Raw genomic sequence first — 43,109 nt, 5'->3', positions numbered from 1 at the left:
GTCCGGACTGAAGGCGAACCCCTCGCTGACCCGCCGATGCGCGTACAGCTCGAGCAGCTCGGTCGCCATGGCCCGGATCGACTCCTCCGTCCGGCTCCGGAGCTTCTTCCACTTCTTCCCGCCCAGCTTGTGCACCGCCGGCGGGCGGACCGACTCCTCCACCTCTCCCACGCCCGTCCACTTCTCGATCAGGTCGAGCCGGTAGTGAGGCACGCGGAGGATCTCTCCCTCGGCGTACTCGATCTTGAGCGTCTCCACCGTCTCGTCGCCGACGACCACTCTTTCGAGTCCGTCGAAACGGCCGATGCCGTGCTCCAGGTGCACCACGTAGTCGCCCGGGGTGAGCGACGCGATGGACTCCAGCGGGGCCACCCCGTGCAGCCTCCGCTGCCGCCTCACCCGGCGTGATCTCGCGAAGATCTCGTGATCGGTGAGGACGAGCAGGCGCTGCGGCCCCGGGATGCGGAACCCTCCGCTCAGTCCGCCGATCGCGATCTCCACCCGGCTGGCCAGCGTCCGGCCCGCCGCGTCCTCGAGGATCTCCTGCAGACGCTCGATCTGCCCGGAGCTGTCGCACAGGATGAGCACCCGGTCGCCCCGGTCCGAGGATGCCCGGATCTCGTCCACCAGGAGGCCGATCTGCCGCCGTACGGGAGGCGGAGGCTCGAGGCCGAGGTGCACCGTTTGCTCGTCGGGGGTGTCCGAGATCTCGATGGTGGCGAACCGCGCGATCCTCTCCTCGGCTTCGCCCGGCGGAACGACGAGCTGCTCCGCGCCGAGGACCCGATCGTCGTAGATCTCCGATCGTGCCTCGCGGACTTCGGCCCACAGACGCTCGCGCCGGGAGGCCGAAGCCGCCGGTCCCTCGAGGAGGAGGAGCGAGCGCTCCGGAAGCAGCTCGAGCACGCTGCGGCGCTCTACCGACTCCCCCGAGTCCTCGATCAGCCCGGCGGACAGGACCACCGGGAGAATGGAGATCTCCTCCAGCGTCCCGGTGGAGCGCTGCGACAGAAGGTCGAAGTGCCGGAGCGACTCGACGCGGTCGTCCCACAGCTCGATGCGCAGGGGCTCATCGAAGCCGAACGGGAACACGTCGACGATGCCGCCGCGGATCACGTAATCGCCCAGTTCGCGCACGCCGCTCGTCGCCTCGAACCCCATCGAATCGAGGCGCTCGGCCAGCTTCGAGCGGTTCCACGTCTGACCGACGGCGAGCCGGAGCCCGAAGTCGCCCGACGTCCCGACGGGCATCCGCTCCACGAGCCCGCGGGAGGTCGTGACGAGGATGCCCGCCTTCCGGGTCAGGAGCGCGGCGATCGCGTCGGCACGCTGGCTGGAGATCTCGACGTGCGGATCCGCCTCCTCGTACGGAAGCGTCTCTCGCTGGGGCAGGTACCGGGCCCGTCCGGCCGCCCCGAGCGTCTCCAGGTCCGCGAACCGAAGCTCCGCCTCGCCCGGGGTGTCCGTCACGAGCACGATCTGCCGCGTCGTGGAAGCCCGGAGCGCCGAAGCCAGGAGCGCCGGTCCAGCCCCGGGCAGGCCGGCGACCCGGAAATGCTCTCCGACATCCGGCCACTGGAGGTCCGGCCGACTTCGGAGGAGCGCCTCGAAGCTGCGAGTGATCACGCCCGCCTCCCGGCCGCGCGCCGCACGGTCCTCGCGCCCATCCGGTCCGAAGGGGTCGCCAGGACCCCCTCGAGACAGGCCAGGGCCAGGGCGAGGGCGAGCAGCCATGGCGCCACGGGCGCTCCGCGGCGGCTTCCGAACATCGCCCGGTTCCACTCCGGTTCGGAGTCGGCGAGAGCCACACGGGCGGTCCCGAACGCCGGGCCGATCGCCTCCCTGGCCAGCGGGCGGAGATCCGACTCCATTCGGGGGACGGTCACGGCCAGACGTGTGGGTGTGCCGTCCCGCTCGAACACCGTGTAGATGCCGGACTCCAGAGGGACGAAGGGAGCACCGCCGTCCACCCGGACGGTCTCGCCGCCCGGCGACTGCACGGAGTCGGCGCCGGCGGACAGGAGAACCGGGGAGCCGGCTTCGGTCGGCTCGGGCAGCACGCCCCCGAGCCCCGCCCAGTCGAACAGGACCTTCTGGACGAACGGCACCATGGCGGCGCGAAGCGGGAGGTCCGTGTGGCCCTCGACCCACGGAGCACCGATCAGAACGTAGCGCCGTTCTCCCCGGCCTTCCTCGAGCGTTCCGGCGACCACGAAGGGAGTTCCGTCCGTAGCGCGGACGACCGCCGAATCGGTGCCCAGGCTCTCGAGCCGATACGGAGTGGAGAGCTGCACGGACTGGAGGTCGGGAACTCCCGAAACGGGAGGCAGACCCGTGTCTCCCCGGGAGGAACTCAGATCCACTCTCCACGGGACTCCCAGCCGGCCCAGCGACGCGTTGAAGCGTCCCAGCAGCCCGACGTCCGCCGGCGGGGCCAGAATCCAGGCGGCTGGATTCGGGCCCGGCAGATCTCCGGGTGGGACCCCTTCGACGACGCGGGCGGCCGCCTCCTCTCCCGGGCCGGCGAGCCGTACCCGCCCGGCGGCGGCCAGGGTGGCGAGGGCGCGCGCCAGGTAGCCGTCGGCGGGCCCCAGGTGTCGGAGAGCCGGGCGGAGCCCGGGTCGAAACACCGCGGACCGTCGATCGTCCGAGCGCAGTCCGGACGGGGGGATCTCCACGGCGACCTCGTGTTCGCCCGTTCCGGGCGCGACGAACCGGAGCAGGATCTCCTCGCCGGGCGCCGCACGACCGAGCGCGGTCGTCCGCCCATCCACCGCCAGTCTCACGTCGACCGTATCGCCGCTCTCCAACGATCCGACGCGCACCCGCGCCGCCCCCTCCGACCCCGGGGCGGGGGGATCGATGTCCAGCCGAAGGATGGCCTGGTTCTCCGGGGACGCGCTCACGAGGGAAGCGACCAGCCGGATGTCCTCCGGCAGGGAAGGCGCCCGAGCCGAGGCGGAGGTCGCCTGGAAATCGGAGAACACCACGATCTCCCGCGGTCGCTCGCCGGCGGGTGGCAGGAGACGGAGCGCCTCACGGGTCCGGATCGGCAGGTTCGCGCGCGCATCCGTCTGCCGGACGTCCTCGACCGCCTGCCTCGCCTCGTCCGCCGGGACGCCGTGAGCCAGGACCGGGCCGACGGCCGGGAGCACCCAGAACCGGTCTCCCGAGCGTGCGGCCGCGACCAGGCCGAGCGCCCGGGTTCGCTGACGTTCGAGCAGGGTCCGGTCTTCGTCGAGGCGGCTCATGCTGCCGGAGTTGTCGATCACCAGCGCCAGGTCGGTCGGTGCGTGGTCCGCCGCCCCGCCGCGGCCGACGAGCGGCCCGGCCGCTGCAGCGGCGACCAGGGCGACGAGACTCACCCGGACGAGGAGGAGCAGGCGATCCCGGACGGCGAGGCGTTTCGCGCTCGCCTCGTGCGCCCGTCGCAGATACCGAACCGCCGGGAAGGCCATCCGCCGCCGGGTGTCCCGCCGCAGCAGGTGAAGGAGGAGGGGGATCGCGGCGGCCCCCGCCAGGGCAAGAGCCCAGGGCGTCAGCAGGCTCATCCGAGTCTCGATCTCTTCTCGAGGTACTCACCGAGGACCGGTCCGAGCGGTGCGTCCGTGAGGAACAGGTGGTAATCCGCGCCCATGCGGCGGCACTCCATCCGCCAGTCGCGCACGGCCTCTCGCACCGCCTCCCGATACGCCGACCGGAGGCCGGCGGCATCGACCCGGATCTCCGCCGTGTTCTCCGGGTCGAAAAAGACGGCGTCGCCGGCGGACGGGAGATCGCGTTCTCCCGGGTCCATGACGTGAAATACGAGGACCTCATGTCCCCGGTGCCGGAGAAACTTGAGCGCGCGCAGCGTCTCCTCCGTGTCCACCAGCAGATCGGAGACGAGGACCACCAGTCCGCGCCTTCCCATACGAAGAGCCACCTCCCGGATCGCGCCCTCCGCGTCGGTGATCCCCGACGGCCGGAGGTCGGAGAGGGCCCCGAGCAGCGCGTTGAGGTGCCGTCGCCCACCGCGCGGGGGCACGCGGACCCGGACCCGATCGTCGAAGGCCGTCAGCCCGGCCGCGTCCCCCTGCCTCAACAGGAGATACGCCAGCGACCCGGTGACCAGCCGTGCGTACTCCAGCTTCGTGAGCAGTCGCCCGGGATCCGAGCTCCAGTCCATCGACCGGCTGACGTCGATGACGAGGCACGCGCGGAGATGCGTCTGTTCCTCGTACTGCTTCACGTAGTATCGATCGGAGCGGGCGTACATCCGCCAGTCGATGTGCCGGACGTCGTCGCCGGGGACGTAGGGCCGGTTCTCGGCGAACTCCACCGAGAACCCGCGGTGCGGCGACCGGTGCAATCCGATCAGGAACCCCTCCACCACGGACCGCGCGATGAACTCGAGGTTGCCGAGCGAGGCGAGGTGGGCCGGATCGAGCCGCTCGGCGGTTCGCCGGCTCGCGCGTGCGGCCTCACGAGCCGCGGGCTCCGAGCCGTGGGGGGAACTTATCGCATCCATTCCGACTACTCGGGTGTTGTCCTCTCGTGTGAGGGGTGTACAGACCCCGGGGCGCTCCGGGAGCGCTCCGTAGATGGAGGTGCGGAACCGGGAATCGCAACCCCGACCCGGACGGTCGGCTCACGACTGGCACACCGGGCGTGCGGTGAAGTTCCGGAAGCGACAGGTTGCCGGCTGCGCGGGTGGTCCCCGGAGGCGCTCCGGAGCCCGTCGCGGAATCCAGAACGGGAATGGGAAAGGACAGGGAGTCGATGCTCACGAATCGCTGGCGGCGCACGCTGCCTCTCGGCCTCGCGGCCCTTCTGATTACAGCGTCCACGGCTTTCGGACAGATGGCGGACGGGTCCGACGAGGAAGCCTCGATCGCCGCCGGCGTGATCACGCCGGACGGTCTGCGACTTCAGCTCGGAGTGATCGCCCACGACTCGATGCGGGGCAGGGACACGCCGAGCCCCGAGCTCACGGCCACCGCCGTGTATCTGGCCGAACAGTTCGAGCAGATGGGTCTCGAGCCGGGTGCGGGCGATGGCTTTGTCCAGTCCTATCCGATGACCCGGGTGTCACCGGCCCCGGCCGATCGGCAGCAGCTTCGGATCTCGAGTGGGGCGGGAGGCTGGGATCTGGAGTACGGCGAGCAGTACTTCGTCCAGGCCAGTGCACCCAGCGCGGAGGCCTCGGCCGAGCTCGTGCTGGTCGAAGACGCGGAAGGCATGCCAGCCGCCTCCGGCAAGATCGCCCTGCTTCGCGTGACGCCCGCGAACATCCGGCAGATCTTCGGCGGGAGGCTGCGGGGCGCCATTCGGGCCGCCAGTCCGGCCGGCATCATGATCGTACTCGACGTTCCCGAGTCCCAATTCGAGAGGTTCCGCGAGTTCCTCGGTGAGTCGAGGGTCGTCTACGGCGAGCCCGAGCCCGACGCCGTACCGGTCGTGTTCGTGGGACAGGGGGCGCTTCCGGCCTCGCTGGCGACGCAGGTGACGGCCGGCGCCCTGCAGGACGAGTGGGACGCCACGATCGCGACCGCCGCGGATATCGAGATCGAGGAAGCGCCCAATACGATCGCGCTGCTCGAGGGCTCCGATCCCGAACTGGCGGACGAGTACGTGCTCATCACCGCACACATGGATCACGTCGGCGTCGGTCGGGCGGTGGACGGAGATTCCATCTACAACGGAGCGGACGACGACGGGTCCGGCACCGTGACCGTTCTCGAGGTGGCACGCGCCTTCGCCAGCCTGGACGAGGCGCCCCGCCGATCGATCGTCTTCCTGCTGGTGAGCGGCGAGGAGAAGGGCCTGCTCGGTTCCCGGCACTATGCCGAGAATCCCACCTTTCCCCTGGAGAGCACGGTCGCCAACCTCAACCTGGACATGGTGGGGCGAAACTGGTCCGACACGATCGTGGTGATCGGCAAGGGCGAGTCCTCGCTCGGACCCCAGGTGGAGCGGATCTCCGCCGAGCACCCGGAGCTCGACATGGCGGTGATCGACGACCTGTGGCCGGAGGAGAGCTTCTACACGCGCTCGGATCATTACAACTTCGCGCGTCGGGGCGTACCCATCCTCTTCTTCTTCAACGGCACGCATGACGAATACCATCGACCGGGCGACGAAGTGGAGCTGATCGACTACGAGAAGATGGCGAGGATCGGCCGGCTCGTCTTCTACCTCGGACTGGACGTGGCGAACGCGGACGAGCCGCCGGCCTGGGATCCGGAGGCGTACGAGCGGGTGGTGGAAACTCCGAGGTCCTGATCCGCCAAGTTGAACGCCCCCTCCGCGGGGAATAGATTGAAACATCGACCGGATGCGCCGGCGAGGTGCCGGCGCTTCGGCTCATTCCACAGTGAGGACGGACCCCCATGACACACAACGACGACACCCCCGTGGTGATCGTGGAGCGGCGAGGCTCGGGTCTCGGCGCCTTTCTCGGAGGAACCATCCTCGGCGCCGTGGTCGCCCTCCTGTACGCGCCCAAGTCGGGCGAGGAGACCAAGGCCGAGATCCGGGACCGGATGAAGCGCATCCGGGACGAGGCCGAGGACCGCCTTCAGCTCATGCGTGATGACGTCGAGGATAGGTACCACAGGGTGCGCGATGACGTGGAGGACCGCGTGCAGCGGGTTCGCGGTGATCTCGGCGATCGTGTCGAGTCGGCCCGGGAAGACCTCAAGCAGCGTAAGAACCAGGCGGAAGAGGCCGTGAAGCTGGGGCGTGAGACGGCCCGCAAGGCTCGTGAAGACCTCGAGAAACGAGTGGCCGAGAGCAAGGAGGAGTATCGGCAGCGAGTCGCCCAGCTCACGGAAGAAGCGGCCGAAGAGCTGGCCGAGGACGCCGAGGCCGTCGAAGAACCGGCCGCGGACTGACCCGCGCTGCAGGGACATGGCGATGGTGAACCACCGGACGTCCGCGGACGCCCGGTGACGGCGCGGCCGCCGATACCGGACAGCGCCCCGGGCCGGCCTTCCGAGTCCGGGGCCCGCCACGTCCCCGGGTTCGGGCGCGGCCTGCGTGGCGCCTGGGAGTATGTGCGCGAGGTCTACGACCAGGCGGCGACCGACAACATCTTCTTCCTCGCCGGCGGGCTGACGTTCAGCCTGCTGCTCGCCGCGATCCCTTTCCTGATCCTGTTGCTCTCGCTCGCCGGGATCGTTCTCGCCCCGCGGATCGCCACACCGGAAAACGCGGTCATGGAGTGGCTGGCCCAGCTCATGCCCGTCAATCAGGCCACCGAGGAGCAGCTGAGGGCACAGCTCACGGACATCGTGGAATCGTCGCGATCCGTCGGCATCATCAGCGGCGTCCTGTTCGTGTGGTTTTCCACCCGGTTGTTCGGATCGCTCCGGACGGTGCTCGAGGAGGTCTTCGACCTGCGGGAGGGACCCGGGATCATCAAGGGGAAGATCATCGACGTGAAGATGGTGGTGATCGCCAGCGTGCTGCTGACGGCCAACATCGGGATCACCACCACGCTGACGGCGGTGGGGCGGCAGATCATCGAGCAGCTCGGGCTTCCCACGGCACAGGCGCTGCAGCTGCTGGGGTACGCGACCGCGTACGGGGTCATCTTCCTGATGTTCCTGCTGATCTACAAGTTCGTCCCGACCTCACGGCTGAGCTGGCGGATCGCGGCCGTCGCCGCCGTCTTCTCGGCGGTCGGTTTCGAGCTGCTGAAGGGCGCCCTGAGCTGGTACCTCTCCGAAGTCGCCGACTTCAGCCAGGTCTTCTTCGCCTTCGCCACCCTGATCGTGCTGGTCGTGTCGCTCTACTACGCGGCGGTGATCTTCGTGCTGGGTGGGGAGGTGGCCAAGGTCTACGGGCAGCGGTCCGTCATGCGGCGCCAGCGCGTGATGTTCGATCAGCACTGAAACTGACCGTCTCCCTGTAGCGCGCACCCCCCTTTCCACCTAGATTTGCGCCGTCTCGTCCATCCGCCGTGCGGCTCGGGAGGTCAGGTGACGCGATCGGCCGGCGGCCGAAAGATCGTCCTGCGGAACAGAAAGGCCCGACACGAGTTCGAAGTTCTCGACGAGCTCGAGGCGGGCCTCGTGCTGAAGGGACCGGAGGTGAAATCGCTCCGGGCGGGCAGGGCGAGCTTCAACGACGCGTACGCGGCGGTGGAAGATGGGGAGCTCTGGCTCCACAATCTGCACATCAGCCCGTACGAGCTGGCCCACATCGACGCGCCCGATCCCCTTCGACGCAGGAAGCTCCTGGTGCACCGGCGAGAGCTCGAGCGCCTGGCCGTGAAGACGGCCGAGCGGGGGTTCACGCTGGTACCGCTGGACCTGCACTTCACCCGCGGCCGGGCCAAGGTGACCCTTGGGGTGGCCAGGGGGAAGAAGCTGCACGACAAGAGACACAGCCTCAAGAAGGACGCCATGCGGCGGGAGGTCGAGCGTGCATTGCAACGCAGCAGGGACGGGGAATGAGGGTCGGATGGTGACGGGTCGATGCGGACGCGGGGGACGTACATCCCGCGGCTTCCTGCTCTCCGGAGCGGCGATGGTGGCATGGGCCGTCCTCGCGGCCCCTCCGGTGGCCGGCCAGCCCACGGCCGAACGGGTCGAATTCGACGGCGCTTCCTATCGAGTCGAGGTGGCGAGCCACCATGGGTACGAGGCCGTGCCGTGGAGCCGCGTCCCGGGGGCCGTCGTGTCGGGTTCCTTCCAGCGTGACGGCATGGCGACCGGCGAGGTGGCCGGGTCGCCGATCGAGCTTCGCGCGGGCTCTCCGTTCGGACGGCACGGAGAGATCGTCTTCCAGCTCGCCAACGTTCCGTACCAGGCCGATGGCGAGCTGTGGGTGCCGCTCGAGCTGTTCTCCGAGTGGCTTCCCGGGGTCGCCCGGCAGCCGTCACGGGAGGCGTCCGGTGCTTCCGGCCTGGTGCCTGCGGCAGCCGTACTGCCGGACGACCGGCCGACCCCGGGCGCACGGAGGCCCGGACCCTGGCGGGTCGTCATCGATGCGGGCCACGGAGGCGTGGACCCGGGTACGATCAGCCCGCGGACCGGGACCCGGGAGAAGGACATCACGCTGGCGGTGTCCCGCAAGCTGGCCGAGGAGCTCAGCCGCCGGGGTGGGATCGAGCCGCTCCTGACCCGCGACTCGGACGAGTTCGTCGAGGTCATGGAGAGGCCCAGCCTGGCCGTGCAGTGGGATGCCGACCTGTTCATCTCGATTCACGTGGATGCCCAGCCGGCGGGGGGCAGCTCGGCACGCGGGTTCACCACGTACCACCTGGGCCAGGCCCGGACCGAGGACGCCCTGGCCGTGGCTCGCCGGGAGAATGCGGTGATCGAGCTCGAGGAGGGAGCCGAGCCGCCGAACCTCGAGCAGCTCGAGATCATCCTGGCCACCGTGGATCGGGACGCGTACCGGAGGGAGTCGCGTATCCTCGCCGGTCACATCCAGAACGGCCTCCGCGGCGCGATCGACGGTCCGGATCGCGGGGCCCGTCGGGGACCCTACTACGTCCTGATGACGCCCGGCCTGCTGCCGGCGGTGCTCGTCGAGCTCGGCTACATCACCAACAGCGCGGACGAGCGACAGCTGCGAAGTGCGGAGCGGCAGGATCGCATCGCCCGGGCCCTGGCCGACACGATCGAGCGATTCCTGGACGACACGGGCCGGCGGATCGCGGCCACCGAGGGTCGCGGTTGAGAGCCCTCTCCGTGGTCGGGATCCTGTCGCTGGCCGGCTGCGTCTACTTCAACGCGCTGTACGACGCCAACCGCGAATACGATGAAGGCGTTCGACTGGCCCGGGAGCAGTCCGAGGTCGTCGCGAGAGTCCACTTCGACAGCGTGATCGAGAAGACGGGTCGGATCGTCGAGGATCATCCGGACAGCAAGTACGCGGATGACGCGGCCATTCTCAAGACCCGGGCCGAGCTGTCGAATCGGTTGTGGGAGTCCGCCGCTCAGACCTCGATCCTGGCGGAGGAGCTGGCCGCCGATCCCGTGCATCGGGCCGAGGCGCTCGGCCTCCGGGGCGTCGCCCTCGAGCGGCTCGGCCTGTTCGGAGAAGCGGACTCGGTCCTGTCCTTGGCCCTGGCGTCCGACCTGTCCGCCGAGGACGAGGCGCAGTTCCTGTTCGCCCGTGGGCTGGCCAGACAGCAGCTCGAGGAGCCCTCACTGGCGGCCGAGGACCTCGAGGCGGCTGCCAACTCCGTATCCCTGTCGCCCGAGGGAAGCCTGACGCTGGCCATCGCGCTGCGTGACATCGGGGACTACGGTCGGTCGGCCGACGTCACGGGGCGCCTGCTGTCGGACGCGAGCCCGAGTCCCCAGTCACCGCTCTACCTCCACGCGGACTCGCTGGCCCGGCTCGCTCCGCTCGTCGTCGATTCGATGGTCGCCGGACTGCTGGCGGAACCGGGGGCCCCGGCGACCCGGAGGGCGGGATTTCACCTGATCGCCGGTCGGGCCCTGATCGCGCTCGGGCGGGATTCGTCGGCGCTGGCTTCGTTCGATTCGGCCATGGCGGCGTCCGCGACCAGCCAGTCGGCCGCGGATGCCGCCTGGTACGTGGCCGAGATGCGACTCGCCGGGGCGGACCGTCCCGAGGAGGTCGCGGAGCTGGTTCGCACCCTCCAGGCGGCTCGCCGGGCCAGTCGCCAGGAGCTCCGGCAGAGGGCCATGATGTGGAACATGGCCGCGGTCGAGTTCCAGGGGCTCGAGGAGGCGTACGCCAGCCGCGGAGCCTCCGCGGCCGAGGCGCTTCTGCGAGCCGCGGAGGTCGCCGAGCTCGGCCTGCAGGCGCCTGCCCTGGCCCGCGGCAACTATCTTCTCTACCTGCAGGAAGATCCGGATTCACCGTGGGCGGCCAAGGCGATCTTCGGGGCGCTGAGCGTTTCGGGGCACCCGCCCGACCCGTCGTGGGTGGTCGATCGCGGACCCGAGACGGATGCGGAGCTCCGGCGCCGGCTCGAGTCGCTCCCGGCCGACGACCCCTACCGCCTCGCGTTGCGGCCCGATGATCCGGGTGCGATCGCCGACTCGATGTACATGCTGGCCGAGGCGGACCTTCAGAGGCGTATCATGGAGATCCAGGTGCTGTACGATCCCACGGCAGCCGACACCGTGGCCCGGGAGGCGCCGGAGACGCCCACCGAGCCCGAGGACGAAGAGATTCAGAACTGATGACGGCTCCGGCGCGTGAATGGGGGACCGTGACCGAGGTCCGCAGGGCGGCCGAGGACACCGTATGGATCGAGGTCGAGTGTCCCGAGGTGGCCGCCGACGCGCGCCCCGGGCAGTTCGTCATGCTCGGAAAGGGGCTTCGTGATGTGGCCGCCCCGTTTCTGCCGCGTCCTTTCAGCATCGGAGCCCGGACGGCCGCCGGGCGTCTCGGCTTCCTGGTGCGCGTGTTCGGAGAGGGGACCGCGTGGCTGGCCAGGGCCGAGACGGGAGACCGGCTGCTGTTGCTCGGTCCGCTCGGACGTCCCTTCCGCCTGGCGTCGGACCGTCCCGTCCTGTGCCTCGCGGGCGGCGTAGGGCTGGCGCCCTTCCTGTTCGTCGGCGCCGAGTCACGGCTCGACGGCGGCGATGTGCGGATCGTATACGGCGAGCGGACCGGGAGCCGGGTGTTCGAGCCGGCGCTGATCGAGACGATCACCGGGGTCGAGCCCGATATCAGGACCGAGGATGGCTCTCGGGGTCGGAAGGGCCTCGTGATCGACGACCTCGACCTGTCGGATCGTCCCCAGCTCCTCGCCTGTGGGCCCGGACCGATGCTCCAGGCGTGCGCCGCCCTCGCCGAGGCGGCCGGTCTTCCCCTCCAGGTTTCGGTCGAGGAGCACATGGGTTGCGGCGTCGGAACGTGTCAGGGCTGCGTGGTGCGATCCGCCGATGGGGCGTGGATCAAGTCCTGCACGGAAGGCCCGGTCTTCGATGCGCGGGAGCTGTCATGGCCGACCTGAGCCAGCGGGTCTTCGGGACGGAGTTTCAGAGCCCGGTCCTCCTGGCGTCGGGCACCTGCGGATATGGGGAGGAGTACGCCGGGCTGATCCCGCTCGAGGAGATCGGCGGGCTGGTCACGAAGGCGGTGAGCCGGGAGCCCCGCGAGGGGAATCCGCCCCATCGGGTCGCCGAGACGCCGGGCGGAATGATCAACGCGATCGGTCTTCAGAACGTGGGCCTGGAGCGGTTCAAAGCCGAAAAGCTGCCGTGGCTCCGGAGCCACCTCAGCGCCTCCCGCGTCCTGATCAACGTGGTCGGTCACTCGGTGGACGATTTCGCCGCCGTGGTCTCGGGGCTCGACGGGGAGTCGGGATTCCTGGGGTTCGAGATCAACGTGTCGTGTCCGAACGTGGCGGACGGCACGATGTTCGGAACGGACCGCAAGGCACTCGCAGCGCTGGTGAGTCGGCTCCGGGGACTCACCGAGCGTCCGCTGGTGATCAAGCTCACTCCGAATGTGCCCGACATCTCCGTGTTCGCGAGAGTCTGCGAAGAGGCCGGCGCCGATGGGCTCAGCACGATCAACACCTTTCCCGGCATGCTGATCGACGTGGAGGCCCGGCGACCGGTGATCGGCAACGTGAGCGGAGGGGTGAGCGGTCCGGCCATCCTGCCCATGGGCGTCTACCTCACCTGGCGCGCGGCGGGTTCGGTGTCGATTCCGGTGGTGGGGATCGGTGGCATCCGCTCGGGGCGGGACGCCCTGCAGTACCTGCTCGCCGGGGCCTGCCTGGTGCAGGTGGGCACGGCGCTGTTCGTGGACCCGTCCGCGCCGGTGCAGATCCAGCGGGAGATCGAGGAGTACATGGAGCGGCACGGGATCGAGCGCCTCGGGGATCTCGTGGGCGCCCTCACCCTCCCGGAACGCGAGTGACATGAGCGGAGACCCGAAAACGGGCGGGATCGATCCGTCGGCCGGCATCGGCTCACCCGAAGTGATCGTGGCGCTGGACTTCCCCGAAGCCGAGGCCGCGCACCGGTTCGTGGCCAGGCTTCCGGAGGGCACCTGGTACAAGGTCGGCCTCGAGCTGTTCACGCGGGGGGGACCGCCCGTGGTTCACCGGCTGGTCGGGGAGGGGCACCACGTCTTCCTGGACCTCAAGCTTCACGACATCCCGAACACCGTGGCCGGGGCCACACGGGCGGCGGCCGCCATGGGCGTCGATCTGCTCACCCTGCATGCCTCCGGCGGCGAAGCGATGCTCCGCGCAGCGACCGACGCCGCGCGCGAGGAGCGCGACCGATCGGGTGGCGAGATCCGCCTGCTGGCGATCACCGTTCTCACCTCGATCGACGACGCATCTCTGGCCGGCGTGATGGGCCCGGGCGCGGACGTCGAGGCCACCGTGGGCCGGCTCGCCGGGCTCGCCCGGGAGAGCGGAATCGACGGGGCGGTCTCCTCCGTGCACGAGTGCAGGGCCGTGAAGCTGGCGTGCGGAAACGACTTCCTGGTCGTAACGCCCGGCATTCGATTGGAGGGCGAGACGTCTGCCGACCAGAAGCGGGTCGCCACGCCGGCGGTCGCCCGGGCGGCGGGCGCCGACTTCATCGTGGTGGGGCGATCGATCACACGATCCCCCGACCCGGCGGAGGCCCTGGCCCGGATCCGCGCGCAGCTGGGATGAGCGGTCGGCGGGCGCTCGCCCTCCGCCGGTTCGAAACCCCGCGGCCGTCGATCGCGTAGAGCGTGTGCGAGGCCGTGAACCGGACGGCCGACCCAACAACGAAAGGAGTCGTTCCCGATGCTGGCGTTCATCCTGGCTCTTGTCGTCACCGCGGTGCTTCTGGTCGTGGTCGCCAAGATCGTGGACGGTGTGGAAGTCGAGGGCTTCGGGGCCGCGCTGATCGCTGCCGCCGTGCTGGGGCTCGCCAACGCGTTCCTCGCGCCGATCGCTGCCCTCCTGGCTCTCCCGATCAACATCCTGACCTTCGGACTGCTCTGGTGGCTGATCCGCTGGTTGATCAACGCGATGATGCTGTGGATCACCGCGGCCCTCGTCCCGGGCTTCAAGGTCCGCGGCTTCGGGCCGGCCTTCTGGGGCGCGGCCCTGCTGACGATCGGAAACCTGCTGGTCGGCTGGATCCTCTGAGCCCCACCCGACGTCAGCCCGCCGGCTCCCGCAGTCGGCGGGCCAGGTCCGTTCGAGCCTGCCGTGTGGGCGAGCGCGGTTCGAGCCTGAGGTAGAATCCCGCTCTTCCGAGGATCTCCGCCAGGATCACGAGGCCCACGATCCAGGGGGAGGGCGGAGCGCCCGTCCACATCCACGCCACCGCCGGGAGGAGGAGGCCCAGCGCCACCCGGGTCCATGCGAGCCCGTCCGGCAGGAGCCCCCCTGCCGGCCCCTCCGCCGACCTTTCCCGGGACCCTCCGAGACGCGCATCCCGCGCACGGCGAAGCTCGCCTGCCACCTTCACCGCCCACGGGCCTGCCGAGAGCCAGGCGCTGCCGAGCATCAGACCGGCCAGGTAGAGCCCGGTGATGAGGGCCCCGCCCGGATCGAGGGAGGGATTCGGTCCATGGTAGACCGGTCGGTAGACCTGGTCGGCCGCGAAGAGGGTGAACAGGCCGGTCACGGCGACGGCGCCGCCGAACGCCGGGTTTCCCGGCAGGCCGGTGGCGAGGAACGCGGTGCCGCCGACGGCGAAGAGACCGAAGCCCATCACCTCCCGGCTCAGCCAGGATCGGCGGAGGTTGAGCCCGGCCCGCCAGGCCCGCCGGGGACGGCCAAGATGCGAGAGGCTGAGTCCGGCGGCGATCGCGCCGACGGAGGCGAAGACGAGGGCCGGAAGAGGGAAGGCGCCGCCGCCGGCCGCGACGAACAGCGCAAAGAGCAGCGCGGTGAGAAAGGTGAAGGCGGCGAGCGATCCCTCCGTCCGCAACGAGATGTCCGGAGCGGACGGACCGGCTCCGTGCAGCGGCTCGACGAGCCCGGCGCTCGACCCGCCCTCCGCGGGGCTCGCCGTGCGGCGCCGAGGCTCGGCGATGCGAATCGACGGAGCGAGCTGGGTCTGCGGGAAGCCCGCGACCGCGTTCACGAGCTCCCGTGGTGGAACCTCTGCGAAGTCGAGCGCACCCGTCGGGCAGAGGGTGGTGCACGCCGGCTTCAGCCCATCGCTCAACCGGTGGGAGCAGAAGGTGCACTTCCCCATCACTCCCCGCTCTTCCTCGAACGCGGGGGCCCCGTACGGGCAGGCCCAGGCGCAGTATCGACACCCGATGCATCGATCCGGATCCAGAAGCACGGCCCCGGTTCCGGAGTCGCGGGAGTACGCGAGCGCGGGACAGGCGTACATGCAGGCCGGCTCGGCGCAGTGATTGCAGGCCAGCGACAGGTGATATCGCGGGGCCCCCGGAAGCCCCTCCGGGTTGAAGGTCACCACGTTCCGCCAGCTCCGCTCCGGTCCGAGCCCGTTTTCGATCGAACAGGCGAGCTCGCAGGCCCGGCAACCGGTACAGCGGTTGGGGTCGAAGGTGAACGCGGCCGGCATCTCAGAGCGCCTCGACCTCGACGAGGTTGTCGTGGAAGGCCGCGCCGTGGCCCATGTCCGTCTCCTGTGCCGGGGAGCAGAAGTTCACGGTTCCACCCTCCTGGATCCACCAGCCGTTCGTCACGCTCACGCACCCCGGCTTGAGACCCGGATCGATGCGGGCCGGGAAGGTGAACTCGCCCCTCGCGTTGAACACGCGCACCCTGGACCCGGTCTCGATGCCGCGGGGGGCCGCGTCGGAGGGATGCACGTGCACGGCCGGTCCGGGATCCACCCGGCGGATCATCCGGAGGTTCCCGAACTGCGAATGAATCCGGTTCTTGGTGTTCGGAGTCATCAGGTACAGGGGGTAGTCGGAGCCGGGCCCTGCCCGGCGACTCGATTCCTCCGGCTCCGCGTAGCGCGGAAGCCGGTCGACACCCCAGCGCTCCACCGCCTCCACCGAGACGAGCTCGATCCGGCCCGTGGACGTCGGGAAGGCGAGATCGGCGAAGGCGACCTCCTCGTGTCCCGGCGGCAGCAGCGGACCCTCGCGCAGGCGGTCGAGCGAAATCCCTTCGAACGGGGCCAGCTTCGCCTCCAGGAACGCCTCGACCTCGGCGTCCGACGGGCCCGGGATCCGGCCTTCCAGACGATCGAGACCGATGCCGAGCCGCGGTGCGAGGGCGCGGTAGATCTCCGTCTCGGGTCTCACCTCGCCGGGGGGCTCGAGCACCTTCTGCCGGAGCTGCAGGTAGGGGTGCCAGTACGCGCCGATCACGTCGGTCTGTTCGAACATGCTCTTGGCGGGAAGAACCAGGTCGGCCTCCCGCGCCGTGTCCGTGAGGAACTGGTCGACCACGACCACGAAGTCGAGCGACCGGAACGCCTCGAGCACGCGGTTCGTGTCCGGGTTCTGCGTGACCGGATTGCCTCGCTCGACCCAGGCCATCCGGAGCGGCGGGTCTCGCTGAGCCAGCATGTCGCGGCCGAGGCGAGCCGTGGACACCGAGACCCGTACCACGCCGTCCGGTCTCTCGGGCGGGTAGCAGGCGACCGGGTCGCGCACCGAATCGAAGATGTGGCTCTGGAGGTTGGCGTACACCCAGCCCGCGCCTGGCCGCCCGACGTTTCCGGTGATCGCCAGCAGGGCGAGGATCGCGCGGATGGTCTGGCCTGCGTTGGTGTAACGCTGCATTCCGTATCCGGCCGTGATCGTCAGCGGCTCGAGGGTCCCGATCCACCGCGCGAGCTCCCGCACGTCCGCCTCGGGGATCTCGCAGATGTCGGCCGCCCAGCCGGGGCTCGTCTCGAGCGCCACGGCCGAGTACTCGTCGAACCCGTGCACGTGGTCGCGTACGAACGCCGGGTCCACGTTTCCCGCCCGGATGATCTCGCCACCGACCGCGAGTGCCAGGGCGCCGTCGGTGCCCGGGCGGGGGCGGAGCCAGAGGTCCGCGGAATCCGTGCTCTCCGTGCGCCGCGGATCGATCACCACCAGCCGGGCGCCCGCCTCCCGGGCATCCTGGATGAACGGCATCTGGTGGATGTTCGTCTCGGCGGCGTTCTTGCCCCACATGACGATGAGCCGGGCGCGCGCGATGTCCCAGGGCGCGTTGTGCCGGTTGTCGCCCAGGGTGAGCCGAGTGGCCTCGAGGCCCGCCGGCCAGCACAGGTCGCCGTACGTGGTCGTGCACCCTCCATACAGTCGCCACAGCTCGAGCCCCGCTCCGTTCAGGAGGCCCTTGGTGCCGCTGCCGGCGTAGTAGAGGAGGGCCCGGGCCCCGTCCGAGTCCCGGATCCGGCGCAGGCGATCGGCGACCTCGTCGAGCGCCTCGTCCCAGCTCACGGGATCGAAGTCGCCGGACGGAGTGCGGCGGAGCGGCGCGAGGATTCGATCGGGGGACCGAACGCGCTCCACGTAGCTCAAGCCCTTGAGGCACACGCCTTCCGGCGTGGCATGATTGCCGGCATGCGGCTCGATGCGACGGATCTCCCCGTCCTCCACGTGTACCCGCATCCCGCAGGTGCTGTAGCAGTTTCTCGGGCAGGCCGTGGTGTACACGGGCATATCCGGATTCTCTCCTCGGGGGGAATCCCGCGTGCTCTCCGCCATGTTGCGTCGAGCCGGGGGATGCGGTCAACCGGCTGCCGTGTTCCGCCGCCGCCGGATCAGCACGAGCGCGTACACGGCCAGGTTGAAGGCGACGAGTAGCGAGCCGAGCCACACGTGGATGGCGGCCCAGTTCTCGGGATACAGCCATCCGCCGACGTAGTGTTCGATGAAGCCGCCCGAGTAACCCGCCTGGCCTGCCTCGGCCCGGAGGTCCTGCTCGAGCGGCGTGAGCGGGCAGATCCACCCGATGAGCTCCACCCCGGCGCCGTACAGGGCGCAGGGGATGTGAACGTACGCCCACCAGGGGCGCACGAGGCTGAGCAGCCCTCCGAGGCACACGAAGAGCACGAATCCGAAGTGGAGCAGTAGCACGGCATCGGCCATCCATCCGTACATGGACCTGCACCTCCGTGGATTTCAGTCGTTCTGCGTCTCGACCCGAACCTGTCGCACCGCCCCGGGGCCGATGGACCCAACGCCGCCTCTTCCGGTACACCAGACCGGGAGGATCTACTCATGAAGGCGATACGCATCGTACGGCCGGGCGAGCCCGACGTGCTCGAGCTGGTGGACATGGACGACCCGGTGCCCGCACCCGGGGAGATTCGGGTCGACGTGTACGCGACGGCGCTGAACCGGGCCGACCTCCTGCAGCGCAGGGGCGCCTATCCGGCTCCGGACGGGGCGCCCGACGACGTGCCGGGTCTCGAGTTCGCGGGTGTCGTCGAGGGTGTCGGCGACGGCGTGGACGAGTCCTCGGTCGGCTCGTGGGTCATGGGACTCGTCGGCGGCGGAAGCTACGCGGAGCGGCTCGTCACCGAGGCCAGCCACGTCGTCCCGATGCCGCAGGGGCTGCAGTTCGTCGAATGCGCGGCCCTTCCCGAGGCCTTCCTCACCGCCTATGACGCCCTGGTTCTGCAGGGAGGGCTGCGCCCCGGCCAGACGGTGCTGATTCACGCGGCGGGCAGCGGAGTCGGGACTGCCGCGATCCAGATCGCGCGGGCGTTCGGCGCGAAGAGGATCTTCGGCACCGCTTCGGCCGGCAAGCTGGAGGCGCTGGAAGAGCGCGGGCTGGGGCTCGACGTGCCGATCGATTACCGGCGGAAGTCGTTCCGGGACGTGATCCGAAGGGAAACGGATGGGCGGGGCGTCGACGTGATTCTCGACCTGGTGGGCGCCACGTACTGGACCGACAACATCGCCAGCCTGCGGACCCGCGGGCGGATCCTCCTCGTCGGTCTCGTCGGTGGGACGATGGCGCAGCTGAACCTCGGGGTGCTGCTTCGCAGACGCATCCACGTCATCGGCACCGTGATGCGCTCGAGAAGTACCGCCGAGAAGAGCGACCTCGCCGAGACGGCGCGGCGAGACCTCCTGCCCCGATTCGAGTCCGGCGACCTGTTCCCGGTGGTGGACCGCGTCTTCGAGCTCGGCCAGGCGGCTGCGGCCCACTCCTACATGGAGGAAAACCAGAACACCGGAAAGGTGGTGCTCCGGATCCGCAGCTGAGGTCCGATCAGCGGGCCGTTCAGCCTGGCACGCCCGCCGTCTGAGCCGACCTTCGGGGAAGGGGAGACTCGGGCTCGTCCGGCCCCGGAGGATCGATCTCCTGCAGCCCGACGATCCCCTCTTCCATCCACTCGAGCTCCCCGTCCAGGATCCGCCGCGCCATCCGGTAGGTCGGAACGTCGTCGTTCGAACGCATGTCCGCGAACAGGGCCCGTACGCGCCGACGGGCCATCCTGCAGTACAGATCCGCCAGCTCCACCGATGCCTCGGCGCCCTCGCGTCCGGTGCGGCGCATCATCTGGACCCGGCACACGACAGCGGCCATGGCGAAGAGCTCCGCGGCGATGTCGACGCCCCGGAAGAGCACCATCTGCTTGCGCTGCAGTCCGGCTCCGTGCCGGACCATCTTGTGGAAGAGCGTCCGGGCCAGGCGCCGCGAGTTCTTCTCCACGAACTTCAGGTGTCCCGAGAGGGCGCCGAAACGTCCGTACCCCCGGCGCCTCGGCACCCACTGCCGCGGATACCACAGGGAGTAGAAGCCGATCACCTTCGGCAGCAGCTTCAGCTTGCCGCCGAGCGACAGGTCGCCCTCCACGAGGGGGCCCGCCACTCGAAGGTGCTGATCCACCGCCTCCCTGGCGATGAACAGGCGCATGATCTCGCTGGAGCCCTCGAAGATCCGGTTGATCCGGAAGTCCCTCATCATCCGCTCGGCGGGCACGGGCTCTTCACCCCGGGCCACCCTGGAGTCGGCTCGCTCATACCCCCGGCCCCCGATCGCCTGGACCATCTCGTCCAGCACGATCCACCCCCGCTCGGTGTTGTACAGCTTGGCCAGTGCGGCCTCGAGCCGGATGTCGAAGTCACCGCGGTCGACCATCAGGGCGGACAGCTCGGCGACGGCTTCCATGGCCAGCGTCTCGGCCGCCGCGAACGCGATCTTCTGCGCGACCGCCTCGTGTCTGCCGACCGGCTGGCCCCACTGGACGCGCTCGTTGCCCCACTCGCGCATGAAGCGCAGCGCCGTCTTGCCGCTGCCGACGGCCACCGCGGGAATGGAGAGGCGCCCCGTGTTCAATGTGATCAGCGCGAGCTTGAGCCCCCGTCCTTCCTCCCACAGGAGGTTCTCGGCCGGCACCCGAACGTCCGTGAACCGGAAGTTCGCGTTCTCGATGCCTCCGATGCCCATGAAGTGGTTTCGTGCCGTGATCTCCACGCCGTCCCAGTCGGTCTCGACGATGAAGGCCGAAATCTTCCGGGTGTTCGGATCCCGGGCCATGACCACCAGGAGCTCGGCGACGGTTCCGTTGGTCGTCCAGAGCTTGTCTCCGTTCAGGACGTAATGCGTACCGTCTTCACTGCGCACGGCGGTGGTGCTCAGGCGGGCCGGATCGGAGCCCACATCTTCTTCCGTGAGAGCGAACGCGGAGATGGCGCCGGCCGCCAGGCGCGGCAGATAGCGCTGCTTCTGCTCGGGCGTGCCGAACATCTTCAGCGGCTGAGGAACGCCGATCGACTGGTGGGCGGAAAGAAGCGCCACGAGGCTCCCGTCGACGCTGCCGAGCGTGGCCATCACCTGATTGTACTCGGTCTGGCCGAATCCCATGCCGCCGTATTCCTCCGGGATCTTCAACCCGAAGGCTCCCATGCGGCGGAGCGCGTCGATCACCTCCGGGGGGATCTTCCGATGCCGGTCGATCGCCTCCGAGTCCACCGTGCGCAGGTATTCCCGCAGGTCCGCCAGGAACGACCGGCAACGATCGCCGATGAACTCATCCGGGTCCGGATACGGATCGATGAGGTCGAGCCGGAAGTCTCCGAGAAAGAGGTCGCGCACGAACGTCTCTTTCTCCCAGCTCTTCTGCCGGGCGGACTCGGCGACCCTACGGGCCTCTTCCTCGGTAACGTGGACCTTCGATCTCGGGGTCTGTGGTTCCGGTGCGGACATGTCATCCACTCATTCGTTAGGACGGCGACCGTTCGATCGCCTGTATTCTCAGGGCGAGCCAGGATGCGGCAGACCCGTGCGGACTGCCGGCCCGGGGGGTTCGAAACGTACCTCGTAAGGTATCATGCGGTCCCCCCGTTCGGCGACGCACCGCCCGTCTCCGCACGCGCGCCTCCGTTGTATACCGACGCGCCCCCCGGGTAGGTTCCGGGACATCGAAGCGGGCAGCCACCCATGAAGGAGCCGGCAACCGGGTGAAGGACGACACGAGGACGGGAGACCCCGACATTAAAGTCACGATCGCCGACCGGCTCTCGGACACGCGCCGGCGGACGCTGGAGATCGTACGGCCCGTCTCGGACGAGGGACTGCGCCGGCAGCACTCCGAGCTCATGAGCCCCATCGTGTGGGATCTCGGCCACATCGCGGAATTCGAGAACCTGTGGCTCGTCCGCAGACTGGGCCAGGCGGCAGGGGAATCGGACCTGCCGCAGACCTTCGACGCGATGCGGACGCCGCGGGCAGATCGGGATGCCCTGGACCTGCCGGACCGGGAGGCCGTGCTTCGGCGTCTGTCGGAAGTACGGGAGCGAGCCCTCGATCGGCTCGACCGGGTGGATCTGGTCGGGGCCACGAGTCGCCTTCTCGAACGGGGTTTCGTGTACGAGCTGGTGCGCGAGCACGAAGCTCAGCACCAGGAGACGATCCTTCAGACGCTCATGCTGATGACCACCGAACGCTACGCACCGGGGTCGAGCCGCCAGTTCGACGAGCCCGGCGCCCGCCCGGTCGGGGAGATGGTGGAGGTCCCGGAAGGACCGTTCGATATGGGTGCGGAGAGCGGCTTCGCGTACGACAACGAGCGTCCTCGGCACCGGGAAGACATAGGCAGGTTCGAGATCGGGCGCTTTCCCGTCACCAACCGCGAATACGTCGAGTTCATCGCGGCGGGCGGATACGAGGAGAGAGCCCTGTGGACGGACGCCGGTTGGGAATGGAGACATGCCGCCGGGCTGTCGGCGCCCCTGTACTGGTCCCTTCCCGGTCGGGGCCGGGAGTTCTGCACCGGCGAGGCCCGGGAAGCCTCCCGAGCCGGCGGCGCCGGCGCCTGGGAGCGGCGTACCTCCAAGGGCACCGCGCCCCTCCGCCCGCATGAGCCCGTGATCCACGTGTGCTACCATGAAGCTGCGGCCTTCGCGCGGTTCGCCGGAGGCCGCCTCCCGAGCGAGAGGGAGTGGGAGAAGGCAGCGGCCTGGGACCCGGGATCCGGAACCTCTAGCCCCTATCCGTGGGGAGCCGGGGAACCGACGGCCGAGCTGGCGAACCTGGACGTGGAGTCGTTCGGGCCGGCGCCGATCGGTTCGTTCGGTGCAGGGCGAAGCCCGGTGGGATGCGAGCAGATGCTCGGCGACGTGTGGGAGTGGACGTCGTCCCCGTTCGCCGGCTACGCCGGATTCGAGGCCTTTCCGTATCGGGAGTACTCGGAGGTGTTCTTCGGAGACGAGTACCGGGTGCTTCGCGGAGGGTCCTGGGCCACCGATCGCGGCGTGGCCCGGAACACGTTCCGGAACTGGGACTATCCCATCCGCCGCCAGATCTTCGCCGGTCTGCGCGTCGCGAGGTCGCGGACACGGTGACCGACTCGGGCTACGCGGGAAGGATCGTTCTCCGCGACACGCTGGCCGACCGGGAGAGCCCGTTCGACCTGGCGGCCGACGCGGCCGCCGGCCTGTCGAGCCGGCCACGCACCCTGCCTTCCAAGTACTTCTACGACGCGCGCGGCTCACGGCTGTTCGAAAAGATCACCCGACTGCCCGAGTACTATCTGACGAGAGCGGAGACCGAGATCCTCGGCCACGAGGCGGGGCCCGTCGTCGAGGCGGTACGACCCCGGGTCCTGGTCGAGTTCGGTTCCGGGGCCGCGGCCAAGACGCGGATTCTCCTGGATGCCATGTCGGCGCGCGGACTCCTCGAGGGGTATGGTCCCGTCGACGTGAGCGCCGACGCATCGCGCCGCGCTGCAGGCGCGCTCGTCCGGGACTATCCGGAGCTTCGCGTCGAGGGGGTGATCGGGGACTTCGAGCGGCCGGACGAGCTGCCGTTCACCGGCCGACCGCGTCTGCTCGCCCTCCTCGGATCGACCGTCGGCAACCTCGAGACCGGGCAGGCGGAGGCGTTCCTGCGGGGAGTGCGGTCACAGATGACGCCGGGAGATGCGTTCCTGATCGGGTTCGATCTCGTGAAGGACCGGGAGACGCTGCTACGTGCCTACGACGACCCGGCAGGCGTGACCGCCCTGTTCAACCTGAACATGCTGCGCGTGCTGAACCGGGAGCTGGGCGCGTCGATCGACGTGGACGGGTTCAGACACCGCGCCATCTGGAACGAAGCCCGCTCGAGGATCGAGATGCATCTGGAGTCGCGGACGGACCAGCGGCTGAGGATACCGGCCATCGGCATCGACGTGCGGCTCGAAGCGGGAGAGACGATTCGGACCGAGCTGTGCCACAAGTACACGCGGGAATCGGCCGGCCGGCTGCTCGAGGCGGCTAATCTTCGGGTCACCCGATGGCGCACGGACGCCGGCGGACGGTTCGCCCTCGCCCTGGCCCGACCTGTCGGCTAGAAGCGGGGCATCACGGTGAGCCGGAACAGCCGGCTCGCTCCGGGATTCCTTTCCTGGATGTCGACGTACTCGGCCTGGAAGAGGTTGGAGATCTTGCCCATCACGACCCAGCTTCCGAGCTGATAGGTGAGCCGGAGATCGAACACGGACACCGGCCCCCGCGGATCCAGGGGATAGGCCAGCACCGCCTCCACCTTGCTCCGATACACGTAATCGACCGCAATCAGCTCGCGGAACCCGGACACGGTGACCGTCACGTTGTTCGGTGACCGGTAGGGCAGGGGGTCACCGGTCGCCTCGTCTTCCGTGTTGAGGTAGAGGTAGTTGGCCTTCAGGCCGAGCATGTCATCGAGCAGGCCCACCTGGATGCCGGCGTCCAGACCTGCCACCCGCGCCCGCTCCACGTTCTGGAACTGGAAGGTGAACAGCTGTCCCGACAGCGGCGACGGTTCGATCAGGTCGTCGAACAGGTTGTAGAAGATCGCCGCGTCGAGCCGAAGCCAATCCCCGATCCAACTGGTCGTTCCGATCTCGCCCGACCACGCCCTCTCGCCCCTCAGCGCCAGGTTGGGAATGACGCGAAAGCCGAACTGCGTCGTTTCCGTGTACTGCTCCGCGGCGCTCGGCGCCCGGTATCCTCGGCTCACGGAGGCACGCAGGCTGACGCGCTCGGACGGGAGATAGACGGCTCCAAGGCGCGGGCTGGGCACGAAATCCGATTCCGCCGACGTGGCGCCGTGATAGTCGAGCCGGAGACCGGCCACTCCGCGGAAGCGATCGGAGATTCGGAATTCGTCCTGGCCGTATATGCCCAGGTCCACGATGGACGGATCGACCACCAGGACGTCCGAATTCACGCCCGTCCACGAGGCCTCCACTCCCGCGGTGGCGGCGTGCGTCAGCGACGGCGCGAAGTCGAGCTGCGCATCGGCCGTCAGCCGGCTGCTGTTGTGCCCGTTGTCACTGTCGTGGAAGTGGTTCTGCACCTTGTTGTAGTTGAACGACGGCATCACCTTCAGCGAGGTGCGCTGCTCCATGATCGGCCGCAGGGTGGCCCCGACCGTGAGGTTCGACTCGCTGAGCCAGTCCCCCAGCTCCTCGGGCTCGACCTCGAGCGGCTGGTCCTCCGACAACCAGGTGTAGAAGACGTCCGACTTGCGCTGCGTCCAGGAGACGAACGCGTCGACCGGTCGCTCCGAGTCCGGGTCGAAGACGGTCTTCAGGCGGGCCTGCCAGCGCGAGTACTGTCCGTTCTGACGAAAGCCGTCCGAGTCGTCCACTCCCAGGTAGACGGTGGTTCCGACGCCGGAGACTCGCCTCGAGTGCTGCATCCCGACTCCGGCCATGCTCAGGGTCTCGTCGGTGAAGCTGTACGGAGTGTCGTACGCTCCGTAGTAGGCCCGGACGAGCGTCTCGGGTCGCTCCGGGGGCACATCCGTGATCACGTTGACCACGCCCCCGAGTGCGCCGGTGCCGTACAGGGACGAGTGAGGTCCCTTGACGATCTCCACCCGCTCGACGTCCAGCAGCGGGAGGACCTCGAAGTCGGCCTCGGATCCGACACCGTTGAGCATCCGGTGGCCATCGAGGAGGAGCAGGACCCGGCTTCCGACGCCGCGCGAGATCCCCGAGGAGCCGCGGATGTCCAGCTGACCGTTGTTCGAGACGACGCCCTGCGCGAAGGGGAGCGCCTCCCCGACGTTGTTCACGTTCCGGTCCTCGACCTCGCGTGCGTCCATCACCGCCACGCTGACCGGCGATTCGTCCGGCCGCTCACGGCTTCGGCTGGCCGTGACGACGAGGCCCGGAACGGCGATCACCGATTGGGTCAGGTAGGGTTCGATCTTCGTCGCGCCGCCCTCCCGAACGACGACGTCGGGCACCGTGAGCGGCTCGTATCCCGGCGCGGTGATCCGAATCGTATACGTGCCCGGGCTCACCCTGAGAATGCTGAAGCGTCCGGCGTCATCGGTGAGGACGCCGAGGCGCGTGCCCGTGAGCTGGACGGTGGCCTGACTCACGGCCGCGCTGTCGGAGGTCGCCAGCACCCGGCCCTCGATCGAGCTTTCGGTCTCCTGCCCGTGCAGTCCGCCGGGGATCGCCGCCAGGCACACGACCGCCGCAGCCACGGCCAGGCCGAGCCGGGACGAGATTCCGAGACCGGAAGGGTCGACGATCATCGTCGCCGCGCGAGGCCTCAGTCGGTGCTCTGCCAGACGCTCAGCACCTGGACTCCGGCCGTGGTCACATCGACGGTGAGGGTCCCTCCCGACAGCGAGTAGGTGCCGACCCCCTGGAACCCGCCCGCGTTGTCCGATTCCTGCGTCCACGTGTCGCCGTCGATCGCGTAGGTACCGGTGTCCACCGTGTTGATCGGACCCGTCGGACTCGGAAGGGTCAGGTTGATCGAATACGTGGTCTGTGTCAGCACCAGAGTTCCGGACGCTCCCTGGTCCGGACCGACCGTGATGCCACCCTGAGTGACGGACACGAGCGTGTAATTGCCGGAGAGGTTGACCTCGTTCGGCGGATTCGTGCCGTTGTCATCATCATCGTCGCTGCAGGCGGCAACGGAGCCGACCAGCGCCAGGAGTGCGACGAGCAGCGGTGCGCGGAGGGAGCGAAGTCTCATGGTCAATCCTCACCATTCGGGTAGGGTCCGCCCGCGGGCGGACCTGTCGGTGCAACGAGCGCCTCGGGAGGCGTTTCCATCGCAAAAATAAGGCGGCGGTCTGAGGTTCCGCCACCTGAGCGCGCCCTGCTTCGAAAAGGGCGCCTCCCGCCGATCGACGGGAGGCGCCGGTGCCTCGGGTCTAGAGCTGCTTCACTTCTTCCAGGAGCCGGCCGATCGAGTCCGCCGCGTCTCCGAAGAACATCATCGTGTTGCGCAGGTAGAAGAGCTCGTTGTCGAGCCCGGCGAAACCGGGGTTCAGGCTCCGCTTCATCACCACGCAGTGCTTCGCCCGGTCAACCTCGATGATCGGCATCCCGTACAGGTCGCTGTCCGGATCGTCTCGCGCCGCCGGGTTCACCACGTCGTTCGCGCCGACCACCAGGCAGCAGTCCACGTTGGCGATGTCGGGGTTCACGTCCTCCGGCTCGTAGAGCTGGTTGTACGGGACGTTCGCCTCGGCGAGTAGCACGTTCATGTGCCCCGGCATCCGTCCCGCCACCGGGTGAATCACGTACTTCACGGTCACGCCGCGGGACTCGAGATTGTCGCACAGCTCACGCAGCTTGTGCTGCGCCTGGGCGACCGCGAGACCGTACCCCGGCACGATCGCTACCTGTTTCGCGTAGGCGAGGAGCATGGCCACGTCGTCGGCCTCGGCCACGTTCACGTCGGCCATGGTTCGCTTCTCGCCCTTGGCCTTCGGGCCACCGGCCGTGGTCTCGCCGAAAGTGCCGAAGATCACGTTGGCCAGCGAGCGGTTCATGGCCTTGCACATGATCCGGGTGAGGATCAGGCCGGAGGCGCCGACCAGGGCACCCGATATGATCAGGGCGTTGTTGCTCAGCACGAAGCCGGCCGCAGAGGCCGCCAGACCCGAGTAGGAGTTCAGGAGCGACACCACGACCGGCATGTCGGCCCCCCCGATCGGGATGACCAGCAGCACACCGAGCAGCATCGCGGCTGCCCACAGCGCGAAGTAGACGAGGTCCACGGTGGCCGCATCGGAGGCCCGGATCGCATCCGGCGTCATGACGACCAGGAACGCCATCATGGCCAGGATGCCGAGGAAGAGGATCGCGTTGAGGAACTGCTGGCCCGTGAACTTGACCGCCTTCTCGGTCACCACGCCCTGCAGCTTGCCGAACGCGACCAGGCTGCCCGAGAAGGTGACGGCGCCGATCAGGGTGCCGAGCATGATCGAGATCGATCCGTCGAGCGGGACGTCGGCCGTACCGGCCACGCCCATCGAGTACCGGAAGAACTCGGCGGCGGCCACGAGGCCGGAGGCGAGGCCTCCGAAGCCGTTGAACAGGCCCACCATCTGCGGCATGGCGGTCATCTTCACCAGGCGGGCCATGAAGCCGCCGACCACGGCGCCGATGATCAGCCCGCCGATGATCCACTGCCACGTCATCATCTGCTCGCCGACCAGCGTGGCCACGATCGCCAGCAGCATACCGATCGCTGCCAGCTGGTTGCCCCCACGAGCCGTGTCGGGATGGCTGAGTCGTTTCAGCCCGAGTATGAACAGCACCGCCGAGAGCAGGTAGGCGAGCTGCATGAAGAGAACTCTGGTTTCCATCTATCTGCCTCGGGTTTCGCTAGTTCGTGTCGGTGTCCCGCCGGAACATCTGGAGCATCCGGTCGGTGACCATGAATCCTCCCACCACGTTGATGGTCGCCGAGATCACGGCCACCATCCCGATGATGTCGAACATCGTGCCCTCTCCCATGCCGGCGATCACCAGGGCGCCGACGATGGAAATGCCGGAGATCGCGTTCGATCCCGACATGAGGGGCGTGTGCAGGGTGGGGGGGACCTTCGTGATGACCTCGAAGCCGACGAACATCGCCAGCACGAAGACATACACGCTGATGAGAATCGTTCCGGTCATTGCTGATACCTCACATTCCCGTCGTGCGTCACCGCGATCGCGGTGGTGATTTCTTCGTCGAGGTCGATGACGATGGCGCCCTCGTCGTTCATGATGTGCTGCAGGAGCACCGATACGATGCGCGCGTACATCAGGCTCGCATGCACCGGAAGCGATGCGGCCAGGTCGGTCTGACCGAGAATCAGCACCTCGTGCCGTTCCACCGTCTCGCCCTTCACCGTGAGCACGCAGTTGCCACCCGTCTCGGCGGCCAGGTCGACGATCACCGATCCGGGCCGCATGCCGCGAACCATCTCTTCGGTGATCAACTTCGGTGCGGGCCGGCCCGGAACGAGCGCGGTCGTCACCACGACGTCCGACTTCGCGATGTGCTCGGCGAGGAGCTGCTGCTCGCGTTCTTCCTCCTCCTCGGACACTTCCTTGGCGTACCCGCCCTCGGTCTGCATGTCGTCCGAGGCGCCCTCCCACTCGACGAACTTCGCTCCGAGGCTCTGGACCTGCTCCTTGGTCTCGGGACGGATGTCGAAGCCTTCGACGACGGCTCCGAGGCGTCGCGCCGTCGCGATGGCCTGAAGCCCCGCCACGCCGGCACCGATGATGAACACGTTCGCGGGGGGAATCGTCCCCGCCGCCGTGGTCAGCATCGGGAAGAACTTGCTCGCCGCTTCGGCCCCGCGGATCACCGCCATGTAACCCGCTACGGTGCTGAACGCGGACAGGCAGTCCATCCGCTGGGCCAGCGTCGTCCGCGGCATCAGCTCCATGGCGAAGGAAGTGACGCCCCGCTCCGCGAGGCGCTGCAGGACGTCGAGGTTCTGGTTGGGCCTCATCTGGGCCAGGAACAGGGCGCCGGACGGGATCAACTCCACCTCGTCCGTGCCATCGTCCCGCGTCAGCGGGCCGTTGATCTTCGCGACCACGTCGGCGCCCTCGAACAGCGCCTTCGGGTCGGCCACGATCTCGGCGCCGGCTTCGCGGTATTCGTCGTCTGTGAAGGAAGCCCCAAGTCCGGCCCCGCTCTCGATGACGAACTGAATGTCGTCCGAGGACAGACGCTTGATCGCCTGCGGGGTCATGGACACGCGCCGATCCTGCGGCGTGTGCTCCTTCGGGACAGCTATACGCATGGGTGTTCGCTCTCGTGTAGGGTTGAAACGCGGCCCTTGCCGGGTTCACCGGGGGCCATCGACGCGGACCCGGTCGGGATCCGCCCCCCGACCGCGATTCCTGTGAGCACGAGTCCCACCGTGGGTAGCGAGAAGCGTGCCGTGAGGACGCCGGCCGGGACAAGCCGACCCGCGCCCGCGATTGCGGTGGGGCATGCCGGAAACGTGCTGATTGTCTTACCTTTCTGAGGATCAGGCGCCCTTCGGAGCGGACGCCGCGGCTCGACCTCGGTCCGGTGGCGGGTCAAGCTATCTCACGGCGGGACAAAGTGACAAGTGGAGGAGAGGACGATGCGATTTCCTGTGCTGGCGGTCTTGCTGATTCTGGCCCCGGGCGCGAACTCCGCGGTGGCTCAGACCGCCGCGGCACCGGCCGCCTCCGACCAGGTTCGCCAGGCGGTGCTCGCGGCCCCGCCGTCGCTCCGGGAGGACGCCACCGTGCTCGGATACGGAGGTGAACCGCGACCGGATGATGCTCTCACGGTTCTGCGCGAGGGGACGAACGAGCTGATCTGCCTGGCCGACGATCCCTCCGCGGAGGGCTTTCACGTGGCCTGCTACCAGAGCTCGCTCGATCCGTACATGCGCCTCGGCCGCCACCTCCGCGAGCAGGGCCGGGACCGCTCGGAGGTCATGGATGCGCGGTACGCGGCCCTGGAGGACGGTACGCTGGCCATGCCGGCGCGAGCCGTTCTCTATTCGATCACTTCCGATGCCGGACCCGGGGACCTCGAGGGAGCGCGCAGACTCGTCGTGGTGTACGTTCCCGGAGCGACGACGGCCGAGACCGGCCTTCCCGGCCGGCCGGAGGGAGACGTGCCGTGGCTCATGCTCCCCGGCACGCCGTGGGCTCACATCATGATCGGCCGCTGAGGGCGCGCCCGTCATCCGAGGGCGCCGGGGACCGATCCCGTGTCAGGGGGGACCTTGCCCAACTTCACGCGCCACCAGATCGCATACAACCTTCTGAGCGCTCTGCGCGGGGCAGGGCTCGGTGTCCGCGACGAGTTCGAGGGTCGACAGGAGCCGTCGTCCTGGTTCTTCCGCTGCCTGGCCTACGATCAGTCCGAGCTGGACATCATGGAGTCCGGGGCCATCGATGCCCTGCACGCTCCGTCGGCCCTGGTCGAGCTGTCCCTGGATGAGGTGGCCGTGGCCGCCGCGGCGATCGGTCCCGAGGGCCTTCTCTCCTACCTGACCTGGGAGGCGGAGGAGGAGGTGTTCGGTGGGGAGTCGGACCGATCGGACCGGTCGGCTTCCAGTCTCGCCTTTCACCCCGATGTGCAGCTGGGATACCTGGCCCTGGACGTGGCTCCGCCGACGCTGTGGATGGAGGAACGCACCTCCGACCCGGAGTCGGACGAGACGCTGGCCCGCAGACTGGCCGTGATGGCGCAGGAAACGGGCAGCGCCTGCGACGCCGTCGAGGTCCACATCGAGGGAGCGCTCGATGCCTCCGACGACGGCTGGTCCGGCCGGACGGCCGAAGTGAGGCCGGCGGGGGTATCCGTGCACTTCACCTTCGAGATCCCCCTGGCCGGCACGGGGGAGCGGGAGCTGTCGACGCGGTTCGACGAGAGCGCGCGCACCGCAGCCGCCGCGATCGAGGGGATGCGGCTCGTCTTCCAGAGGCTGTCGGCGGGCGAGCGCTAGCCCGGGATTCGGGGCGACGCGGCCGTACCCCTCTCAGTTCATCGAGGTCGGGTGTCCGCGCGCCGCGAGCACGCTGTCCACGGCGGATCGGAAGGTCTGCAGCGGCACCGTGCCGCGGATCGCCACGCTGTCTCCGACGACGAAGAACGGAGTGCTCGACACCCCCGCCGCGATCGCCGACTCGTAGTCACGTACCTGAAGGGGAGCGGTCTGATCGTTCCGGAGGCAGGACGCGAAGCTCTCCTCGTCGATCCCGATGCCGGCCGCCCAGGAGCGGAACAGTGCGTTGGGGTCCGTGGCCTCCTTCCATTCGTTCTGCCGCTCGAACAGCACGTCGTGCATGGGCCAGAAACGCCCCGCCGCGCCGGCGCAGAACGCGGCTTCGATCGCCGGCCAGGCCCGCGGATGGCTCGAGTTGGGGAAGGAGATCCAGACGTATCGCACCAGGCCCGTCCGTACGTACAGGCTGTCGATGGCCCGATACGACTCCACGAAGAACCGCGCACAGTACGGGCACTCGAAGTCCGAGATCTCGACGATGCGGATCGGGGCGTCCGCCGATCCCTTCACTCGCGCCCGGTCCGCACGCTCGAGGATGACCGACTGCGTGGGCGGCACCGCGACCTCGGACCCGGACTGCGCGACGGCGGACCCCGGCGCCGCCGCCGACAGAGCGAGGACGCCGATCGCCGCCCGCAAGGCCCGACGTGCACTCACCCGGACAGCCCGGACAGCACTTCCGCGGCGTGCTCGGCAGGCTTCACCTTGCGATAGGCCGCCTCCACCCGTCCGTCCTCCCCGATCACGAAGGTGGAGCGGAGCACTCCCTCGTATTCCCGGCCATACATCTTCTTCTTGCCCCAGGCTCCGTAGGCTTCCGCCACGCTGTGGTCCTCGTCGGCCAGCAGCGGAAAGTTGAGGTCGTACTTGTCCCGGAAGCGTTCGTGCGACCGGACGGAGTCCGGGCTCACGCCCAGAACGACCGCGTTCCGCTCCTCGATCTCGGGAAGGGCGTCGCGGAAGCCGCAGGCCTCTCGGGTGCAACCGCTGGTGTCGTCCTTGGGGTAGAAGTAGAGCACGACCTTCCTGCCTCGAAGGTCGCTCAGCCTCACCACGTCGCCGCGGTCGGACGGTAGCTCGAAGTCCGGAGCGGCATCTCCCACCTGTATCATGTCGACCTCTCAGGCTCGAATGGGTTCTGGTTATCGGGTGTCCGGCTGTTCTGCGTCCGGCGCGGATGCCAGACGATCGTATTCCTCCGCCAGGATCGTCCACGCCGCGCGGACGGAGGCCCCGGTGCTCCTCGCGCTGCCCACCGCGAGCCGGATCGCGTAGTGCCCCCCGACGAGAGTGTGCGAGAGGAATACGGGGCCTCGACGGTTTACCGCCTCGAGGAGCCGGCGGTTCCATGCATCGGGGTCGGCAGCGGCGGAGCCGGACGGCGGCAGGCTTCGAAACACGATGAGCGAGAACGGGTGCGGGGCGACGAGCTCGAACCGTTCGTCCGCCTCGATCCACTCGGCGAGCGAATCGGCGCTCGCGATGTGCGACCGGATCCGGGCCCGGATCGCCTCCGCTCCCTCCAGCCGGAATTGGAACCACAGCTTGAGCGCACGGAAGCGGCGCCCGAGCGACAGACCGATATCCATCAGGTTCGCTCCGTCTTCCTGGCTGCGCAGGTACTCCGGGGTGAGACTCAGGGGCCTCCGCATGGCGGCGTCATCACGGTACAGGAGAATGCTGCAGTCGATCGGTGTGGACATCCACTTGTGCGGGTTGAGCACGATGGAGTCGGCCCGCTCCCACCCTTCGAACTCCCGGCTCTTCTCAGGCAGCGAAGCGGCCGGGCCCGCGTAGGCCGCATCGACGTGCAGCCACAGGCCCGACCGTTCGCACACCGACGCCACCCGGGCGACCGGGTCCACGCTCGTCGTCGACGTCGTTCCGATCGTGGCGCAGACCATCACCGGGGTCCGTCCGGCACGACGGTCTTCCTCGATCGCCCTCTCGAGCGCCTCCGGGACCATTCGCAGCTCGTCGTCCACCGGGATGCGCCGCAGCTGGTCCAGTCCGAGGCCCGCCGCGAGCGCGGACTTGTCGAGAGAGCTGTGCGCCTCCTGTGACAGGTAGAGCACGCAGGGACCGACGTCGTCGCGACCGGCGAGGCCGCGGTGCCGCACGTCGGGCACCGCTCGTTCCCGGGCGGCGAGCAGTGCCGTGAACGAGCTGCTCGAAGCCGTGTCGAGGATCAGGCCACGAAACGCCTCCGGCAGGCCGACGAAGCCTCGAACCCAGTTCACCACGGTCTCCTCGAGCTCCGTGGCGGCCGGGGAGGTACGCCAGAGCATCGCGTTCTGGTTGAGCTCCGCCGCCAGGAACTCGGCCAGGACCCCCGCATCCGTGGTCGAGCTGCAGAAATAGGCGAAGAAGCCGGGATGGTTCCAGTGCGTGAGACCGGGGAGGAGCAGAGAGTCGAGGTCCCCCAGCACGGCTTCGAGGTCCCCGGGTTCCTCGGGAGGCTGGCCGGGCAGCGAGGCGGCCACCTCGCCGGGCTCGACCCGCGGAAGAACGGGAAGATCAGGCAGACGCCTGCGGTATTCGGCGATCCACCGCGCAGCCTTTCCGGCCGCATCGGTGAAGCTGTCCCTGGGCACGTTCGACGCTCCCGGCCGCTCGGGCGCCCGCCGAACCGGGTTCCGCCTCCGCTCACCCGTGGCGCCGGACGCTCACCGGCCTACCTTGTGTGTTCCATGACCGCCCAGAATGATCCGACGGACATCGCGACCCTTCTCGACGGCTTCCAGCAGGCCATCGAGGAAGAGGTCCTGGCGATCGAACAGGACCTCGCCCGCCGGGGGCTGGATCAGCCCGTCGTGGCCGCGGGTGGCTACGAGGCCGTCATCGAGGCCTCGGGCTTCGCGTACGACTGGACTCTCCCGCCCGGAAGGTACGCCATCCGCACGGACGATGCAGTCCGCGTTGCCTGCCAGGACTCGGAAGTCCAGGGGTTCGTGGGTCGGTGGGATCCATCCAACCGTACGGTGCGCGTCCACCTTCCCGAATCGCTCGGCAAGCTCGCCGGGCCCGCCGAGCTGCGGTTCGATCCGACCTGGCTGCTGTCGGCCCTGGCCGGACGACTGGCCTCGATCGGCGCCGACCCGGAGGCCTATCACACGGAAACTGCGCTGCGGCTGTTCGGTCTGCAGTACCCGGAGACGGGAGAGCGCGACGTGCCCCGGGCGAAGCGGGATGGGCTCAACGATGGACAGCTCACGGCACTCGGCAGGATCCTGGGCAGCCGGACCCAGCTCGTATGGGGCCCACCGGGTACCGGGAAGACCCTGCTGCTCGGGCAGGCCGTGGCAGAGCTCGCGCGGGATGGACGGGTGCTGGTCGCTGCGACGACCAATACGGCGGTGGACCAGGTGGCGCGTCGGATCGCCGAAGGCATGGGAGCCGCGGCGGCGGCGGACGGACGCATCCTCAGGCTCGGGGCGGGCTACCGACCGGATGGCGACCTGGATCTCTCGCTGGAGGCGACCCTCGGTAGGCAGGAGGCGCGCGATCCCGGCCGCCTGACCCGCTTGCTGGAAGAGCTCGAGGCGGAGCTCGGACTGCGTCCGGATCGGGGTGCGCCCGCCGGCCCGCATCAGCGGTACGCCGCCCTCCTCGCCCGCGCACGCGGCTCCGGATCGACCGGGGCCCTGTCCAGAGCCGGACTGGTCCTCGGAGAGCTTCAGCGGGTACGGGCCCGGTTGCTCGCCCGGGCGGACGTGATCGCCACCACGTTCGCTCACCTCACGCTCCGCGAAGACCTCTGGGCCCATCGGTTCCGGGCGTTCGTGGTCGACGAGGCCAGCGCCGCTCCGCTTCCGTACGTGTTCGCCGGGGCCTGCCTCGCGTCGGACCGCGCCGTGGGAGTCGGAGACTTCCAGCAACTCCCCGCCGTCGTGCGGTCGAGTCGAGGCGAGGCGGCCCGCTGGCTCGGCCGCGACATCTTCCGGCAGTCCGGGACCATCGATCCGGAAAGGGGTCGTAGTCTGCCGGACCCGAACGATGCGCTGTGCTCGATGCTCACGGAACAATACCGGATGGCGCCGGAGATCCGCCGGCTGGTAAGCGAGCTCTTCTACGGTGGCCGACTCGTGGATGCGCCGTCGGTGACCTCCGGTGCCGGGGAGCTCGCTCCTCTCGTCCTGGTGGACACGTCGGGTCTCGAACCGGTGGTGGAGCGTGACGAGGGGTCGCGCGCCAACGCCGCCCACGTCGAGACGCTGGTCCGGCTCCTCGAGCTCCTCGGGAGATCGGGTGTCTCGGACGTCGGTGTGGTCACCCCGTACCGTCTCCAGTCACGTCGCATTTTTCAGCAGGTGAGATCACGGCTTGGGCGTTCGGCTCCGCGGGACCTGGAGATCGCGACCATCCACCGATTCCAGGGTAGGGAGAAGACGGCGGTGATCGTCGATACCGTCGATGGTCCACCGGGGGCCAGCTGGTTCCTGAACGAGCGACGCAACCCCGACTTCCCGCGACTCCTCAACGTGGCCCTCTCCCGCAGTCGTCAGGCGCTCATCCTGATCGGAAGCCCGGAGGGGCTGCGACGCGTGCTCCCGGAGGACGCGTTGCTCCTGCAGGTCGTGGAGGCGATACGGCGCGATGGCGTGAGGCTCGAGGCAGCTCGTATCGCAGGTGCCGCCTCGAGTCTGTGGCGTCCGTGAGCCCGAAAGCGGACGGTGACCGGGGCGTTGCGACACCTCCAGGGAGGGGAACCGCCGGACATTCGACAGGTTCTTCTCAGCGCGTACCGAAAAAGCAAGGAATACCGGACGAAGTTTTCAAAAAATGTCAATTGCCTTCCTCGCAGGGGTTGATAAAAAATCAGAGAATTGTATAATGGTTTCGTGCCGCGGAGGAGGCACCGGTATTGACCGGCAAGCCGCTGCACCGAAGGAGCGACGACGGGCTGCCCGGAGCGGGTGACTCAGCTCCCCGTGAGCGAGAGAAGCTGCACAGCTGACCGGGCGAACGGTACCAGAGCCTGTCGACTCTTGGAAGGATAGCGCAACCGACCAAGAACAACGCCACGGTGCGGAAAACAAATCCTCCCTCAGCCCCTGGGACTCTTCGGAGTTGCCGGGGGCTGAGTACATCTACCCCGCGAGCTGGGCCGCTCGAACCCACGGGGGCCCTTTCGAATCCCACCTTTCACGAGGTGCGGCTGCGCCCCGTCCGGGTCGGCCCGGGACCGCGTGCACTCCTCCTGCGTCGGCACCCGCATCGCGGCGCGCACACACATCAGGTTTTTCAAAAACTCGCATGTGGACAGTTTGTGGAAACGATGTGGAAAATGGAGAAATCGATGGATTCCGGTGCAGGAAGTGGCAGCGCGTGGCACCTTTGATGTCTTTCCACAGGGTGGGGAAAGAGAAGGGAAGCGAGCGGTTACGTGCCCAGGTGCTGCGCGGAGGATCGAGGTGAGAGTCATCGTCCAGAGAGTGGAGCGGGCTTCGGTCTCCGTGGAAGGCCGCAGGATCGGTGAGATCGGTTCGGGACTTCTGGTGCTGGTCGGATTCCGGGAGGGGGATGGGCCGGACGAGCTGGCCTGGATGGCCGGCAAGCTGCCGGGCCTGAGGATCTTCGCCGATGCGGAGGGCCGCATGAACCGCGACGTGCGCGAGGTGGGGGGCGAGATGCTGATCGTGTCCCAGTTCACCCTGTATGGCGATGTCACGAAGGGCAGGCGCCCCTCCTTCATCGAGGCAGCCGCCCCGGAGCGGGCGCGGGAGCTGTACGACGCCTTCGTCGACCTCTGTCGGGCGGGCGTGGTCCCGGTGGCCACCGGAGAGTTCGGGGCCGTGATGAAGGTCTCACTCGTCAACGATGGACCGGTCACCCTGGTGCTCGAGCGATGAAGCTGGTCCTGGCGTCGGAGTCTCCCCGCCGAAGCAACATCCTCGGCCTGCTCGGCCTGGAGCACGAGGTGCGGCCCTGTGCGATCGATGAGACGGTCCTTTCCGGCGAGGCGCCCGGGGAGGCGGCGCGACGTCTGGCCGCCCGGAAGGCGGAGGTCGCATTGGCCCGGAATGGAGAGCTCGTGCTGGCGGCGGACACGCTCGTCGTGCTCGGGACCGAGATCCTCGGCAAGCCGGGCAGTCCAGCGGAAGCGGTCCGGATGCTTCGACGTCTGCAGGGACGCTGCCACGAGGTGTTCACCGGAGTGGCGCTGAGGATGGGCGATCGGATCGAGGTCGATTTCGCCGTGACCCGGGTGTGGTTTCGGTCGGTTGATGCGGCCGAATGCGAGGAATACGTTGCGACCGGCGAACCGCTGGACAAGGCCGGGGCCTACGGAATCCAGGGGCTCGGCGCGGCGCTCGTCCGGCGGATCGATGGAGAGTACTTCAACGTCATGGGCCTGCCCGTGCAGCTTCTGCTCTCGCTTCTCGAGCGGTACGGCCTTCGCTTCGCGTACGGAAGGTTGGAGGCGCTGTGAACGATCGTCGTGCGGCGGGCCGTCCGTGAACGGGACACGCGTTCTGGCCATCGACCAGGGGACCACCGGGAGCCGGGCGGTGGTGCTGGATCGCGAGGGCCGCACCCTCGGCTCCTCGTACCGGGAGTTCGCGCAGTACTTTCCCGAGCCCGGACGCGTCGAGCATGACGCCGAGGAGATCTGGGCCTCCGTGCTCCGGACGACCCGCGAGGCCCTCGAGTCCTCCGGATCCCGCGCCACCGATCTCGCCGCCATCGGGATCACGAACCAGCGCGAGACCACCGTGCTGTGGGACCGCGCCAGCGGACGCCCGGTGGCGCCCGCGATCGTCTGGCAGGACCGGCGGACGGCCGACCGCTGCGCCGAGCTGGTTCGGCTCGGCCACGAGCCGGAGATCCGGACCCGGACCGGACTGGTGGTCGACCCCTATTTCTCGGCGACGAAGATCGAGTGGCTTCTCGAGCGGGATGGCGACCTGCGCCGCCGGGCCGAAGCGGGGGAGCTCGCCTTCGGCACGGTGGACAGCTGGCTCATCTACCGCCTGACCGGTCATCGCGTGCACGCCACGGACCCGACCAACGCCTCCCGCACGCTGCTGTACTCGCTGGATGGTGGGGACTGGGACCCGTGGCTTTGCGATCTGTTCGGCGTCCCCGGGGAGCTGCTGCCGGAAGTGCGGAACTCCTCGGGGGATTTCGGGGTGACGGACCCGGACCTGCTCGACGCCGAAGTCCCGATCGCGGGCGTGGCGGGCGATCAGCAGGCCGCCCTGTACGGGCAGGGATGCTGGGAGGCGGGCGATGCGAAGAACACGTACGGGACCGGCGCCTTTCTCCTGCTCCACACGGGCTCGAGCCGCGGGCCGGATGTGCCGGGCGTGCTGACCACCGCCGCCTGCGACCGCCTGGGTCGCCCCGCCTTCGCCTACGAAGGCGCGATCCTGGTGGCCGGCGCCGCCATGCAGTGGCTACGGGACGGACTGGGACTCCTGACCGACGCGTCCGAGTCGGAGGCGATGGCCGCCTCCGTGGAGTCCTCGGAAGGGGTGGCCTTCGTACCCGCGCTCACGGGGCTCGGCACTCCATGGTGGGAGCCGCGGGCCCGGGGGACGCTGGTCGGCCTCTCCCGGGGAACTCGCCGGGAGCACGTGGTGCGGGCCGCGGTCGAGGCGATGGCGCTCTCGACCATGGACGTGCTCGAGGCCATGTCCGTGGATTCGGGCCTCTCCCTGACGTCCCTGCGGGCCGATGGAGGAGCCTCCGAAAACGACTGGCTGATGCAGTTTCAGGCGGACGTTCTCGGCGTGCCGGTTCTCAGGCCGGCGGCCCGCGAGCTCACGGCGCTCGGCGCGGCGGGCCTCGCCGGGCTCGCGTCGGGCTTGTGGCAGGAGCCGGAGGAGTTCCTGGTGGCTCGCGGACCGGAGGATCGGTTCACGCCGGCGTCCGGGGCACCGGAGGCGGTCGACCGCGCCGTGCAGGGTTGGCGGCGAGCGGTGGATACGGCGATCCACTGGGCAACGCGCGGCAGCCCCGGGGACGGCGCTTCGTGACGATGCGTGCCGCGGGCGCCGCCCATCGTCCGATACGCGTCGGAGTGATAGGATCGGCGAGCGCCGATCAGGAGACGTGGGCGGTCGCGCACGCGGTCGGCCGGGCGCTCGGTCGAGCCGAGGCCCTGCTCGTGTGCGGGGGCGGAGGCGGTGTGATGGCAGCGGCCGCCGAGGGAGCGTGCCTCGAGGGAGGCGACGTCCTCGGCATCCTGCCCGGAGATGATCCGGCCGGTGCGGCGGACGGTGTGTCGATACCGATTCCTACGGGACTCGGAGAAGCACGCAACTTCCTCGTGGTGCGTGCCTCGGAGGTCCTCATCGCGGTCGCCGGAGGTTGGGGAACGCTGAACGAGGCCTCTCACTGCATGAAGATCGGCCGTCCACTCGTCGGTGTTCGCGATCGACTGGGGGAGAGATTCGACATCGAGCGGTTCGACGACCCGGCGGCTGCCGTGGCCCGGGCGCTGGAGCTGGCCACGGAGCGCCGGTCCGATCCGTTGCGCGCTCATACGACCCGATAAGCGGTCGGGTCCTCACAACCGGAGGTACGGTGTACGCCGTCTACATATTCGGAACCATCATGGCGATCCTCGTCGCGGCGGTGATCTTCGCACCGATGATCGAAGGGCGCTGGCGCGAGGGAAGGGCGAGGCCCGATCTCTCCGCGGAGGAGCGGAAGGAGAGGGCCATCGAGGCCCTCCGCGAGCTCGAGTTCGAGTATCAGACCGGCAAGGTCTCGGAGGAAGACTACGCGACCCTGCGGTCACGCTACGCGCGTGAAGCCCTCGCCGCCCGAAACGAGCTGGGAGAGACGGCCAGCTCGCTGAGCTGTCCGTCCTGCGGAGCCGGACTCCAGGAAGGCGCCAAGTTCTGCACCGCGTGCGGCGGCGCCGTCGGCTGAGTGACCATGGGCGCAGCGGTGGTGGATCTCAGGTCCGACACGGTCACGCGTCCCTCGGCGGGGATGCGCCGGGCGATGGCCGAGGCGGAGGTCGGGGACGATGTGCTCGACAAGGACCCCACGGCGGATCGCCTCGAGCGTCGGGTGGCCGAGCTTCTCGGCAAGCCGGCCGCCCTGTTCTTCCCCTCGGGCACGCAGGCGAACCAGGCGGCCATTCTGCTGCATACGAGCCCCGGGACCGAAGCGGTGTGCGAGGCCGAGTCTCACGTATTCCACTACGAGTACGCCGATGCGGCGTGGCTGGCAGGGGTCCAGCTGCACCCGATCGCATCGAACCGCGGGGAGCTGTCCGCGGCCGACGTGACCCGTGCGATCCGCCCCGGCGACCGGCACCATCCAGTGACCTCGCTCGTGTGCGTCGAGAACACGCACAACATGCACGGAGGGGTGATCGTGCCTCTCGAGACGATGCGCGCCGTCCGGGAGGCGGCGGCGAGGCGCGGGCTTCCGGTGCACCTGGATGGCGCCCGCCTGTGGAACGCGTCGGAGGCGGCCGGCGTTTCCCTCTCGGACTTCGCGGCCTGTGCCGATACGGTGCTCGTCTCTCTCTCGAAGGGTCTCGGGTGCCCGATCGGGTCGCTGCTGGCCGGTCCCACCGATCTCATCGATCGAGCCTGGAGCGTTCGCAAGCGGCTCGGAGGAGGGATGCGGCAGGTGGGAATCCTGGCCGCCGCGGGCCTGTGGGCCCTCGATCACAACCTCGGCCGCCTCCGGGAGGATCACGAGCGCGCCCGAAGGCTGGCAGCCGGCGCCGACGCGACGCCCGGGCTGCGAGCCGACCCGCCCGACACGAACATCGTGATGATCCGGCTGGACCGCGAGGATCTCGACGAGGCGATCCTGGTCGAACGCCTGGAAGGCCGCGGCGTCCGGATGCTGGCGGCCGGGCCGAACCGCCTTCGCGCGGTTACCCACCTGGACGTGGATGACGAGGCGATCGACCGCGCCGTGGAGGCGCTGAGGGAATCGATGAGCTGAAGACCCGGCCGGTTCGAGCTCCGGGGACTTCGGTGGTCTCCGGCGGTCTGCTCAGAGCCCGGGGGTTCCCTCCGCCGGAAAGGCGCCGGGCCACCAGGCCAGTGTCAGCCGCTGCACCGCGATGTCCGCCTTTCGGGGCGGGATCCGGACCTCCTCGATCTCGAACGCTCCGGGTTCGAATCGCTCCCGCAGCGCCTCGATCTCCCCGGACATCCGCTCCTCCAGCTCGATCAGCTCCCCTCGCGCCGCGTCCAGCGCCTCCTCGGCGCGCTGCACGTCGTCGCGCTCACGGGAGGCCCGACCGGCGCCTCGCATGGCGGTCGTGGCCCGGCCCACGCTGGTGCGACTGATCCGCTTGCGACCGAGCAGGGCGTCGAGCACCGTGGCCCCGACCGAGATGGCGGTCTGCATCTTCTGCTGGGAATACTGAGATTCCTCGCGCGCCACTCTCTCCTCCGCCCGGGTGATCCGCTTCGCCGCCCGATCGAGCTTCACGGCGTACCGGCGCCTGAGCTCGTCGATCTCCGCGTCGCGCATCTCACGGGCCGATTCGCGCAGGCGAACCCGGAAGGCGGACTCGTCCTCGCCCACATCGCTGAGGAGATCGACAGCGGAGCACCTCCACAGGACGAGGGGGTGATTCTGGTAGAGGTGACCCTTGAGCGCCGACTTCCACGTGCGGTAGCTGCGAGGGCGGGCCGCCGGTGCTGGGAGGTCCTCGAAGTGGTACCCGTCCCGCGGCGTGTCGGCGGTTTCGATGCGGTCGCCGGCGATCATCCTCGAGGTTTCCCACGGATTCGGCGGGACCTCCGGCGGCAGTGGAGACAGACACAGTCGTCTCTCCCAGTGGTCCACGCCGGCCGCGGCCCGGGCGTAATGCAGATCCACTTCGGCCAGCAGGCAGGGCCGGTAGGACCCCGACCGTGCATCGCCCGGAGGCAGGACGAAGACCTCGTCGATGCCGGGCGGCACGACGGGTCTCGTTGCGGTCGCGCCGCCCGACGGGGGAGCGTCGGCGGGCCCGTCGAGCGAGTCCGGTCCGCTCTCCCCTGCGGACCGGAAGGCCCGTGGCTCGTCGTCGCCCCGTCTTCCCGCCATCAGGGAGCGGATCTCCGGACGGGCCATCGGTCCCCTGAGGTACGACATCGCCCACCGCGTCCGGAACAGAACCGGCCCGTCCTCGTGGACGTTGTTCAACAGGAACGTTCGACTCTTCAGGCCTCCGAGCATCCGATCCATCGCGGCCCGGTCCAGCTCCGCCCGATCGAAGGCGGCCGCTCCGTCCAGCCCGTCCATCACCCGATCCTTGTCCCGCTCGGTCTGCAGACGACCGAGAAACCAGGTGCCGGCGTTGCTGAGCGCCTTGTAGTCGAGGTCGACCGGATTCTGCGTCGCCAGCACGACCCCGAGACCGTGCGCCCGTGCCTGCTTGAGGAGCGTGAGCAGGGGGGGCTTGGAGGGCGGCATGCGCGTCGGAGGGAGGTATCCCATGACCTCGTCCATGTACAGGATCGCGCGCAGACTCGAAGTGCCCGGCCGGGTCCGGATCCAGGCGAGGAGCTCGTTGAGTACCAGGGTGACCAGGAACATCCGCTCGGCGTCGCCGAGGTGTGCGATCGACAGAATCGATATCCGCGGCTTTCCCTCTCTGGTGTACAGCAGCGCCCCGATATCCAGCGGCTCCCCCTCGAGCCACGCTTCGAAGCCGGGCGCGGCCAGGAAGTTGTTGAGCTTGAGGGCCAGCTCGAAGCGCTCGGCCTGAGGATAGAACGACTCCAGCTCGAGGACGCCGATGCGGTCGAATCCGGGCGCCTGAACCCCGCGGATCAGGCTCTCCAGGTCCAGGTCGCTCCCCTCCTTCCACGCCCGCTCCACGATGTGGGAGAGGAGGATGTGGTCCCGGCTCTGGAGGGGGTCCACGTCCTCGCCGAGCAGGGCGAGCACGGCGGAGACCGTCGAGGAGACCCGTTCCCGAAGCGCGTCGGGATCCGAGCCCTCGACGGGGGCCGACAGGGAGCGAAGCACCGCGAGGGGCAGCCCGTGACTCGCGCCCGGTGTGTAGATCGCCAGGTCCACGGCCTCGCGCAGGCGCCGGATCCTC

38 protein-coding genes (1 of these 38 running past the window's edge) are annotated in these 43,109 nt (G+C 69.0%); 22 read left to right on the top strand and 16 right to left on the bottom strand.

Features of this window, described 5'->3' with window-relative positions; genetic code table 11:
- The 3 genes from AC36XV_RS08230 to AC36XV_RS08220 form a co-directional block, all read right to left on the bottom strand.
- Window positions 1-1,626: CarD family transcriptional regulator (locus tag AC36XV_RS08230; RefSeq protein ID WP_492203203.1), on the bottom strand; the 1,626-nt coding region annotated here is incomplete at its 3' end.
- The gene (locus AC36XV_RS08225; RefSeq protein ID WP_492203202.1) at window positions 1,623-3,551 is read right to left on the bottom strand and encodes a BatA domain-containing protein; all 1,929 of its coding nucleotides are present in this window, start codon (window positions 3,549-3,551) and stop codon (window positions 1,623-1,625) included. The genes AC36XV_RS08230 and AC36XV_RS08225, both read right to left, overlap by 4 nt.
- Window positions 3,548-4,510, bottom strand: a complete 963-nt coding sequence (locus tag AC36XV_RS08220) for a DUF58 domain-containing protein (RefSeq protein ID WP_492203201.1) — start codon at window positions 4,508-4,510, stop codon at window positions 3,548-3,550. The genes AC36XV_RS08225 and AC36XV_RS08220 overlap by 4 nt, the downstream gene beginning before the upstream one ends.
- 230 nt (window positions 4,511-4,740) lie before the next feature.
- On the opposite strand from AC36XV_RS08220, the gene AC36XV_RS08215 reads away from it, so the two are divergent.
- From AC36XV_RS08215 to AC36XV_RS08170, 10 genes are all read left to right on the top strand, one after another.
- A complete protein-coding gene (locus AC36XV_RS08215) occupies window positions 4,741-6,264 on the top strand; it encodes a M20/M25/M40 family metallo-hydrolase (protein ID WP_492203200.1) in 1,524 nt (507 codons plus the stop codon).
- Window positions 6,265-6,371: 107 nt separating this feature from the next.
- Window positions 6,372-6,875, top strand: a complete 504-nt coding sequence (locus tag AC36XV_RS08210; RefSeq protein WP_492203199.1) for a YtxH domain-containing protein — start codon at window positions 6,372-6,374, stop codon at window positions 6,873-6,875.
- Window positions 6,876-6,929: 54 nt separating this feature from the next.
- Window positions 6,930-7,877 (top strand): YihY/virulence factor BrkB family protein, encoded by a 948-nt coding sequence (locus AC36XV_RS08205; RefSeq protein WP_492203198.1) that lies wholly within the window; start codon window positions 6,930-6,932, stop codon window positions 7,875-7,877.
- A gap of 87 nt (window positions 7,878-7,964) precedes the next feature.
- Window positions 7,965-8,441 carry an SsrA-binding protein SmpB gene (gene smpB / locus AC36XV_RS08200; protein ID WP_492203197.1) on the top strand — a complete coding sequence of 159 codons (477 nt, stop codon included), beginning with the start codon at window positions 7,965-7,967 and terminating at the stop codon, window positions 8,439-8,441.
- 73 nt (window positions 8,442-8,514) lie between these two features.
- The gene (locus AC36XV_RS08195) at window positions 8,515-9,672 is read left to right on the top strand and encodes an N-acetylmuramoyl-L-alanine amidase family protein (RefSeq protein ID WP_492203196.1); all 1,158 of its coding nucleotides are present in this window, start codon (window positions 8,515-8,517) and stop codon (window positions 9,670-9,672) included.
- On the top strand, window positions 9,669-11,153 hold the full coding sequence (locus AC36XV_RS08190) for a hypothetical protein (RefSeq protein ID WP_492203195.1): 1,485 nt from the start codon (window positions 9,669-9,671) through the stop codon (window positions 11,151-11,153). The genes AC36XV_RS08195 and AC36XV_RS08190 overlap by 4 nt, the downstream gene beginning before the upstream one ends.
- Complete coding sequence (locus AC36XV_RS08185; protein WP_492203194.1) at window positions 11,153-11,932, top strand: iron-sulfur cluster-binding protein; 780 nt, start codon at window positions 11,153-11,155, stop codon at window positions 11,930-11,932. Before AC36XV_RS08190 ends, AC36XV_RS08185 begins: the two co-directional genes overlap by 1 nt.
- Window positions 11,920-12,846 (top strand): dihydroorotate dehydrogenase, encoded by a 927-nt coding sequence (locus tag AC36XV_RS08180; protein ID WP_492203193.1) that lies wholly within the window; start codon window positions 11,920-11,922, stop codon window positions 12,844-12,846. The genes AC36XV_RS08185 and AC36XV_RS08180 overlap by 13 nt, the downstream gene beginning before the upstream one ends.
- Before the next feature lies 1 nt (window position 12,847).
- Entirely contained in the window at window positions 12,848-13,597 is a 750-nt protein-coding gene (gene pyrF / locus AC36XV_RS08175; protein ID WP_492203192.1) for an orotidine-5'-phosphate decarboxylase, read from the top strand.
- 117 nt (window positions 13,598-13,714) lie between these two features.
- A complete protein-coding gene (locus AC36XV_RS08170; RefSeq protein ID WP_492203191.1) occupies window positions 13,715-14,062 on the top strand; it encodes a phage holin family protein in 348 nt (115 codons plus the stop codon).
- Between the two features lie 13 nt (window positions 14,063-14,075).
- Here the strand turns inward: AC36XV_RS08170 and AC36XV_RS08165 are convergent, their stop codons facing one another.
- From AC36XV_RS08165 to AC36XV_RS08155, 3 genes are all read right to left on the bottom strand, one after another.
- Window positions 14,076-15,461, bottom strand: a complete 1,386-nt coding sequence (locus tag AC36XV_RS08165) for a DmsC/YnfH family molybdoenzyme membrane anchor subunit (RefSeq protein ID WP_492203190.1) — start codon at window positions 15,459-15,461, stop codon at window positions 14,076-14,078.
- Between the two features lies 1 nt (window position 15,462).
- The gene (locus AC36XV_RS08160) at window positions 15,463-17,511 is read right to left on the bottom strand and encodes a molybdopterin-containing oxidoreductase family protein (protein WP_492203189.1); all 2,049 of its coding nucleotides are present in this window, start codon (window positions 17,509-17,511) and stop codon (window positions 15,463-15,465) included.
- A 69-nt stretch (window positions 17,512-17,580) separates the two neighbouring features.
- Window positions 17,581-17,952 (bottom strand): DUF2784 domain-containing protein, encoded by a 372-nt coding sequence (locus AC36XV_RS08155; protein ID WP_492203188.1) that lies wholly within the window; start codon window positions 17,950-17,952, stop codon window positions 17,581-17,583.
- 120 nt (window positions 17,953-18,072) lie between these two features.
- Here AC36XV_RS08155 and AC36XV_RS08150 point away from each other — a divergent pair, with 120 nt between their 5' ends.
- On the top strand, window positions 18,073-19,065 hold the full coding sequence (locus AC36XV_RS08150; protein ID WP_492203187.1) for an NAD(P)H-quinone oxidoreductase: 993 nt from the start codon (window positions 18,073-18,075) through the stop codon (window positions 19,063-19,065).
- Window positions 19,066-19,084: 19 nt separating this feature from the next.
- Here AC36XV_RS08150 and AC36XV_RS08145 read toward each other — a convergent pair whose 3' ends face one another.
- Window positions 19,085-21,013: an acyl-CoA dehydrogenase family protein gene (locus AC36XV_RS08145; protein WP_492203186.1), complete on the bottom strand. Its 1,929-nt coding sequence runs from the start codon at window positions 21,011-21,013 to the stop codon at window positions 19,085-19,087.
- 254 nt (window positions 21,014-21,267) lie between these two features.
- Here AC36XV_RS08145 and egtB point away from each other — a divergent pair, with 254 nt between their 5' ends.
- The gene (gene egtB / locus AC36XV_RS08140; RefSeq protein WP_492203185.1) at window positions 21,268-22,650 is read left to right on the top strand and encodes an ergothioneine biosynthesis protein EgtB; all 1,383 of its coding nucleotides are present in this window, start codon (window positions 21,268-21,270) and stop codon (window positions 22,648-22,650) included.
- Entirely contained in the window at window positions 22,647-23,639 is a 993-nt protein-coding gene (gene egtD / locus AC36XV_RS08135; protein WP_492203184.1) for an L-histidine N(alpha)-methyltransferase, read from the top strand. The genes egtB and egtD overlap by 4 nt, the downstream gene beginning before the upstream one ends.
- Here the strand turns inward: egtD and AC36XV_RS08130 are convergent.
- From AC36XV_RS08130 to AC36XV_RS08110, 5 genes are all read right to left on the bottom strand, one after another.
- Entirely contained in the window at window positions 23,636-25,819 is a 2,184-nt protein-coding gene (locus tag AC36XV_RS08130; protein WP_492203183.1) for a TonB-dependent receptor, read from the bottom strand. The two genes, egtD and AC36XV_RS08130, sit on opposite strands and share 4 nt — an antisense overlap.
- 17 nt (window positions 25,820-25,836) lie before the next feature.
- Window positions 25,837-26,271, bottom strand: a complete 435-nt coding sequence (locus AC36XV_RS08125) for a hypothetical protein (protein WP_492203182.1) — start codon at window positions 26,269-26,271, stop codon at window positions 25,837-25,839.
- Between the two features lie 181 nt (window positions 26,272-26,452).
- On the bottom strand, window positions 26,453-27,895 hold the full coding sequence (locus tag AC36XV_RS08120; RefSeq protein WP_492203181.1) for an NAD(P)(+) transhydrogenase (Re/Si-specific) subunit beta: 1,443 nt from the start codon (window positions 27,893-27,895) through the stop codon (window positions 26,453-26,455).
- Window positions 27,896-27,914: 19 nt separating this feature from the next.
- Window positions 27,915-28,208, bottom strand: a complete 294-nt coding sequence (locus AC36XV_RS08115; RefSeq protein ID WP_492203180.1) for an NAD(P) transhydrogenase subunit alpha part 2 — start codon at window positions 28,206-28,208, stop codon at window positions 27,915-27,917.
- Window positions 28,205-29,335 (bottom strand): Re/Si-specific NAD(P)(+) transhydrogenase subunit alpha, encoded by a 1,131-nt coding sequence (locus tag AC36XV_RS08110; RefSeq protein ID WP_492203179.1) that lies wholly within the window; start codon window positions 29,333-29,335, stop codon window positions 28,205-28,207. Before AC36XV_RS08110 ends, AC36XV_RS08115 begins: the two co-directional genes overlap by 4 nt.
- Before the next feature lie 330 nt (window positions 29,336-29,665).
- On the opposite strand from AC36XV_RS08110, the gene AC36XV_RS08105 reads away from it, so the two are divergent.
- Both AC36XV_RS08105 and AC36XV_RS08100 read left to right on the top strand, forming a co-directional pair.
- Window positions 29,666-30,247, top strand: a complete 582-nt coding sequence (locus AC36XV_RS08105; RefSeq protein WP_492203178.1) for a hypothetical protein — start codon at window positions 29,666-29,668, stop codon at window positions 30,245-30,247.
- A gap of 39 nt (window positions 30,248-30,286) precedes the next feature.
- Window positions 30,287-31,027: a hypothetical protein gene (locus AC36XV_RS08100; RefSeq protein ID WP_492203177.1), complete on the top strand. Its 741-nt coding sequence runs from the start codon at window positions 30,287-30,289 to the stop codon at window positions 31,025-31,027.
- 33 nt (window positions 31,028-31,060) lie between these two features.
- On the opposite strand, the gene AC36XV_RS08095 is transcribed toward AC36XV_RS08100, so the two are convergent.
- The 3 genes from AC36XV_RS08095 to AC36XV_RS08085 are packed head-to-tail and all read right to left on the bottom strand — an operon-like array spanning window position 31,061 to window position 33,681.
- Entirely contained in the window at window positions 31,061-31,744 is a 684-nt protein-coding gene (locus tag AC36XV_RS08095) for a DsbA family protein (protein ID WP_492203176.1), read from the bottom strand.
- A complete protein-coding gene (gene bcp, locus AC36XV_RS08090; RefSeq protein WP_492203175.1) occupies window positions 31,741-32,199 on the bottom strand; it encodes a thioredoxin-dependent thiol peroxidase in 459 nt (152 codons plus the stop codon). Before bcp ends, AC36XV_RS08095 begins: the two co-directional genes overlap by 4 nt.
- A gap of 30 nt (window positions 32,200-32,229) precedes the next feature.
- Window positions 32,230-33,681 (bottom strand): pyridoxal phosphate-dependent decarboxylase family protein, encoded by a 1,452-nt coding sequence (locus tag AC36XV_RS08085; protein WP_492203174.1) that lies wholly within the window; start codon window positions 33,679-33,681, stop codon window positions 32,230-32,232.
- A 96-nt stretch (window positions 33,682-33,777) separates the two neighbouring features.
- Here AC36XV_RS08085 and AC36XV_RS08080 point away from each other — a divergent pair, with 96 nt between their 5' ends.
- The 7 genes from AC36XV_RS08080 to AC36XV_RS08050 all read left to right on the top strand — a co-directional run bounded on the left by AC36XV_RS08080 (window position 33,778) and on the right by AC36XV_RS08050 (window position 41,008).
- The gene (locus AC36XV_RS08080; protein WP_492203173.1) at window positions 33,778-35,745 is read left to right on the top strand and encodes an AAA domain-containing protein; all 1,968 of its coding nucleotides are present in this window, start codon (window positions 33,778-33,780) and stop codon (window positions 35,743-35,745) included.
- Between the two features lie 756 nt (window positions 35,746-36,501).
- Entirely contained in the window at window positions 36,502-36,939 is a 438-nt protein-coding gene (gene dtd, locus AC36XV_RS08075) for a D-aminoacyl-tRNA deacylase (RefSeq protein WP_492203172.1), read from the top strand.
- Window positions 36,936-37,520, top strand: a complete 585-nt coding sequence (locus AC36XV_RS08070; protein ID WP_492203171.1) for a Maf family protein — start codon at window positions 36,936-36,938, stop codon at window positions 37,518-37,520. The genes dtd and AC36XV_RS08070 overlap by 4 nt, the downstream gene beginning before the upstream one ends.
- Window positions 37,521-37,545: 25 nt before the next feature.
- Entirely contained in the window at window positions 37,546-39,069 is a 1,524-nt protein-coding gene (gene glpK / locus AC36XV_RS08065; RefSeq protein ID WP_492203170.1) for a glycerol kinase GlpK, read from the top strand.
- Window positions 39,070-39,113: 44 nt separating this feature from the next.
- Window positions 39,114-39,590, top strand: coding sequence for an SLOG cluster 4 domain-containing protein (locus AC36XV_RS08060; RefSeq protein WP_492203169.1), 477 nt, complete (start codon window positions 39,114-39,116; stop codon window positions 39,588-39,590).
- Window positions 39,591-39,619: 29 nt separating this feature from the next.
- Complete coding sequence (locus AC36XV_RS08055; protein WP_492203168.1) at window positions 39,620-39,970, top strand: zinc ribbon domain-containing protein; 351 nt, start codon at window positions 39,620-39,622, stop codon at window positions 39,968-39,970.
- Window positions 39,971-39,976: 6 nt separating this feature from the next.
- Window positions 39,977-41,008 carry a threonine aldolase family protein gene (locus tag AC36XV_RS08050; RefSeq protein WP_492203167.1) on the top strand — a complete coding sequence of 344 codons (1,032 nt, stop codon included), beginning with the start codon at window positions 39,977-39,979 and terminating at the stop codon, window positions 41,006-41,008.
- A gap of 51 nt (window positions 41,009-41,059) precedes the next feature.
- Here the strand turns inward: AC36XV_RS08050 and AC36XV_RS08045 are convergent, their stop codons facing one another.
- Window positions 41,060-43,109, bottom strand: the 3' portion of a protein-coding gene (locus tag AC36XV_RS08045) for an ATP-binding protein (protein ID WP_492203166.1). Its footprint extends 416 nt past the window's final position; the window shows 2,050 of its 2,466 coding nt (coding positions 417-2,466); its start codon lies off the right edge, out of view; the stop codon is at window positions 41,060-41,062.

Source organism: Candidatus Benthicola sp. (assembly GCF_058719085.1).
The sequence above is the reverse complement of the archived record's forward strand: the minus strand, read 5'-3'. Positions and strand labels throughout refer to the sequence as shown.

Excerpts from the sequence above, each read along its gene's own strand:
- AC36XV_RS08225 (WP_492203202.1), bottom strand. The coding sequence starts at position 3,551 with ATGAGCCTGCTGACGCCCTGGGCTCTTGCCCTGGCGGGGGCCGCCGCG.
- AC36XV_RS08220 (WP_492203201.1), bottom strand. The coding sequence starts at position 4,510 with ATGGATGCGATAAGTTCCCCCCACGGCTCGGAGCCCGCGGCTCGTGAG.
- AC36XV_RS08215 (WP_492203200.1), top strand. The coding sequence starts at position 4,741 with ATGGGAAAGGACAGGGAGTCGATGCTCACGAATCGCTGGCGGCGCACG.
- AC36XV_RS08210 (WP_492203199.1), top strand. The coding sequence starts at position 6,372 with ATGACACACAACGACGACACCCCCGTGGTGATCGTGGAGCGGCGAGGC.
- AC36XV_RS08195 (WP_492203196.1), top strand. The coding sequence starts at position 8,515 with ATGGTGGCATGGGCCGTCCTCGCGGCCCCTCCGGTGGCCGGCCAGCCC.
- AC36XV_RS08185 (WP_492203194.1), top strand. The coding sequence starts at position 11,153 with ATGACGGCTCCGGCGCGTGAATGGGGGACCGTGACCGAGGTCCGCAGG.
- AC36XV_RS08180 (WP_492203193.1), top strand. The coding sequence starts at position 11,920 with ATGGCCGACCTGAGCCAGCGGGTCTTCGGGACGGAGTTTCAGAGCCCG.
- pyrF (WP_492203192.1), top strand. The coding sequence starts at position 12,848 with ATGAGCGGAGACCCGAAAACGGGCGGGATCGATCCGTCGGCCGGCATC.
- AC36XV_RS08170 (WP_492203191.1), top strand. The coding sequence starts at position 13,715 with ATGCTGGCGTTCATCCTGGCTCTTGTCGTCACCGCGGTGCTTCTGGTC.
- AC36XV_RS08165 (WP_492203190.1), bottom strand. The coding sequence starts at position 15,461 with ATGCCGGCCGCGTTCACCTTCGACCCCAACCGCTGTACCGGTTGCCGG.
- AC36XV_RS08160 (WP_492203189.1), bottom strand. The coding sequence starts at position 17,511 with ATGCCCGTGTACACCACGGCCTGCCCGAGAAACTGCTACAGCACCTGC.
- AC36XV_RS08155 (WP_492203188.1), bottom strand. The coding sequence starts at position 17,952 with ATGTACGGATGGATGGCCGATGCCGTGCTACTGCTCCACTTCGGATTC.
- AC36XV_RS08150 (WP_492203187.1), top strand. The coding sequence starts at position 18,073 with ATGAAGGCGATACGCATCGTACGGCCGGGCGAGCCCGACGTGCTCGAG.
- AC36XV_RS08145 (WP_492203186.1), bottom strand. The coding sequence starts at position 21,013 with ATGTCCGCACCGGAACCACAGACCCCGAGATCGAAGGTCCACGTTACC.
- AC36XV_RS08130 (WP_492203183.1), bottom strand. The coding sequence starts at position 25,819 with ATGATCGTCGACCCTTCCGGTCTCGGAATCTCGTCCCGGCTCGGCCTG.
- AC36XV_RS08125 (WP_492203182.1), bottom strand. The coding sequence starts at position 26,271 with ATGAGACTTCGCTCCCTCCGCGCACCGCTGCTCGTCGCACTCCTGGCG.
- AC36XV_RS08120 (WP_492203181.1), bottom strand. The coding sequence starts at position 27,895 with ATGGAAACCAGAGTTCTCTTCATGCAGCTCGCCTACCTGCTCTCGGCG.
- AC36XV_RS08115 (WP_492203180.1), bottom strand. The coding sequence starts at position 28,208 with ATGACCGGAACGATTCTCATCAGCGTGTATGTCTTCGTGCTGGCGATG.
- AC36XV_RS08110 (WP_492203179.1), bottom strand. The coding sequence starts at position 29,335 with ATGCGTATAGCTGTCCCGAAGGAGCACACGCCGCAGGATCGGCGCGTG.
- AC36XV_RS08105 (WP_492203178.1), top strand. The coding sequence starts at position 29,666 with ATGCGATTTCCTGTGCTGGCGGTCTTGCTGATTCTGGCCCCGGGCGCG.
- bcp (WP_492203175.1), bottom strand. The coding sequence starts at position 32,199 with ATGATACAGGTGGGAGATGCCGCTCCGGACTTCGAGCTACCGTCCGAC.
- AC36XV_RS08080 (WP_492203173.1), top strand. The coding sequence starts at position 33,778 with ATGACCGCCCAGAATGATCCGACGGACATCGCGACCCTTCTCGACGGC.
- AC36XV_RS08070 (WP_492203171.1), top strand. The coding sequence starts at position 36,936 with ATGAAGCTGGTCCTGGCGTCGGAGTCTCCCCGCCGAAGCAACATCCTC.
- AC36XV_RS08050 (WP_492203167.1), top strand. The coding sequence starts at position 39,977 with ATGGGCGCAGCGGTGGTGGATCTCAGGTCCGACACGGTCACGCGTCCC.